Annotated in this window: 62 protein-coding genes and 1 tRNA gene (2 of these 63 only partly in view); 29 read left to right on the plus strand and 34 right to left on the minus strand. The window is 68.8% G+C overall.

Translation table 11 applies throughout. The annotated features are described in order from the left end of the window. From KUG43_RS03370 to KUG43_RS03395, 6 genes are all read right to left on the minus strand, one after another. Positions 1–511 carry the 5' portion of an NAD(P)-dependent alcohol dehydrogenase gene (locus KUG43_RS03370; RefSeq protein WP_216906039.1) on the minus strand. Its footprint begins 476 nt before the window's first position, so only the first 511 of its 987 coding nucleotides appear in the window; its start codon is at positions 509–511; its stop codon lies off the left edge, out of view. Beyond that, positions 508–1,266, minus strand: a complete 759-nt coding sequence (locus KUG43_RS03375; RefSeq protein ID WP_216906041.1) for a DUF4336 domain-containing protein — start codon at positions 1,264–1,266, stop codon at positions 508–510. The genes KUG43_RS03370 and KUG43_RS03375 overlap by 4 nt, the downstream gene beginning before the upstream one ends. Before the next feature lie 25 nt (positions 1,267–1,291). Then, positions 1,292–1,939, minus strand: coding sequence for a hypothetical protein (locus KUG43_RS03380; RefSeq protein ID WP_216906043.1), 648 nt, complete (start codon positions 1,937–1,939; stop codon positions 1,292–1,294). Positions 1,940–2,064: 125 nt separating this feature from the next. Continuing rightward, a complete protein-coding gene (locus KUG43_RS03385) occupies positions 2,065–2,460 on the minus strand; it encodes an SRPBCC family protein (protein ID WP_216906045.1) in 396 nt (131 codons plus the stop codon). 184 nt (positions 2,461–2,644) lie between these two features. Continuing rightward, a complete protein-coding gene (locus KUG43_RS03390) occupies positions 2,645–3,109 on the minus strand; it encodes a hypothetical protein (RefSeq protein ID WP_216906047.1) in 465 nt (154 codons plus the stop codon). A 180-nt stretch (positions 3,110–3,289) separates the two neighbouring features. Further along, entirely contained in the window at positions 3,290–3,733 is a 444-nt protein-coding gene (locus tag KUG43_RS03395) for a hypothetical protein (RefSeq protein WP_216906049.1), read from the minus strand. A gap of 65 nt (positions 3,734–3,798) precedes the next feature. Here KUG43_RS03395 and KUG43_RS03400 point away from each other — a divergent pair, with 65 nt between their 5' ends. The 4 genes from KUG43_RS03400 to KUG43_RS03415 are packed head-to-tail and all read left to right on the plus strand — an operon-like array spanning position 3,799 to position 6,232. Further along, positions 3,799–4,527 (plus strand): TIGR02466 family protein, encoded by a 729-nt coding sequence (locus KUG43_RS03400; RefSeq protein WP_286194356.1) that lies wholly within the window; start codon positions 3,799–3,801, stop codon positions 4,525–4,527. A 42-nt stretch (positions 4,528–4,569) separates the two neighbouring features. Then, on the plus strand, positions 4,570–4,923 hold the full coding sequence (locus KUG43_RS03405; protein ID WP_353617915.1) for a 2Fe-2S iron-sulfur cluster-binding protein: 354 nt from the start codon (positions 4,570–4,572) through the stop codon (positions 4,921–4,923). 8 nt (positions 4,924–4,931) lie between these two features. After that, the gene (locus KUG43_RS03410) at positions 4,932–5,129 is read left to right on the plus strand and encodes a DUF8621 family protein (protein WP_216906051.1); all 198 of its coding nucleotides are present in this window, start codon (positions 4,932–4,934) and stop codon (positions 5,127–5,129) included. After that, on the plus strand, positions 5,126–6,232 hold the full coding sequence (locus KUG43_RS03415; protein WP_216906053.1) for a DUF3326 domain-containing protein: 1,107 nt from the start codon (positions 5,126–5,128) through the stop codon (positions 6,230–6,232). Before KUG43_RS03410 ends, KUG43_RS03415 begins: the two co-directional genes overlap by 4 nt. Here KUG43_RS03415 and KUG43_RS03420 read toward each other — a convergent pair. After that, complete coding sequence (locus KUG43_RS03420) at positions 6,169–6,675, minus strand: DUF1993 domain-containing protein (RefSeq protein ID WP_216906055.1); 507 nt, start codon at positions 6,673–6,675, stop codon at positions 6,169–6,171. The genes KUG43_RS03415 and KUG43_RS03420 overlap by 64 nt on opposite strands. 185 nt (positions 6,676–6,860) lie before the next feature. On the opposite strand from KUG43_RS03420, the gene KUG43_RS03425 reads away from it, so the two are divergent. From KUG43_RS03425 to KUG43_RS03435, 3 genes are all read left to right on the plus strand, one after another. Beyond that, positions 6,861–7,433, plus strand: coding sequence for a peroxiredoxin (locus KUG43_RS03425; protein WP_216906057.1), 573 nt, complete (start codon positions 6,861–6,863; stop codon positions 7,431–7,433). 130 nt (positions 7,434–7,563) lie between these two features. Beyond that, positions 7,564–8,787 carry a hypothetical protein gene (locus KUG43_RS03430; protein ID WP_216906059.1) on the plus strand — a complete coding sequence of 408 codons (1,224 nt, stop codon included), beginning with the start codon at positions 7,564–7,566 and terminating at the stop codon, positions 8,785–8,787. Between the two features lie 534 nt (positions 8,788–9,321). Then, a complete protein-coding gene (locus KUG43_RS03435) occupies positions 9,322–11,289 on the plus strand; it encodes a putative bifunctional diguanylate cyclase/phosphodiesterase (RefSeq protein ID WP_216906061.1) in 1,968 nt (655 codons plus the stop codon). 6 nt (positions 11,290–11,295) lie between these two features. Here KUG43_RS03435 and pyrF read toward each other — a convergent pair whose 3' ends face one another. The 4 genes from pyrF to KUG43_RS03455 are packed head-to-tail and all read right to left on the minus strand — an operon-like array spanning position 11,296 to position 15,113. Continuing rightward, complete coding sequence (gene pyrF, locus KUG43_RS03440) at positions 11,296–12,048, minus strand: orotidine-5'-phosphate decarboxylase (protein WP_216906063.1); 753 nt, start codon at positions 12,046–12,048, stop codon at positions 11,296–11,298. Then, positions 12,048–13,352: a tyrosine--tRNA ligase gene (gene tyrS, locus KUG43_RS03445; protein WP_216906064.1), complete on the minus strand. Its 1,305-nt coding sequence runs from the start codon at positions 13,350–13,352 to the stop codon at positions 12,048–12,050. Before tyrS ends, pyrF begins: the two co-directional genes overlap by 1 nt. A gap of 54 nt (positions 13,353–13,406) precedes the next feature. After that, positions 13,407–14,783: a flavin monoamine oxidase family protein gene (locus KUG43_RS03450; protein ID WP_216906066.1), complete on the minus strand. Its 1,377-nt coding sequence runs from the start codon at positions 14,781–14,783 to the stop codon at positions 13,407–13,409. Between the two features lie 6 nt (positions 14,784–14,789). After that, a complete protein-coding gene (locus KUG43_RS03455) occupies positions 14,790–15,113 on the minus strand; it encodes a DUF1825 family protein (RefSeq protein ID WP_216906068.1) in 324 nt (107 codons plus the stop codon). Positions 15,114–15,274: 161 nt separating this feature from the next. Here KUG43_RS03455 and KUG43_RS17220 point away from each other — a divergent pair, with 161 nt between their 5' ends. The 5 genes from KUG43_RS17220 to KUG43_RS03480 all read left to right on the plus strand — a co-directional run bounded on the left by KUG43_RS17220 (position 15,275) and on the right by KUG43_RS03480 (position 19,198). After that, complete coding sequence (locus KUG43_RS17220; protein WP_216906070.1) at positions 15,275–15,979, plus strand: LuxR C-terminal-related transcriptional regulator; 705 nt, start codon at positions 15,275–15,277, stop codon at positions 15,977–15,979. A 32-nt stretch (positions 15,980–16,011) separates the two neighbouring features. Then, positions 16,012–16,683, plus strand: coding sequence for a ComEA family DNA-binding protein (locus KUG43_RS03465; protein WP_216906072.1), 672 nt, complete (start codon positions 16,012–16,014; stop codon positions 16,681–16,683). Then, positions 16,680–17,288, plus strand: coding sequence for a GIY-YIG nuclease family protein (locus KUG43_RS03470; RefSeq protein WP_216906074.1), 609 nt, complete (start codon positions 16,680–16,682; stop codon positions 17,286–17,288). The genes KUG43_RS03465 and KUG43_RS03470 overlap by 4 nt, the downstream gene beginning before the upstream one ends. Before the next feature lie 48 nt (positions 17,289–17,336). Next, a complete protein-coding gene (locus KUG43_RS03475; RefSeq protein WP_216906076.1) occupies positions 17,337–18,839 on the plus strand; it encodes a leucyl aminopeptidase in 1,503 nt (500 codons plus the stop codon). Positions 18,840–18,922: 83 nt separating this feature from the next. Next, entirely contained in the window at positions 18,923–19,198 is a 276-nt protein-coding gene (locus KUG43_RS03480) for a hypothetical protein (RefSeq protein ID WP_106220326.1), read from the plus strand. 3 nt (positions 19,199–19,201) lie between these two features. Here KUG43_RS03480 and KUG43_RS03485 read toward each other — a convergent pair whose 3' ends face one another. The 9 genes from KUG43_RS03485 to KUG43_RS03525 form a co-directional block, all read right to left on the minus strand. Beyond that, complete coding sequence (locus KUG43_RS03485) at positions 19,202–19,405, minus strand: hypothetical protein (protein WP_216906078.1); 204 nt, start codon at positions 19,403–19,405, stop codon at positions 19,202–19,204. 98 nt (positions 19,406–19,503) lie between these two features. Further along, on the minus strand, positions 19,504–20,130 hold the full coding sequence (gene msrA / locus KUG43_RS03490; RefSeq protein ID WP_216906080.1) for a peptide-methionine (S)-S-oxide reductase MsrA: 627 nt from the start codon (positions 20,128–20,130) through the stop codon (positions 19,504–19,506). Positions 20,131–20,141: 11 nt separating this feature from the next. Next, complete coding sequence (gene lpxB / locus KUG43_RS03495) at positions 20,142–21,320, minus strand: lipid-A-disaccharide synthase (RefSeq protein WP_216906083.1); 1,179 nt, start codon at positions 21,318–21,320, stop codon at positions 20,142–20,144. Then, the gene (gene lpxA, locus KUG43_RS03500; protein WP_216906085.1) at positions 21,320–22,126 is read right to left on the minus strand and encodes an acyl-ACP--UDP-N-acetylglucosamine O-acyltransferase; all 807 of its coding nucleotides are present in this window, start codon (positions 22,124–22,126) and stop codon (positions 21,320–21,322) included. Before lpxA ends, lpxB begins: the two co-directional genes overlap by 1 nt. A gap of 19 nt (positions 22,127–22,145) precedes the next feature. Further along, on the minus strand, positions 22,146–22,574 hold the full coding sequence (gene fabZ, locus KUG43_RS03505; RefSeq protein WP_216906269.1) for a 3-hydroxyacyl-ACP dehydratase FabZ: 429 nt from the start codon (positions 22,572–22,574) through the stop codon (positions 22,146–22,148). A 79-nt stretch (positions 22,575–22,653) separates the two neighbouring features. After that, positions 22,654–23,526, minus strand: coding sequence for a UDP-3-O-acyl-N-acetylglucosamine deacetylase (lpxC, locus tag KUG43_RS03510; RefSeq protein WP_353617916.1), 873 nt, complete (start codon positions 23,524–23,526; stop codon positions 22,654–22,656). Next, positions 23,526–25,922, minus strand: a complete 2,397-nt coding sequence (locus KUG43_RS03515) for a BamA/TamA family outer membrane protein (RefSeq protein WP_216906091.1) — start codon at positions 25,920–25,922, stop codon at positions 23,526–23,528. The genes lpxC and KUG43_RS03515 overlap by 1 nt, the downstream gene beginning before the upstream one ends. 43 nt (positions 25,923–25,965) lie before the next feature. Beyond that, the gene (gene purC / locus KUG43_RS03520; RefSeq protein WP_216906094.1) at positions 25,966–26,724 is read right to left on the minus strand and encodes a phosphoribosylaminoimidazolesuccinocarboxamide synthase; all 759 of its coding nucleotides are present in this window, start codon (positions 26,722–26,724) and stop codon (positions 25,966–25,968) included. Beyond that, positions 26,721–27,893 (minus strand): hypothetical protein, encoded by a 1,173-nt coding sequence (locus tag KUG43_RS03525; protein ID WP_216906096.1) that lies wholly within the window; start codon positions 27,891–27,893, stop codon positions 26,721–26,723. Before KUG43_RS03525 ends, purC begins: the two co-directional genes overlap by 4 nt. A gap of 114 nt (positions 27,894–28,007) precedes the next feature. Here KUG43_RS03525 and purD point away from each other — a divergent pair, with 114 nt between their 5' ends. Further along, positions 28,008–29,366 carry a phosphoribosylamine--glycine ligase gene (gene purD / locus KUG43_RS03530; protein WP_216906099.1) on the plus strand — a complete coding sequence of 453 codons (1,359 nt, stop codon included), beginning with the start codon at positions 28,008–28,010 and terminating at the stop codon, positions 29,364–29,366. Then, positions 29,363–31,417, plus strand: coding sequence for a HAMP domain-containing sensor histidine kinase (locus tag KUG43_RS03535; RefSeq protein WP_216906101.1), 2,055 nt, complete (start codon positions 29,363–29,365; stop codon positions 31,415–31,417). The genes purD and KUG43_RS03535 overlap by 4 nt, the downstream gene beginning before the upstream one ends. 18 nt (positions 31,418–31,435) lie before the next feature. On the opposite strand, the gene kaiC is transcribed toward KUG43_RS03535, so the two are convergent. The 3 genes from kaiC to KUG43_RS03550 are packed head-to-tail and all read right to left on the minus strand — an operon-like array spanning position 31,436 to position 34,260. After that, a complete protein-coding gene (gene kaiC / locus KUG43_RS03540) occupies positions 31,436–32,980 on the minus strand; it encodes a circadian clock protein KaiC (protein WP_216906103.1) in 1,545 nt (514 codons plus the stop codon). Positions 32,981–33,039: 59 nt separating this feature from the next. Then, positions 33,040–33,402, minus strand: a complete 363-nt coding sequence (kaiB, locus tag KUG43_RS03545; protein ID WP_216906106.1) for a circadian clock protein KaiB — start codon at positions 33,400–33,402, stop codon at positions 33,040–33,042. 9 nt (positions 33,403–33,411) lie between these two features. Continuing rightward, a complete protein-coding gene (locus KUG43_RS03550; protein ID WP_216906108.1) occupies positions 33,412–34,260 on the minus strand; it encodes a circadian clock protein KaiA in 849 nt (282 codons plus the stop codon). A 150-nt stretch (positions 34,261–34,410) separates the two neighbouring features. Here KUG43_RS03550 and rplU point away from each other — a divergent pair, with 150 nt between their 5' ends. After that, positions 34,411–34,812: a 50S ribosomal protein L21 gene (gene rplU / locus KUG43_RS03555; RefSeq protein ID WP_216906110.1), complete on the plus strand. Its 402-nt coding sequence runs from the start codon at positions 34,411–34,413 to the stop codon at positions 34,810–34,812. A gap of 55 nt (positions 34,813–34,867) precedes the next feature. Continuing rightward, positions 34,868–35,134, plus strand: coding sequence for a 50S ribosomal protein L27 (gene rpmA, locus KUG43_RS03560; protein WP_094585604.1), 267 nt, complete (start codon positions 34,868–34,870; stop codon positions 35,132–35,134). Here the strand turns inward: rpmA and KUG43_RS03565 are convergent. Further along, on the minus strand, positions 35,131–35,886 hold the full coding sequence (locus KUG43_RS03565; RefSeq protein ID WP_216906113.1) for a queuosine precursor transporter: 756 nt from the start codon (positions 35,884–35,886) through the stop codon (positions 35,131–35,133). The two genes, rpmA and KUG43_RS03565, sit on opposite strands and share 4 nt — an antisense overlap. Before the next feature lie 12 nt (positions 35,887–35,898). Between KUG43_RS03565 and truB the strand changes: the two genes are divergently transcribed. Next, a complete protein-coding gene (gene truB, locus KUG43_RS03570; protein WP_216906116.1) occupies positions 35,899–36,822 on the plus strand; it encodes a tRNA pseudouridine(55) synthase TruB in 924 nt (307 codons plus the stop codon). An 18-nt stretch (positions 36,823–36,840) separates the two neighbouring features. Further along, on the plus strand, positions 36,841–37,617 hold the full coding sequence (locus tag KUG43_RS03575) for a YebC/PmpR family DNA-binding transcriptional regulator (protein WP_216906118.1): 777 nt from the start codon (positions 36,841–36,843) through the stop codon (positions 37,615–37,617). On the opposite strand, the gene KUG43_RS03580 is transcribed toward KUG43_RS03575, so the two are convergent. Together KUG43_RS03580 and KUG43_RS03585 are read right to left on the minus strand one after the other, a co-directional pair. Further along, the gene (locus KUG43_RS03580; protein ID WP_216906121.1) at positions 37,610–38,383 is read right to left on the minus strand and encodes a glucosamine-6-phosphate deaminase; all 774 of its coding nucleotides are present in this window, start codon (positions 38,381–38,383) and stop codon (positions 37,610–37,612) included. The two genes, KUG43_RS03575 and KUG43_RS03580, sit on opposite strands and share 8 nt — an antisense overlap. Next, complete coding sequence (locus KUG43_RS03585; RefSeq protein ID WP_353617917.1) at positions 38,380–39,678, minus strand: SpoIID/LytB domain-containing protein; 1,299 nt, start codon at positions 39,676–39,678, stop codon at positions 38,380–38,382. Before KUG43_RS03585 ends, KUG43_RS03580 begins: the two co-directional genes overlap by 4 nt. 113 nt (positions 39,679–39,791) lie before the next feature. On the opposite strand from KUG43_RS03585, the gene rnz reads away from it, so the two are divergent. Together rnz and psbV are read left to right on the plus strand one after the other, a co-directional pair. Further along, entirely contained in the window at positions 39,792–40,739 is a 948-nt protein-coding gene (rnz, locus tag KUG43_RS03590) for a ribonuclease Z (protein ID WP_216906126.1), read from the plus strand. A gap of 96 nt (positions 40,740–40,835) precedes the next feature. Further along, positions 40,836–41,378: a photosystem II cytochrome c-550 gene (gene psbV, locus KUG43_RS03595; protein ID WP_216906129.1), complete on the plus strand. Its 543-nt coding sequence runs from the start codon at positions 40,836–40,838 to the stop codon at positions 41,376–41,378. Positions 41,379–41,447: 69 nt separating this feature from the next. On the opposite strand, the gene KUG43_RS03600 is transcribed toward psbV, so the two are convergent. From KUG43_RS03600 to serA, 4 genes are all read right to left on the minus strand, one after another. Next, positions 41,448–41,831, minus strand: coding sequence for a DUF8632 family protein (locus KUG43_RS03600; RefSeq protein WP_216906271.1), 384 nt, complete (start codon positions 41,829–41,831; stop codon positions 41,448–41,450). Between the two features lie 78 nt (positions 41,832–41,909). Then, complete coding sequence (locus KUG43_RS03605; RefSeq protein WP_094585612.1) at positions 41,910–42,209, minus strand: ferredoxin; 300 nt, start codon at positions 42,207–42,209, stop codon at positions 41,910–41,912. 142 nt (positions 42,210–42,351) lie between these two features. Further along, the gene (gene prmA, locus KUG43_RS03610; RefSeq protein ID WP_216906132.1) at positions 42,352–43,296 is read right to left on the minus strand and encodes a 50S ribosomal protein L11 methyltransferase; all 945 of its coding nucleotides are present in this window, start codon (positions 43,294–43,296) and stop codon (positions 42,352–42,354) included. Beyond that, complete coding sequence (gene serA / locus KUG43_RS03615; protein WP_216906135.1) at positions 43,296–44,882, minus strand: phosphoglycerate dehydrogenase; 1,587 nt, start codon at positions 44,880–44,882, stop codon at positions 43,296–43,298. Before serA ends, prmA begins: the two co-directional genes overlap by 1 nt. 89 nt (positions 44,883–44,971) lie before the next feature. On the opposite strand from serA, the gene KUG43_RS03620 reads away from it, so the two are divergent. The 5 genes from KUG43_RS03620 (at position 44,972) to KUG43_RS03640 (ending at position 48,483) form a co-directional block, all read left to right on the plus strand. Continuing rightward, positions 44,972–45,475, plus strand: coding sequence for a hypothetical protein (locus KUG43_RS03620; RefSeq protein WP_216906137.1), 504 nt, complete (start codon positions 44,972–44,974; stop codon positions 45,473–45,475). A 12-nt stretch (positions 45,476–45,487) separates the two neighbouring features. Continuing rightward, on the plus strand, positions 45,488–46,261 hold the full coding sequence (locus KUG43_RS03625; RefSeq protein ID WP_216906140.1) for a photosystem II electron transport protein, Sll1252 family: 774 nt from the start codon (positions 45,488–45,490) through the stop codon (positions 46,259–46,261). A gap of 166 nt (positions 46,262–46,427) precedes the next feature. Beyond that, positions 46,428–46,499, plus strand: a tRNA-Val gene (locus KUG43_RS03630). Positions 46,500–46,596: 97 nt separating this feature from the next. Continuing rightward, on the plus strand, positions 46,597–48,003 hold the full coding sequence (gene murD, locus KUG43_RS03635; protein ID WP_353617918.1) for a UDP-N-acetylmuramoyl-L-alanine--D-glutamate ligase: 1,407 nt from the start codon (positions 46,597–46,599) through the stop codon (positions 48,001–48,003). A gap of 12 nt (positions 48,004–48,015) precedes the next feature. Further along, positions 48,016–48,483: an EVE domain-containing protein gene (locus KUG43_RS03640; RefSeq protein WP_216906143.1), complete on the plus strand. Its 468-nt coding sequence runs from the start codon at positions 48,016–48,018 to the stop codon at positions 48,481–48,483. Between the two features lie 16 nt (positions 48,484–48,499). Here KUG43_RS03640 and KUG43_RS03645 read toward each other — a convergent pair whose 3' ends face one another. The 3 genes from KUG43_RS03645 to KUG43_RS03655 form a co-directional block, all read right to left on the minus strand. After that, the gene (locus KUG43_RS03645) at positions 48,500–48,754 is read right to left on the minus strand and encodes a DUF2811 domain-containing protein (protein WP_216906145.1); all 255 of its coding nucleotides are present in this window, start codon (positions 48,752–48,754) and stop codon (positions 48,500–48,502) included. A gap of 294 nt (positions 48,755–49,048) precedes the next feature. Then, a complete protein-coding gene (locus KUG43_RS03650) occupies positions 49,049–49,474 on the minus strand; it encodes a DUF1818 family protein (protein WP_216906148.1) in 426 nt (141 codons plus the stop codon). Positions 49,475–49,496: 22 nt separating this feature from the next. Further along, entirely contained in the window at positions 49,497–49,724 is a 228-nt protein-coding gene (locus KUG43_RS03655; RefSeq protein WP_216901535.1) for a DNA-directed RNA polymerase subunit omega, read from the minus strand. A 119-nt stretch (positions 49,725–49,843) separates the two neighbouring features. Here KUG43_RS03655 and KUG43_RS03660 point away from each other — a divergent pair, with 119 nt between their 5' ends. The 3 genes from KUG43_RS03660 (at position 49,844) to KUG43_RS03670 (ending at position 52,583) form a co-directional block, all read left to right on the plus strand. Then, entirely contained in the window at positions 49,844–51,397 is a 1,554-nt protein-coding gene (locus KUG43_RS03660; protein ID WP_216906151.1) for an Hsp70 family protein, read from the plus strand. A gap of 99 nt (positions 51,398–51,496) precedes the next feature. Next, positions 51,497–52,333, plus strand: a complete 837-nt coding sequence (locus KUG43_RS03665) for a hypothetical protein (protein ID WP_216906154.1) — start codon at positions 51,497–51,499, stop codon at positions 52,331–52,333. 31 nt (positions 52,334–52,364) lie between these two features. Then, positions 52,365–52,583 carry a ferredoxin-thioredoxin reductase variable chain gene (locus tag KUG43_RS03670; protein WP_216906276.1) on the plus strand — a complete coding sequence of 73 codons (219 nt, stop codon included), beginning with the start codon at positions 52,365–52,367 and terminating at the stop codon, positions 52,581–52,583. Positions 52,584–52,632: 49 nt separating this feature from the next. Here KUG43_RS03670 and pyrR read toward each other — a convergent pair whose 3' ends face one another. Next, a complete protein-coding gene (gene pyrR, locus KUG43_RS03675; protein WP_216906157.1) occupies positions 52,633–53,193 on the minus strand; it encodes a bifunctional pyr operon transcriptional regulator/uracil phosphoribosyltransferase PyrR in 561 nt (186 codons plus the stop codon). 193 nt (positions 53,194–53,386) lie between these two features. Between pyrR and gpmI the strand changes: the two genes are divergently transcribed. Continuing rightward, a protein-coding gene (gpmI, locus tag KUG43_RS03680) for a 2,3-bisphosphoglycerate-independent phosphoglycerate mutase (RefSeq protein ID WP_216906277.1) crosses the window boundary here: on the plus strand, positions 53,387–53,587 show its start. The gene runs 1,368 nt beyond the window's last position; only the first 201 of its 1,569 coding nucleotides appear in the window; the start codon lies at positions 53,387–53,389; its stop codon lies beyond the right edge, outside the window.

The raw sequence follows: 53,587 nt of genomic DNA on the forward strand, positions 1-53,587 counted from the left end.
CCACGGCGGTCCCCACCGCCCCTGAGGCCCCATTCACCAGCAGTTTCTCCCCGGGCTGAACCTTGCCCCGGCGCAGGAAGTCCAGGGCGGTCGTGCCGCCGAAACAGAGAGCGGCGGCCGTTTCATCGCTGAGGCCAGGCGGGGTGGCCACCACCATGCCGTCCTGGGGCAGGACGATGTACTCGGCATGGCAGCCCATGCGGGCGTCGCTGAAGGCGAAGACCCGATCCCCCACCTTGAACCGGGTGACGTCCCTGCCGATCGCCGCGACAACCCCGGCCAGCTCCGAGCCGAGGATCGGTTGCCTTGGCTTCCGCAGGCCAAACACCAGCCGCATGATCAGCCCGAAGCCCGTCGGGACCGTCTGGCTTCGAATCCGCCAGTCTGCTGAGGTGACGGTGGTGGCGTTGATCCGGATCAGGATCTCGTTGTCTTTGAGCGTGGGGGTGGCGAGTTCCTTGATGCGCAGCACCTCGGGCGGTCCATAGCGCTCAGCGACAACGGCTTTCATGCGTGAGGGTCGTGGGTGAAGGATTCGTCGCCGGCGCAAGTCTCGAGAGCCCCATCCAGGAATGCCGCATAGGCCATGGTGAGGCCTTCCTTGCCGCCGTGTTCAACGACGGCGCCGTGGGCCACGATGACCCTGTCGAAATCCCACTGCAGCACAACCTGCACGGCCCTGGCCAGCGAAGTCCTGTCTGAAGTGGCCAGGCGCTCGAGAATCGTGGGCTCCAGGCGATGGAAACCGCCGCCGATTCGCGTGATCCACCGGGTGAGCCAGGACGCGGAGGCATCGAAATGGAAGGCGCTGTCTGTGAGGATCAGGGTCCTGCTGGGCCTGTGGCAGAAGGCCACCTCGTGCAGCGGGGATGGCCCCGTCGGCCCCAAGGTGCGGAGTCCGGTGAGGCTGCAAAGCAACAGTTCTGGCCATGGGGAAGGGGCATCAGCGCTGAGCAGACGATCCAGCTCAAGATGGGGACATTTCTGCCTGAGGGCGGGCGGCCCCCAGGTGGTGGCCAAAGGGAAGCGCTGCTTGAACGCCTGGAGATAGAGATGGTGGAAGACGTTGGGCGCCACGATATCGCTGACGACACCGAGCATGGCCAGGCCCTTTTCGAGCTCAGCAGATGGCTGGATCGGTGAAAGGATCACCAACTTGTTGGTGCTCAGCTGGCGGATGACCGTCATCCTTGTGCCGATGCTCAGGCCGAAGTAGGTCTGCGGTTGTTCGGCAACCCAGAGATCATCGGCAAGGCAGTGGAGCATGGCTGAGGGCGGAGATTCTCCTGCTTTAAGTGTGTGTTCTGCTCCCATACTTTGGACGCGGACGCTTTAAGTGACGGGGAAATCCAGCCTTGGGCATCCAGCTGGGCCGCCTTCTTCTTGGCGGTGGATGATACAGCACCCTGGCAAGGATGGCAGTCCCATGCTTGGGGAAAGCCAAGCCATGCTTGTTCTCATCGGCCAGGTACACCAAGGCGTGGTCGGGTTGGTCCGGGATCCAGGCTGCATTCTTGGCGACCCAGATCACCAGGTGTGCCTCCAGCTCAGCCAGAAACAGCGCCAGTTCTCCCAAACGGCGGTGGGAAGGCGGTGCAGCCCGAAAGTAGCGATCCGCGCGCAGCCACTCCAGCAGGGATTGGTTCAGCGGGCGGAACGTGTGAATGGTCATCGCCTGAATCAATCCATGCAGCTGCCTTTCCTCCTCGTTCATGACCGCGTAGGTCTCCAAAAGGAGTCGATCAAATCCAGGGGGCAGCTCAGCGGCCTCAGGTACACGACTTCTCAGCCGAACTGCCAGCCGTTTCAACAGTCTCCGTTGGGCTGCGTAGGCCGCGTCGCCGGCGCGCAGCAGCGCGTACAGCTCGACCAGTCGACTTCTGCGTTCCAGCGCTGTTCCGCGCAGCTGAAGAACCAATTCGGCGACCGTTTTGCCCACATAGCCCAGGGCGGCGATGACCCCAGTTAGCAGGGCTGGGGCGGCCCAGGATGGGTCAGCTGGGGAGGCCATCAATGCAGATCCCGGATTCCGAGGATAGGCGGAATGGCGAAAAGGAGTGGCACCTAGGATTCCATGATCTGTTTGAGCTTCGCCAATTCGCTATCTACGAGGTTGACTTGTTGCTTGAAAAAGTCATCGCCAAATGTCGGAGGCTGAAAGAATGTAAGCATAAACTCACTGCCATCACCGTTCGGAACAACCCGTGCCGGTACTGTCCAACTGGCGTCGGGAGCATGGAAATCGTGGTCCAGAAGTCCTGTGGAGGCATCAGGCCTGATCCGAAGCTTGGCTTGACCCATGGGCATCTCCACGTCCCACCATTCATCTTCAGATGGCCGAATGGCCTTGATATTGACAATCGCCCACTGAGGCCAGTTCGCAGGATTGGATAGGAACTCAAACACCTTTTCGGCAGATGCCCGTATGGAAACTGTCTTTGTGATCGAGGTTCGAATCATCTCATCTCTCTCCTGAATGTCGTCGTCTCAACGGTTCATTGGCGCACCATACCATTGGTCCGCTGCTGCGAAGGCCTTTGTCTTGGAGCGAGTCCGTGAGATTCTGGGAACGAACCCATGGTCGTTGCAGGGGGAGCTTCAGCCAGGCAGATCGCGGTCACCTGTCCAGTCGGTCCAACGCGGCCTACCCGTAGGAGTAGGAGACTTGGACGCATGCCTGGGCCGTCGACTTATTGATGGTGAGCAGGAGATACTCGAAAGCCGTGCCACTGGCAAGCCGCAGCGAGGTGGGGCGATTTCCTCGGCCGTATGTGACGATGGGCCTGGATCTGTCTGCCACGCAGCTGGGGCCAGCATGGGCGATGAGCCGTGCCTGGGGAGAGGAGGATTCTGAAGATGCCTGGATGCCCTCGAGCGCCAGAGCCCGAATGACAGATGCGGCCTCTGGCGAAGACAGGCGAAGGGAGCAAGCGGCATTTCGTGTGCTGCCGACCATGCGGCAGTTCAGATGCTGCGGTTCGACGGCAGCCGTCTTCAGGAGTTCGCGAACATCGGCTTCGAGTCCCGAGCGATTGGTGATCGTCCAAAGAGATTCGCAGCCATTGAGAAGCAGGACTGCCAGACCACAGCAGAGACGACGTGCGGTCATGGTGTCAGCTCCCAGGCGCCGCCTGTCTGAGGTATCCGACGTTGGCATGAACCCATGGGCTGGATCAGGTCGTTGGATGTCTGAATGTCAGTGTCGGATGAAACAGTCATCCCTCCGCGCTTGCCAGGCCGGGCTGTTGCGCCGATCAGAGCGAACCAGGCCGCCATCTCCTTTGCTGCCCTAGAGGGAGTTGCTGATTCGTATGGCGGCGAAGAGGACAGGTGGAAGGCCCAGGAAGACTGTCGAAAACCAGAGTCCCATGACGGAACCACGTCTGGCACTGAGTACCAACGCGCCACCACCAACGCCAATGTGCGCCAAGGTGAACAGGAGAAAGAAAAACGCATAGGCAACCTCGCCATCTCGAGTGCTTGCTGTTAGAGCCCAGTAGAGAAAGAAGAGGAGCGCAACTGCATCGATAGAGAGGAAGAATAGGCCGATCGCTTTCAGTATTTTCTTCATTTCCTCTCCTCCATCATTCGCGGGATGGATTCTGACATGGGCGTCTGTTGTGCCTGCATGGGCCTCTCCATCCGTCGGCAGGGTTGTGCACGCCCCTGGGGCGCGGCGGCACCAGGCCTGCCGCTCGAACACCACCGGCCACGACCAGGCACGGGACGGCATGGTCCCAGAGTTTCCGCTCAGGCCCATTCCGTTCCCAGTCGCCGCGACTCCCGTCGCCTTCATCCATGGCCGCCGACGCCAGCCTTGCGATCCAGCCCCTGTTCCCGATGGCCCTGGGCCGGGTGCAGCTGGCGCCCGACCCTCTTGACACAGCCCTGCTGCTGCAGCGGGCCCTGGAGCTGCGGGAGCAGAACCCCAGCGAGGAGGGCGTGGCCTGGACCGGGGATGTGCGTGGTGCCGGCGAGCTGCACCGCGACCCCCTGTTCGCCCCCCTGATCGGCCGCCTGGCAGGCCATGCCTCGCAATACCTGGAGGCGTTGGGATTTGATCGCCGGCGCGTGGCGTTGCATGCGCAGCGCAGCTGGCCGGTGCTCAGCGACGCCGGTGAACAGGTGGGGCGCCATCACCACCCCAATGCCCACCTCAGCGCCATCTACTACCTCAATGGCGATGGCCGTGGCCGCAGCGGTTGCCTGCGTCTGTTCGCCCCCCGGCAGGTGAATGAGCTGGTGCCGGGCCTGGCGCTGGGCCAGGACGGCCCGATCGATGCCACGGCGGCCCTCAACCAGCCCTGGCATGACGTGGCGCCCCGGGCCGGCCTGCTGCTGCTGTTCCCCTCCTCGGTTGACCATGCGGTGCTGCCCAACGACGACCCCGACGACACCCGCTTCTCGCTCAGCATTGACTTCGTTCTCACGGCTCCGGAGGCGGCGCCCCATCCGGGGGAATACCTCGCCCCCCATCCCGGCCGCTGGCTGGTGATCGGGGAGGATGGCAACGCGTCGGGAGCCTGAGCCGCCCCTGCCACCGCCGCCCCTCCCGGACCCCCATCCCCCGTGCCCGAGACCACACCAGCGACCAGCCCAGAGCCCACCGTCTTTCAGGTCAGCGCCAGCCTGGATGGCGTTGCCCACAGTTTTTCCTGCCGCAGCGACCAGACGGTGCTGAGTGCCGCCGAGGCCGCCGGGGTGCCCCTGCCCAGCTCCTGCTGCTCGGGGGTGTGCACCACCTGCGCCGCCCTGCTGCGCAGCGGCACGGTGCACCAGCCCGATGCCATGGGCGTGAAGGCCGAACTTCAGGCCAAGGGCTACGCCTTGCTCTGCGTCTCCTATCCACGTTCTGACCTCGATCTCCTGGCCGGCCAGGAGGACGCCCTCTACGAGGCCCAGTTCGGTCAGTTCCAGAAGTGAGTTCCCTGGTGCCTCTGGAGCTGTGGCTGCAGGCCGCCCCCGGCCCCCGGCTGCCCCAGCTGCGCCAGGCGCTGGCCCGGGAAGCCCACCGCCTGGCCGGTGCGGGCGCTGAGCCGCTGCGCTGGGCGATCACGGCCGTGGATCCCCAGCGCGGCCTGCGGCTGGAGGGGATCGTCGTGGGCCCGGCGCCGACCCCCGGCCGTTGAGCGCGTCAGCCCCGCCCCTGCCCACCCTGCTGGTGATCCCCACCGGGGTGGGCTGCGCCGTGGGGGGCTTCGCCGGCGATGGCCTGCCGGCGGCCCGACTGCTGGCGGCGGCCAGCGGCTGCCTGATCACCCACCCCAACGTGATGAATGCCGCCGCCCTCTACTGGAGCGACCGGCGCCTGCATTACGTGGAGGGCTGGAGCCTGGATCGCTTCGCCGCCGGCGAGCTGGCCCTGGCGCCGGTGCCCAGCCAGCGGGTGGGGGTGCTGTTGGATGCTGGTATCGAAGCGGAGCTGCTGCTGCGCCACCGCCAGGTGATTGAGGCCTGCCGCGCCAGCCTGGGGCTGACGATCGGCCCGGTGATCGGCAGCGACGTGCCCTTGGAGGTGAGCCTGTCGATCGGGCCCAGCGGCAGCAGCTGGGGCACCCTGGGCCGGGCAGATGCGCTGCTGCGGGCCGGTGAAGCACTGCTGGCCGCCGGGGCCACGGCCATCGCCGTGGTGGCCCGCTTTCCCGAGGAGCCCGGCAGCGACGCCCTGGCGGCCTACCGCCACGGCATGGGGGTGGACGCCCTGGCCGGGGCGGAGGCGGTGATCAGCCACCTGCTGGTGCGCCATCTGGGGGTGCCCTGTGCCCATGCCCCCGCCCTGGCGCCCCTGCCGCCCGATCCCGGGCTGGATGCGCGGGCGGCGGCGGAGGAGCTGGGCCACACCTTCCTGCCCTGTGTGCTGGTGGGCCTGAGCCGGGCCCCCTCCCTGCGGCCCGAGCCGGCCAGCGGCAACGGGTTGCTGCATGGCGCCGATCTGGGGGCGGTGGTGGCCCCGGCCGGAGCCCTGGGGGGTGAGGCGGTGCTGGCCTGCGCCGAGCGGGGCGTGCCCGTGATCGCCGTGGAAGGCAATCCGTGCCTGTTGCAGGTCAGCGGCGAGGCCCTGGGGCTGCCGGTGATCCCGGCCGCCACCTATGCCGAGGCGGCCGGGATCGTGCTGGCCCTGCGCGAGGGCCTGGATCCGGTGGCCCTGCGGCGCCCCCTGCCCCTGGCTCAGGGCTCGCCGAGGAAATCTCGCTTGCCCAGCTCCACGCCGTTGTGGCGCAGGATGTCGTAGGCGGTGGTGACGTGGAAATAGACGTTGGGCAGAACGAAGAACAGCAGGAAACTCTGGCCGCTGAAGTGGAGCGTCTCGCTGCGGATCGTCAGCTCGATCGGCTTGGTTTCGCTGCCGTCGATCTGCTCAGGCAAGAAACCTTCCAGGCTGGCAAGTGTTGCTTTGATGCGTCCGATCAGTTCTTCAAAGCTGGCTTCGTTGTCGTCCATGGCCGTGCTTTCCACCCCGGCCAGCCGGGCCAGGCCGCGGCGGGCGATGTCGGTGGCGATCTGCACCTGGCGCACCAGGGGGAACATGTCGGGGTAGAGGCGCGCCTGCAACAGCACGGCTGGATCAATGCCTCTGGCTTCGGCGTGGGCTGCCGCCTTGGCCAGGATGCCGCTGAGGTTGTTCAGGCTGCGGGCCAGGGGCGGGACGGCCGCCCCGTGCATCGAGAGGGTCATGGCTGGGGTGGTGGGCCGAGGTGCTGGCGAGCCGGACTGTAGGGCGATGGTCCGGCTGGATTCGGGGAGGCGTTGAGTACAAACACTCAGCCGGTTTCCACCCTAAGGCGGACCGATTATGAGTTAAGCTCCATGCGATCGCTGCTCCGGGCGGCGCGTCGTCAAGTCGTTCTTCACACATTCACATGGCTGCCATCGAAAAGGTCCCCAGCGTCGTCTTCAAGACCCGTGTGCGCGATGAGTCCGTGGAAGGCCCCAACCCCTTCCGCTGGCAGGACCTGACCACCGACGACATCTTCAAAGGCAAGAAGGTCGTGGTCTTCTCCCTCCCGGGTGCCTTCACCCCCACCTGCTCCTCCAACCACCTGCCCCGTTACGAGGCCCTGTACGAGGAGTTCAAGGGACAGGGTGTTGACAGCATCGTCTGTGTGTCTGTCAACGACGCCTTCGTGATGTTCCAGTGGGGCAAGCAGGTGGGCGCCGACAAGGTGTTCCTGCTCCCCGACGGCAACGGTGAGTTCAGCCGCAAGATGGGCATGCTCGTTGAGAAGGGCAACCTGGGCTTCGGTGCGCGCTCCTGGCGCTACTCGATGCTCGTCAATGACGGCACGATCGAGAAGATGTTCGTGGAGCCCGGGCTCGAGGACAACTGCCCCACCGACCCGTTCGAGTGCTCCGACGCCGACACGATGCTGGCCTACCTGAAGGGCACCGCCCCCGCCGGCGTCTGTGCCCCCAGCCGCGAGTTCGTCGGCTGAAGCCGCCCCAGGGCTGGCCCGATCAGGCTCCAGCCCCTGCCCCCCAACCCCGCTCCTCCACCGGCGCGGGGTTTTTCATGCGTCGAAACGATGCCCAACCGGCATCTGCCGGCCAGCATGGGCCCAACGGATGCTGGTGGCTGAGGCGGTGAAGCTGGAGACGGCAACCCCAACCTTCCGCTTCCGGCCCCAGGGTCCGGCTCGTTTCTTCGTGGCGGCGTTCCTGGCGTTCTGGCTCTGTGGCTGGCTGGCGGGAGAGATCTTCGCCCTGTGGTTCCTGTGGACGTTTCTGGGCACGTTCCTGACCACGGGTCAGGGGGCGCTGCCGGCGGCCCTGTTCCTGCTGGTCTGGGTGAGCCTCTGGAGTGTCGGTGGCGCCGCCGCCCTGCAGCATCTGCTGCGGGCGCTCTGGTCGGAGGATCGGCTGACCGTCACAGGCGACGGCCACCTGGAGCGGCAGGTGCAGCTGGGACCTTTCCGCCACCGGGTTGCCCTGCCCAAGGGCGCCATCCTGTGCTTTCAGGTGCGCGATGGCGGCTTCGGGGGGCCGCTGGTGGCCGAGCTTCCCGGCCGAAGCCTCGAGATCACCCGGCTCGGCAGCCTGATCCAGCGGCAGGAGGCCGCCAGTCAGCTCAACCGGCTTCTGGGTCTGCGTCCGGCGGCGCCAGGCGATCGGCCAGCAGCCCCGGCCATCCTGCCGGCGGGCTGGCAGGAGCTGACCCCCTCCTTCGGTCGTCCGCTGCTGGTGCCCGACCTGGCCCTGCGGCGGCGCCGTCGCCTGGTGATGGGCCTGGTCAACCTAGTGCTCTGGGGCCTGCTGGCTCTGCTGCTGCGTGGCGGCCAGGCCGGGCCAGGGTTCTGGGCGATGGGGATTCCGCTGGCGCTTGTCGCTCTGGCCTGCGGCTGGGCCCAGGTGTGGCTGGCCTTCGGGCGCCGCGAATGGCGGCTGGAGCCGAGGGTTCTGGTGCTGCAGCGCCGCTTCGGCCATCGTCTGCGGACCCTGGGCGAAGCCCGGGCCCTGGAGTTGGTCGAGCTGGTTGATTCCGATGGCGACCGCTCCTACCGGTTGCTTGCCACCCGGTCCCCGGGTGGCAAGCCCTTGCTGGTCGATCAGCAAAGCGGTGATCCGTCTTCCCTGCGCCTGCTGGGGGCCTGGCTGGCGGCGCGGTGCCATGTGCCGTTCGAGGATCGGGTGCCCAGCGAGGAGCAGCGGCGCCAGCAACGCGCCGCTGAGATGGAACGGCTGCGACTGCAGTTGGCCGCCTCCGGGCGCCTTGGCCGCTGGGCGGCCCAACAGCTCGATCGGGCCGAAGCGGCCGGGGCCAGGCGGCCAGAGCAGCGGCCTGACAACTGACCAAGCCCAGGTTTCGCCTCCAGGCGGATGGTCAGATCCTCCATGTTGGAGTCGACAATTCAGCCCGCCTGATGGCCTTCCAGGTGAAGGCCTTCGCTGTTTTGATGTCCGAAGGGCCAACGTTCACCCGCCGGCAACATCTCCCCGGAAGCGAATCGAACTCCCGGCCAAACGTACGCCGCATTCGCTGCTTTTCGGGAGGGAATCAGCTAACCTTTTGCGGTAAGTTGCAGTAGATTTGCCGCAGAAGCGCTCGATAACCATTCCCGCTTCTGCCCAAGATCGGTAGTGCCCCCTTGGAGACTGTGAACGGGTTCGATGGGCTTTTCTGACACGTTTCCCTTCCTGCATTCGGTTTCCCGGCAGCGACGCCATAGAGAAGTGACCACCGATACCGGAACAGGTCAGGAGTCTCTCCTTGGCGGGCGCGATTCGTCAGGGTTCACTGGTAAGGGAGCGATAGAAACTGGCCCTCCGGCCTGGGCCAGCAGCCAGTCGATCTTCGAGTCCCTGCCGGATCCCTTTCTGCTTTTGGTGCCAGAGAAAGGCCCCGCCGGCTCCATCATCGACTTTGTCTGTGTGTACGCCAACGGCCCGGCCAGCGCGCTGCATGGCCGCACGCCTCGCGGGATGCTTGGTGTCCGTCTGCTGGATGTCCAGCCTTCCAGTGCCCTGTTTCCCCATGGCCTGCAGGTCATGGAACAGGGGCAGGCTGTTGTTGTCGGAGGCCTTGACGTTTCCGACCATGGTGGCCAGCGCCCCAGGCACCCGCCCGAGGTCCGCCTGTTCCTTGCCAACGGTCTGCTGTGCTGTCTCTGGCGGGAGCCTCCCCATCGCCTAGCGGTGCAGCAAAAGTTGGTGGAGGCGGAACGGCGATACCGGCTGCTGGCCCGTCACGCCTCGGATGTGGTGGTCGAACTGGATAGCGATCACTGCATCGTGTGGGTCTCCGAGTCGATCGAAACGCGGCTGGGCTGGCGGCCTGACGTCCTGCTGGGCCAGCGAGCCATCGACCTTGTGCACCGGAACGACCGGAGCCAGGTCCTGCGCGCCGGTCTCAGGCTTGCAGGACCGGGATCGTTCCGCGAAGACCTGCGGATCCTCTGCGCCGACGGCGGCTGGCGCTGGATGGTGGGCACCGCCCATCCCCTGCCGGGGGAGGACGCTGGCGGCCTGGTGCTGTCGTTCCGCGACATCCACGACCAGGTGCGGATCCGCGCCGAGCTGGACCACAGCCGTCAGCTCGACCCCATCAGTGGCCTGGCCGTCCGCTCTGTGGCCCTGGATCGGATCCGGAGCGCCCTTGATGGCCTGGAGGGCACCGATTCAACGCTCGCGGTGCTCAGCATCGGCATCGATGGCCTCACCCAGGTCAACGATGCCCTCACCCATGCCGGTGGCGACAAGCTGATCGCGTTGCTGGCGGCGCGGATCGTCAGGGCGATCGGCCGTCCCGAGCAAGTGGGCCGCGGCACCGGCGATGAATTCATCGTGCTGCTGAGTGATCCGGATGCCGCAGCCGCGGCCACCCTCACGGCCGAGAGGATCCTGCGGGCCTGCCGTGCGCCGGTGAGCATCGGTGGCCAGCCCATCGACCCCACGGTGAGCATCGGCATCGCCACGGCCCGGGCTGGCGCACTTCCCGATGAACTGCTGCGGGACGCCAGCCTCGCCATGCGGCAGGCCAAGGGCCGGAGCCGCAATGGTTTTGCCCTGCTCGACGACGCCCTGGCCACCGAAGCCCACACCCTGCTGCTGTTTGCGGCCGAGATCCAGCGGGGGCTGGTGATGGGGGAGTTCGCCGCCTGGTTCATGCCGATCGTGGCGTTCGATACCGGCCAGGTCAGCGGTTACGAGGCCCTGGCCCGCTGGGTGCGGCCCGATGGCCTCGAGGTGTCACCGGCCGAGTTCCTGCCCTGTGCCGAGTGCCGTGGCCTGATCGTCCGCATCGACTTGCTGGTGCTGCGCCAGGCCCTGGCGGCGCTCTCCAGGCTGCCCCCCACGGTCACCATGGCGGTGAACGTGTCGGCGGCCACCCTCGCCCTGCCCGAATACCCCCAGCTGGTTGACGAAGCCCTGCGGGCCGCCGGGGTGCTCCCGGAGCGTTTGCACCTGGAGGTCACCGAGACGGCCCTGCTCACCCTGACCAACCGCATCGGCGAGCAGATCCAGCAGCTGGCCTCCAGCGGCGTCCGTTGGTATGTCGATGATTTCGGCACCGGCTATTCCTCGATCAGCCATCTGCGCGATCTGCCCATCGCCGGGCTGAAGCTGGATCGCTCCTTCACCTGTGCGATGCGCGCCAAGGACACCAAGAGCTTGCGGCTGGCCCAGGCGCTGGTGGGGGTGGCTGAAGGGCTCGAGCTGGACACGGTGGCCGAGGGGGTCGAAACCATCGAGGAGGCCCGTCTGCTCACCTCCCAGGGTTGGCTGCACGGTCAGGGCTGGCTCTACGGCAAGGCGGCCCCCCTGCAGCTGGAGACTGGCCCGCTTCCGTTCTGAAGCTGCTCAGCCCGGCGCGTCGTGGAGCTCGGCGCAACAGGCCGCAAAGGCCGCCGCCGGATCGATGGCGCCGCTGATCGGCCGACCGATCACCAGCTGGCTGGCACCCGCCGCCACCGCCGCCGCCGGTGCCATCACCCGCTTCTGATCGGCGGCGGCGCTGCCGGTGGGGCGGATGCCGGGGGTCACCAGGGTGAAGGGTCGGGGATGGGCGGCCCGCAGGCCCGCCACCTCCCAGGGGGAGCACACCGCTCCGGTGAGTCCCGCCGCCGCAGCCATCGCCGCCAGCTGGGACGCGTAGGTGGCCAGGGGTGTTGCGATGGCCAGTTCCTGCCGGAAGCGGTCGGGATCCCAGCTGGTCAGCACGGTCACCGCCAGCAGGGTGGGGGCAACCAAGCCTTCACAGGCGGCTCCCTCCTCGGCCGCAGCCTGGGCGGCGGCCAGGGCCTCACCCCCGGCGCAGGCGTGCACGGTGATCAGCTCCGCCCCCAGGCGGGCGGAGCTGCGGCAGGCGCCGGCCATGGTGGCGGGGATGTCGTGGAACTTCAGATCCAGGAACACCCGCAGACCCCGCCGCCGCAGCTCCCGCACCACGCCGGGTCCGGCGGCCGTGAACAGCTCCAGGCCCACCTTCACCCAGCGCAGCTCAGGAATGGCCATCGCCAGTGCCAGCGCCTCTTCGGCCGTGCCGCGGTCGAGGGCCAGGATGATTCGCTCGGCGGGGTCGGACGTCACCGTGGTGCCCTCAGTGCCCGCCATCAGGCCACCAGCCGCCGGAAGGTCTTCCTGCCGAGCTGCAGCACCTTGCCGGCCAGTTCCTGGGGGCTGCTGAATTCCTGGTTGGGGTCGCTCAGCTTCTCGCCGTCCAGCTTCACGCCGCCGCCCTGGATCTGGCGCCGCCCTTCGCTGCTGCTGGCGCAGACCTGCAGGGCGCTGAGCAGATAAAAGGCCTTCAACGGGAAGGCCAGACCCGCCAGGGAGGCCTCAGGCACACTGCCCGCGCTCAATTCCCCCGATAATTTCCCTGTTCCGGAGATGCCGGCGGTCACCAGCCCGGCCGCATCGGCCTGGGCCTGCAGCGCGGCGTCGCGCCCATGGCGGCTGGCGGTGACCTCCAGGGCCATCGCCTTCTGCCTCTCCCGGGGCCCGCTGGGCAGCGTCGCCGTGTCCAGGTCGGTGAGCAGGGTGAGGTAGTCCTCCACCGCCGCGTCCGGCACCTTCTCGAGCTTGGAATACATCGAGAGGGGGTCTTCCATGAGGCCCACCGTGTTGCCCAGGCTCTTGCTCATCTTCTGCACCCCATCGAGGCCCGGCAGGATCGGCAGCAGCAGGCCGAACTGGGGCCTCTGGCCGAAATGGCGCTGCATGTCGCGCCCCATCGCCACGTTGAACTTCTGGTCGGTGCCACCCAGTTCGAGGTCAGCCTGCACCGCCACCGAGTCGTAGCCCTGCAGCAGGGGGTAGAGGAACTCGTGCAGGCTGATGGGGGTGCCCGAGCCGTAGCGGTTGGCGAAGTCCTCCTTGGCCAGCATCTGCCCCACGGTGCTGATGCCCAGCAGCTCGATCACCTGCGGTAGATCGAGGCCGGTGAGCCACTCGGAGTTGCGGCGCACCTCCAGCCGGCCGGGGGTGTCGAAATCGAGCAGGGCGCGCTCGGGGGGCTGGCCCTGGCCCAGCTGGGCCAGGTAGGTGGCGGCATTGGTCTCCACCGCCGCCGCATCGAGCTGCACGCGGGTGCTGCTCTTGCCGGTGGGATCGCCGATGCGGGCCGTGAAGTCGCCGATGATCAGCACCGCCGTATGGCCGGCGTTCTGGAAGGTGCGCAGCTTGCGGAACAGCAGGCTGTGGCCCAGGTGGATGTCGCTGCCGGTGGGGTCGATGCCCAGCTTCACCCGCAATGGCCGTCCCTGGCGCGCCGACTCCGCCAGCCTGGCCTCCAGGCGCTGGTCAGGGTCGGCCTCCCGGCCGGCGGGGAACAGGTCGGCGATGCCCCTGGACAGGGCTTCGGGGAGGGGCGCCAGGGCCTGTGGTTCCGCCTGCTTCGCCGGGAGTGCTTCGCCCATCTACGCCAGCTGCCTGCCTGGGCCGATGGTAGGCAGCCATGGTGCACCGGTTGATCAGCCCAGCAGGGCGGCCACGGCGGCGGCCGCCCTCTCGCCACTGTCCACGGCACCCTCGAAGAAACCCGGCCAGCGCTCCGCCACCTCGGTGCCGGCCCAGAACACCCGGCCGTGGGGCCGCAGCAGGGCGTCGCCGCTGCGGGTCCACAGGCCAGGGGGCATCCAGGCGGCGAAGGCGCCGCCGACGAAGGGTTCCTCGGGCCAGTTCTTCTCCACGTACTCCAGTGGTTCCAGGGCCATCGGGCCGAAGTAGGCGGCCAGATCCTCCAGGACCGCGGCCCGTCGCTGGTCCGCTCCCAGGGCAGCCCAGCGCTCCCGGCGGCGACCCACCACGAAGGCGGCGAGCACCCCCAGGCCCGTTTCCGGATCGGAGCTGTCGGCGCACAACTCCACCCAGGGACGGTCGCCGATGCCGATGCCGGAGAGCCCCGCCTCGCGCCACCAGGGCCGCCCATAGGCGATCAGCACCTTGGTGCAGTTCCCCATGGCCATCCCCTCCTGCAGGGCGAGCCGGTCGGTCGGCAATGCCGGCGTGAAGCGGATGGCGCCCGCCAGCGCCGGCGGCATGGCCACGATCACGGCCCGGCAGTGGTGGCTGGCGCGATCGGTGATCACCTCGACAGCCGCCTCTCCCTCGGGCTGAAGGATGGCCCGCACGGGCTCTCCCAGCACCAGGGCGTCCCCCAGGCCTGCGGCCAGCAACGCCGGCAACTGGCCGGCACCGCCGTGGATCAGATCCTCCTCGGGGTGGTCCCCCTGGGACGCCGTGCGCTGTCCCCAGGCCACGTGCAGCAAGGACACCTGATCGGGTTCCGCCGGGCCGAGAAAGCCGACGGCGCGGCAGAAATAGGCGAAGTACCAGGCGGCGAAGGGGGTGTGGGTGTGGGCATCGATCCAGTCCTGGAAGCTCAGCCGGTCGAGTTCGGCGGCGCCGGGATGGTGATGGGGATGGCCCTCGGGCAGGGACGCCACCAGGGCCTGGAACTGTTTCAGGGCCGCCATGGCATCGTCCCAGTCGCGGCTGGGGACCGACGGTGGCTGACCCTCCGGGAACCCCTGGAAGAAGCCGCTGAAGGTGCAGCGATGGGAGCCGAAGCAGAGGACGGTCTCACCGCCGTGGGGGGAGGGGAAACGGCGCAGACCGTGGGCCTCAAGCAAGGCCAGGAAACGGGAATGGCTCGGTCCCACCCACTGCCCGCCAAGGTCGACCCAGGCCGGCGTCCGGGCCCCCTCCACCTGCAGGGGGGTGCGCACCATGCGGCCCCCCACCGAGGGCGCCGCCTCAATCACCCCTACCGACAGGCCAGCCCGTCGCAGTTGCCGTGCCGCCACCAGCCCCGCCAGCCCCGCTCCGACAACGACGACATCGTTCACGGGGGTTCAGCCGGCGGCTTCCAGTTGGCTCTTCATGCGCTCCAGGGTGAGGGTCATCTGCTCGAACATCTGTTCCGGGGTGAGGCCGAACTGGCCAAGCTGGGTGCGCAGCTGTTCAACGGTGAGCTTGGCCTGGAAGTCCTCGGATAATTCGAAGCGCTTCATGAACACCTGGTAGCGCTCCATCATCTCCTCCATCCGTTCGATATAAAGCTTTTTGCCTTCGCGATCGAACTTGCCGTACTCGCTGCCCAGCTGCATCAGCTGCTGGTAATCGGTGAACAGCCGTTTCGCCTCGTCCTGGACGATCTCGGACTCGAAGAAAGCCATGGGGAGGTTGGCTCCGGTCTGCTGAAGACATCGATTCTGCAGAGGCCGGGGGCGCCTGGGGAGTGCGGATCCACGTATCGCCATGGCCGCTACCGAATGGATGCGCAGCACCTGTTGAAGATGGATCTCCATCCGCTGGGGCGGTCGAGCCCCCTGTTCCCGTGGACCTCACCCCCCTGCTGCCCCAGGTGCGTGACGACGTCAGCCAGGGACAGGTTCTGCTGAAGGGCGTCCGGTTGGTGCTCTGCCTGGGCAGCCGGGCCCAGGTGGCCCTGCTGATGGGCACCCCCGCCCGGATCCTGGCTGCCGCCACCACCGCCGCCGAGGGCCTGGCCCTGGTGCGCCAGCACCAACCCAGCCTGCTCCTGGTCAGCGACCGCTTGGAGGAAGGCTGTGGCGTCGACCTGGTGGTGCAGGTCAAGCGCCGCCATCCCGAGGTCCGCACCCTGCTGGTGGTGTCCCAGGAGCACCAGCTGGCCTTGATCCAGGCGGCCCTGCGCGCCGGTTGCGACGCCATCGTGCCGGAGTCGCGTCTGTTGCACGGCTCCGGCCTGCAGGCCCTGCACACCGTCATCGGCGGCGGGATGTACCTGGACCGTTCCCTGGCCGGCGCCTTCCGCGCCGGCCAGGAGCCCGGCGCCGGGCACGAGCGGCTCAGTGCCCGTGAACGGCAGGTGCTCGACCGGGTGGTGCGGGGCCTCAGCAATCCCGAGATCGCCGGGGAGCTGATGGTCTCGGTCGACACGGTCAAGACCCACGTGCGCAATGTGCTCCTCAAGCTGCGGGTCAGTGGTCGCATCCAGGCGGTGGTCACCGGTCTGCGGCTGGGCCTGGTCGAGTGGCCCCGACCCGGAAGCACCCGCTAGCTTCAGGCCCGACGTGATGCAGGTGGGCCTCAATGGCAGGGCGCCACTGGCTGGATCCCCTGGCCCGCCGGCTGCTGGTGGCCACCGGGCAGCTGCCGCCGCCCCCACCGGCCGCCCCCGTCCCCCTTGCCGGTGGGACCGACGAGGCGGTGGAGCGGGAGCTGCTCGGCCTCAAGCTGGCCCACAACCCCAACCTGCGGCTCCGCGATGCCGCTGAGGTGCGGCACGCGGCCGCCCTGGGTTGGACGCTGGAGGTGAACGTTGCCGCTGCCGGCGACTGGCTGCGGTTGCCGGGCTGCCGGCCCGATCTGGTGGATCGGCTGATCCGTCTGCAGCGCGACGGCCTGCAGTGGCGCGGCCCCGGGGAACTGGCCGGGGCGCTGCAGGTCCCCCCCGAGCAGGTGCTGATCTGGATGCCGGTGCTTCGTTTCGCCCGATCCGCGGATTCGGCGTCTGCCGAGGTGCCGGTGCCCCTGGCGATCAACCAGGCCTCCGAGGGCCTGCTGCGGGAGCGTCTCGGCCTGGGGCCGGAGCACTGCCGGCGGCTGTTGCAGGAGAGGGCCCGCGAGCCCTTCCGGGACCTGGCTGATCTGCAGCAGCGGCTGCAGCTTTCCGCCGACCAGGCCGAACGCTGGATCGGTCGGTTCCGCTACGCCGCCGCCCCCGGACCGGTGCTGCCGCCGTCCCGGCGGCCGGCCCCATGAGCCGGCAGGGGGACCTGTTCACGGCAGGAGTGGCCGGCGCCTCACCGTTCCTGGAGCTCCCCCTGCTGCGGCAGCAGCTGCTCACCTGGCAGGGCCGGCTGGCCGAGCACCAGGGGCCGCTCTATGCCGAAGCCGCGGCCGGCGGGGCCGCCCCCCTGCTGCAGGGTCAGCTCTTCCCGATGGCGGCCGACCCCGGCGATCCCGACGCCGTGGCGCTCCGGTTCGATCCCCTCAGCCTGAGTCCCCAGAGCCTCTCCTTCTGGCGCTGGCCCCGGCTGCCCCAGCGGGGGGCGGCCCTCTACCTGGTGATGGATCGGCCTGCGGGGCTGCCTGTGCCGCTCCTGCTCTACGTCGGTGAGACGGGGCGGGCCGATCAGCGCTGGAAGGGCGACCACGACTGCAAGGGGTACCTGGCGGCCTATGGCGAGGCGCTGGCCCGGGTGGGGCTGGAGGCGCGGCCAAGCATCCGCTTCTGGAGCGACGTGCCGGCGGCGGTGTCCCCGCGCCGGGCCCTGGAGCAGGCCCTGATCCGGCGCTGGCTGCCGCCGTTCAACAAGGAGACCAGGGAGCGCTGGGCCACGCCGTTCACGGCCGACCCCGCCTGAAGACCAGGGCAAGGCTGGCTACGATCATGGGTCGCCTGCGCTGGGTCCATGGAGTTTCGCTGTCTTGCCGTCACCCCTGCCGTCCCCGGTGCTCTCAAGGAGACCTGGACGGGTGACACCCTGGTGGTGGGCCTGTTTGCCCCCGCTGCGGGAAGCGGTCGGGCCCTGGCCCAGGAGCTGGTGGGCGAGGGGCTCGAAGCCTTGCTGCAGCGCCGCCGCTTCGAGGCCAAGCCCGGTCAGACCATCACCCTGGAGAGGCCGGGTGGCTCCCCGGCCAGCCTGATCCTGGTGGGCCTGGGGGATCCGGCCGACTTCGGCCTCGAGGCCCTGCGCCAGGCCAGTGCCGAAGTGGCCCGCAGTGCTGCCGCCGCCGGTGCCGTGGAACTCGGTCTCTGGCTTCCGGTGGAGGGGCTGGAGCCGGCGGCGGCCGCCGCTGCCATGGCCGAAGCGGTGCGGCTTGGGCTCTATGCCGACCAGCGCTTCAAAAGCGAGGCGGAACCCTCATCCCTTCCCTCTCTGGTGAGCCTGCTCGGCGTTGCGGCAGGCGCCGAGGCGGGCCTGGCCCATGTGGCGGCCACCTGCAGCGGCGTGGAACTGGCCCGGCGGCTGGTGGCGGCACCGCCCAACAAGGCGACCCCCCAGTCCCTGGCCGAGGAGGCCGCCGCCATTGCCGACGCCTTCGGCCTCGAGCTCAAGGTGCTGGAGCGGGACGACTGCGAGGCCCTGGGCATGGGGGCCTACCTGGGGGTGGCCCAGGGCTCGGACCTGCCCCCCAAGTTCATCCATCTCACCTACCGGCCCGCCGGGGAGGTGAGCCGGCGGGTGGTGCTGGTGGGCAAGGGGCTCACCTTCGATTCCGGCGGCTACAACCTCAAGACGGCCGGCTCCCAGATCGAGATGATGAAGTACGACATGGGCGGCAGCGCCGCGGTCTTGGGGGCCGCCCGTGCCATCGCCGAAATCCGGCCCGCCGGCCTGGAGGTGCATGTGATCGTGGCCAGCTGCGAAAACATGATCAGCGGCGGCGCCATCCACCCGGGTGATGTGCTCACCGCCTCCAACGGCAAGACCATCGAGATCAACAACACCGATGCGGAAGGGCGGCTCACCCTGGCCGATGCCCTCGTCTATGCCTGCGGCCTGGAGCCGGATGCCATCGTCGATCTCGCCACCCTCACCGGCGCCTGCGTGATTGCCCTCGGCGAGGAGATTGCCGGGCTCTGGTCCCCCAGCAACGGCCTGGCCGAGGCCCTGCTGAGCGCCGGCAACGCCGCTGGGGAGGCCTTGTGGCGAATGCCCCTGCGCTCCTCCTACAAGAAGGGGCTCAAGAGCCACATCGCCGACCTGAAGAACACCGGTCCCCGGCCGGGGGGCTCCATCACCGCCGCCCTCTTCCTGCAGGACTTTGTCACCAATGGGCTGCCCTGGGCCCACCTCGACATTGCCGGGACCGTCTGGAGCGACAAAGCCCGCGGGGAGGATCCCGCCGGGGCCACCGGCTTTGGGGTTCGCACCCTGGTGGCCTGGCTGGTGGCCGGTGCCGCCAGCTGATCCTTTCGCCACCGGCCCCGCCGGCCCTGGCGGCTGAAGGTTGAGGCCTAGGTTTGCTTCCAGACCAGACAACGCATCGCCCCATGGCCGTTCACAAGATCCGCTGGTACGTGAAGGCCCAGCTCGGTGTGCTCCTGCTCCCCGCCGGCCTGTGCCTGTTCGGGGAGGGGGTGATCCGCAAGGGCATCCAGACCTGGTCAGCCCTGGCGGCAGCGGCCGATCAGGGGCAGTCGCTGCCTGAGGCCGGTCCATGGGTCTGGTACGGAGCCCTGGGGCTGATCCTGATCAATGCGGGCGTCGGCCTGATGGTCGAGAGCGGCCTGCTGCGCGGCTACCCCCGCACCCCGCCCCGGGCCTGAGGTTCAGACCGCCACCGGTTCGGTGTCGCCCCTGCCGCTCACGTGGACGTGCAGCTCGGCGGGGGATTCCAGGCGATGGATCTGCCAGGTGGCCTTTTCACCAAAGCTGGCCTGAAGCTTGTCAAGGTCGTCGGACGCCTGCCTGGGGCTCGCGTAGGGCCCGATATGCCGCGTCTGCAGACCGTCACGGATGGTCAGCAGATACATACAGAAGCCCTCCCGTGAACGCCTAAACGCTAGGGCATTCTTCGGGGTCGCGACAGGGTGGAAAAGCACCGTCTCTGCATCATCCGGCCGGGTTCGGCTCAGCTGCCCTGCCAGCGCTGACTGCTGCGGGCCCGCCGTCCCCAGACCGTGTCCAGGCGCCGGTCGCGGCCACAGGACCAGCGGTAGTAGTTGTATCGGACGCCATTGCGCTTGGCGTAGTTCTGGTGGTACCCCTCCGCCGGCCAGAACTTGGCCAGGGGCCGGATCGCCACCTTGAGTGCGGCCGCCGGTTTACCCAGCTCCCGGGCAGCGGCCACCAGGCTGTTGCGGGCCTCCACGGCCTGGTTGGCGCTGGTGGTGAAGATCACCGGCCGGTAGGAATCGCCGCGGTCGCAGAACTGACCGCCGCCGTCGAGGGGGTCGATGTTGCGCCAGTAGGCCCGCAGCAGCGTCTCGTAGCGGATTTCGGTGTTGTCAAAGCGCACCCGCACCACCTCCTGATGGCCACTCCCCCCTGCCGAGACCTGCTTGTAGGTGGGGTTGGCGCTCTTGCCACCGCTGTAGCCGCTCTCCACGTCCAGGACGCCGGGGAGCACCTCCAGATCGTGCTCCAGGCACCAGAAACAACCGCCCGCCAGAACGGCCTCCTCCGTGGCCGCCAGGGCTGGAGCCACCGGCCCCCCCAGGGCGAGCAGCAGCCCCAGCAGCAGCGCGATCAGTCGCATGGCGTGTGTCCCTAGAACGGTTCGAGGATTGCCGTCGCTGCCCGGCGGGTGACGCCCGGCTCCCCCAGCTTCTGCCGTAGCCGAACGTAGCCCTCCTGCACCCGCTCCCGTGCCCCGGAGGCGGGATCGAACAGGGGCAGCAGGGCCGCCAGGATGGCGTCCGGGGTGAAGTCGTCCTGCAGCAGTTCCGGCACGAGCCGTTCCCCCAGCACCAGGTTCACCGGAGAAATGTGCGCCACATTGAAATGGATCACATGTTTCGCCAGAAACGCCGTCGGCCGGCTGACCCGATAGCCGGTCACCTGGGGCACTCCCCGCAGGGCCAGTTCCAGGTTGGCGGTGCCGGACTTGGTCAGGGCGGCATCGGCTGCGGCACAGAGCAGGGGCCGCAGGGCATCGGCCTCACCGGCCGGGATCACCCGCACCGCCGTGGCTCCGGCCGCCTGCATGGTCTCGGCAAGCACCGCCTCGAACCCCGGCAGGCCAGCCGGCAGCAGCACCTGCAGATCAGGACGCTGCCGCTGCAGCTTGGCCACCGCAGCGGCCATCGGCGGCAACACGTAGCGCAGCTCCTGCCGCCGTGAGGCGGGCAGCATCAGCAGCACCGGAGCCTCCTGGGGCAGGCCCAGCTGCTGGCGGGCCTCCTGGCGCGTCGGTCGCTGCTGCAGGGTGTCGATCAGGGGATGGCCCACCCAGGTGACCTGGGCGCCCCGTTCGGCGTAGAAGCTGGCCTCCTCCGGGAAGATCGCCAGGATGCGATCGGTGAAGCCGATCAGCCGGGTGGTGCCGCCGTCGCCGAGGCGGAAGGCCCATTCCTGGGGGGCGATGTAGTAAGTGATGGGTACATCGGGGTAGAGCCGCCGCAGGCGCAGACCCAGGTTCACATTCGCCCCCATGTAATCGATCAGCACCACCGCATCCGGAGGGTGCAGCCGCAACCAGCGGCGCACCCGGGCCTGCAGCTTGAGGGTGGGAATCACCAGGGGGATCGGTTCCCACAGGCCGATGGCTCCGAGCTTGGTGGTGTCCGCCAGGAGCTGGGCGCCGGCCCGCTCCATCCGACTGCCCCCGAGGGCCACCACATCAAGGGGCAGGGAACGGCGGGCCGCCTCCTCGTGCAGGGCCTTGACCAGCAGGGAACCCTGCAGATCACCGGAGACCTCTCCGGTGCTGACCAGGAGTCGCACCATCAGCGCTGGGCCGGCAGCGGTCCGCGCCGGCCCGGCCCCACCGAGGCCTCCAGAAAGGCGCACAGTTCGTCGGCCGCCGCCAGCAGGGGACGCTCCCGCGCCTGCCGCAGGGCGGCCGCCAGCACCAGATCGCTGCGGTAGATGAGGGTCCAGAGATCCTGCAGCTGGCGGAACTGGGCGCCGTCGTCGAGCTGGGCCACGCCGCTGCGGCGCAGCCCGACGCGGTTCAGGCCACGGAGGCGGCCGGGGTGGCCCTCCACCGTCATGAACGGGGGCACGTCGCGGTCGATGCGGCTCATGCCGCCCACCATCGCCAGGCTGCCGATGTGGACGAACTGGTGGATGCCGAGCACGCCACCGATCACGGCCCGCTCCCCGATCACCACGTGGCCCGCCACCGCCACACCGTTGGCGATCACGATGCGGTCAGAGAGCTGGCAGTTGTGGCCGATGTGGCTGTAGGCCATCAGCAGGTTGCCGTTGCCCAGGACGGTGCTCTCCCCTTCGGCGGTGGCGCGGTTGATGGTGACGCACTCGCGGATCGTGTTCTCGTCCCCCATCACCACTTCGGTGGGGGCTCCGCCGTACTTGAGGTCCTGGGGCTCGAGGCCGATGCAGGCCCCCGGGAAGATCCGGTTGCCCTTGCCCATCCGCACCCGTCCGTCGATCACGACATGGGGGCCGATGCGACTGCCCTCGCCGATCTCCACCTCCGGACCGATGACCGAATAGGGGCCGATCTCCACGCCGGGGGCCAGCCGGGCCCGGGGATCGACCAGGGCCGTGGGATGCACGGATGTCGTCATGGCAGTACTCGACATCGCGTCAGTCCACGAGCGAGAACATCAGCTCGCCCGAGCAGACCCGCTCGCCATCGACCGTGGCAGTGGCGCGCACCTTGCCGAAGCGTTTGCGCTTCAGGCTGAGCAATTCGCAGGTGATCAGGAGCTGGTCGCCGGGCACCACGGGCCTGCGGAAGCGCACGCCGTCAATACCCGCGAAGACGAACAGGCCCTTGGGCAGATCGGGCATCTGGGTGACGATCAGGCCTCCCACCTGGGCCATGGCTTCGACGATCAGCACGCCGGGCATCAGCGGACGGCCGGGGAAATGGCCCTGGAACTGCGGTTCGTTGAAGGTGACGTTCTTGAGCGCCACCGCCCGCTTGCCGGGGACGTACTCCACCACCCGATCCACCAGGGCGAAGGGATAGCGATGGGGGAGCAGGTTGAGGATCTGCTCGCTGCTGAGCACCACGGCCCGTGCCACATCGGCGTCGGGGCAGACCGCCGGGGCGGCCTCAGGAGCGGCGGAAGGAAGAACGGTCAAGGAATCAGTGGGTCGGAACGGGCACGGGCAGGCGGGACGCCTGGGCCGCAAGGGCCGCGGCCATGGCGGTGTGCAGGCCATGGGAACCGCGGTAGGCGAAGACGTGGGCCCTGGGAAGGCCCACCAACGCCAGATCTCCCAGCAGGTCCAGCAGCTTATGGCGCACCGGTTCGTCGCCGAAGCGCAGCGGCGGATTGACCCAGCCGTCGCCGTCACACACCAGGGCATTGTCGAGGGCACCGCCACGGATCAGACCGGCCGCCAGCAACTGCTCCACCTGCTCCCGGAAGCCGAAGGTGCGGGCCGGGGCGATCTCCGCCACAAAGCCCGCCGGGGTGAGATCCAGGGCATAGAGCTGGCGGCCGATGGCCGCCTGGGGAAAGTCGATGGCCGCCGCCAGGCGCAGCCGGTCGGACGGCAGGGCCACCACAAAGCTCTGACCCTGCTGGAGGGTGAGGGGCAGGGCCGGCAAGGGGGGCTCGAGGCGCTCCCCCCGGCTGCTGAGCCCCGCCTCACCGATCGCTTCGACCCAGGGAAGCCCCGATCCGTCGAGCAGCGGGATCTCCTCCCCGTCCACCAGGAGCTCCGCCTGGCTGACGCCGGTGCCGGCGAGGGCCGCCAGCAGGTGCTCCACCGTGGCCAGGCGCCGATCCCCCAGCTGCAGGCAGGTGCAGAGGCGGGTGTCGCTCACCTGGCCGGGGCCCAGTTGCAGTAGGGGCCGTTGTGGGTCGTCCAGCCAGCCCAGCCAGTAGCCCGGCCGTTCCGAAGGGCCGAGCCGGACCCGCGAAACGGCGCCGCTGTGCAGACCCACCCCGGTGCGCTCCACGCTGGAGCTGAGGGTCCAGGCCTGGCGGTAGTCGCTGGGCCAGCTGGTCACTAGAACTTCCAGCCCACGCCGAGGTTGAAGCGCCATTCGCCGGTGAAGTCCTGGCTGGCCACCTCAAGGCGCAGCGGGCCGACCGGGGTGGTGACGATCAGACCGGTGCCGATCGAGAAGCCGGAACCGGGCTTGTTGAGCAACCCGCCCAGGTTGCCGGGCACTTTCGTCTGGCTGCCGAAGGTGGTGCCGCCATCGATGAACAGCTCGCCGCTGACGATGCTGAACAGGGGGAACCGGTATTCGATCGTGGCCTCACCGAAGCTGCGGCCCACACCGAGGTCGCAGTCGAAGTAACCACGCACCGAGTTGCCGCCGCCCAGGCAGAAGGCCTCATAGGGCGGCAGGTCGCCGATGACCGTGCCGGCGGACACCTGGAAGGCCAGAGCCTGTTTGCAGTCCTCGGTTTCGCCGGCCTTGGGCCGGCACCCCTTGTAGAACTTCAGCCAGCGCACCGGGATGTAGTGGGTGAAGCTGCCCCGCAGCCGGTTGAAGGTGGGGGAATCGGGACCCACCGAGAAGAACTGTTCGGTGCCGAGGCTGAGGAAGTTGCCCTGGGTGGGGTTGCGTGGATCGTTGAGGGTGCTCATCGTCGCCGCCAGCCGCAGGCCCAGCAATTGGTTGCGGGCGGCGCAGTTGTAGGCCAGGCAGATGATCGAGTTGGTCGGAGCGGTGAACAGCGCAGTGGATTCGTTCGGGGTGGCCAGACCGAAGCGGCGGGAGGTGCCGGAGAAATCCATCGGCGTGGCCACCTGGCCGGTGAGACCGAGCAGAACGGTCCAGGGGGCCCGCTTGAAGGGGTTGCCGCCGTTGAGGGGCCGCACGAATTGAACGTTGGCGCCGACGCGCTGGATCAGGACGCTGTTGCCGTCGAACTGGAACCAGCTGAGGTTCTGACCGGTGGTTTCGGCGGCGATGCGGGCCGCCGTCACCGACGGGAAGACATCCAGGAGGGGGTTGAACGGCGAAAAAATGTTGTAGGCGACCTGGGTGCCAGGGGCCTGGTAAAAGTCGGCGACGGTGAAGATGTTGCCTCCCTCCTGGCTCTGGAACACCTGGGGGGCGTCCCGGCTGATGAAGGCCTTGAAGCGGAAGGCGGTGCGGTACCTGTCCCCCTTGATCCAGGGGTCGCTGAAGGAGATGTCGGCCAGGCCGCCGAACTGGCCGTAGGTGAAGCTGGTGGAGAGATCCCAGGCGCGGCCGAACAGGTTGCTGTCCTGCACCTGGATCTGGCCGAAGACCCCCTGGCTCTGGCTGTAGCCCAGACCACCGGAGAGGGAACCGGTCGACTGCTCAACCACCCCCAGCACGATCACGACCGAGCCGGGATCCTCCGGTTCGGGACGCAGGGTCACCTTGACATCGCTGAACAGACCGGTGCCGTAGAGACGCTTGAGGTCGTCCTCCAGGTTGCGGCGGTTGAAGACTTCGCCGGTCTTGATGGAGATCTCTCGGGTGATCACCCATTCCTTGGTCTTGCCCTTGATCGGCTGGCCCTTGTCGTTGGTGGCCGATCCTTCTTTGTTGAGGAACTGCACCTCCACACCCTTGACCGTGCCCTGGCGCACCAGCAACTGAACGTCGCCATCGGGGCCGACGCGGGAGGGGCCGGTGACGCGGGCCAGGGAGAAGCCCTGGTCGGCATACCACTTCTGCAGTTCCTGCATGCGGCCCTGCAGGGTGACCAGGTTGAGGGTTTTGCCGTAATCCCCGGCGAAGGTGTCCTGCACCACCGTTTCCGGCACCTTGGCGTCGGCGGGATCGAGGCTCACCTTGGTGAGCACCGGATTGGGCACCACCGAGACCACCAGCCGCACCCCCAGCGGGCCGTCCTGGGGCTGGATCCGGACATCGGAGAACCAGCCCGTGGCGTAGATGGCCTGCAGGTCCGTTTCCAGTTCGCTGCGGGTGATGGCGTTGCCGGGGGTCACCGCCATGGCGGCGTAGGCCGCCAATTCCAGCCGCTCCCGCTCGGGATGGTCGGCCAGGCCTTCGATCACCACCTCGCTGATCAGCACCCTCGGCTCGGCCGTGGCCGCAGGCGAGGGGGCTGGACCCAGGGTGGGTTTGCCGGGCCGGTCGTCGCTGGCGGCGGGGGCGCCTGGGGTTGGGGTGGCCGGAACGGCTGGACTGGCAGGTGTGGCTTCGGGGGCCGGTGCCGCTGGGGTGCCGGCGGGGGCAGGGGCGACGTCGGCCGGGGTGGCAAAAGGATCGGCGCCGGCCTGGGCCAGCGAGGGCACCGGGGCCTGCCCCTCCCGCTTGGTGGGGAGATTCTCGGCCGCCCCGGCCTGGCCGCCGGTCAGCAGCAGGGCCACGAGCAGGGGCAGGGAGGCGGTCGCCGCCCGGGGCGTGACGCTTCGAAGGGTGTGGGGCCTGCCGAGGCGAACGCCAATCATGGATGTCGTCTGCAGAGCGGCCAGGCCGCAAATTCCGCTGACCTTACCCGTAGACCCTCGGTTCGGGACAGACCCCTTGGACCCGTTTGAGGACCTCCCCGTAGGCCTCGACAACACCGCCCAGGTCCTGGCGGAAACGGTCCTTGTCGAGAATTCGCTCCTGGGCATCGCTCACCGCCTGGTTCCAGAGGCGGCAGGTGTCGGGGCTGATCTCGTCCGCCACCACCAGTTCACCGGTGCTGGTGAACCCAAGTTCGATCTTGAAATCCACCAGTTCGAGACCCACCTGGGCGAACAGCTGGCCCAGGGCGCCGTTGACGCGGAAGGCCAGTTCCCTGATCGACTCCAGTTGGGCGGGCGTCACCAGCGCGAGCCGCTCCAGCCGCGCTTCGCTGAGCAGGGGATCGCCCAGGGCGTCGTCCTTGTAGTACAGATCGAGAAGCGGCGGCTCCAGCCGGGTGCCTGCCGCAATCGGCATCTGGCGGCACAGGGAACCGGCGGCCACGTTGCGCACCACCACTTCCACCGGCACCACCCGCACCGGTCGGACCATCATCCAGTGATCTCCCTGCAGGCCCAGGTAGTGGGTGGGCACGCCCAGCCGCTCCAGGTGCTCGAACAGCAGGGCGGAGATGCGGCAGTTGAGGGCCCCCTTGCCGAGCAGCTGGGCCTTCTTGAGGGCATTGAAGGCCGTGGCGTCGTCCTTGTATTCGACGGCCACCAGGTCGTGCTGGTCGGTGGCGTACACCCGCTTGGCCTTGCCTTCGTAGAGCAGGGAGCCGGTGGCAGGGGTCAGGGTCATGGGACGGGTGCTGTGGTCGGTGCCGGTTCCGTCGCCGGTACCGGGAGATCGGCGGCATGGCCGCCGGGGTCGCGGGGGGAGCGCAGCTGGATCTCCAGCTGGCGGGTGCGCGGGGCCGAAGCCGGATCCTCGCGCCGCCAGCGCCATTCCCCATAGGCGTCGTCGATACGGCCGCTGAGCCGCAGACGCCTCTCCACGGCCCGCCCGGAGGGCAGGGCGGCCTGGGTGTCCAGCAGCTCCGCCACCAGACCCCAGGCCCCCGCCGCGGCCGCCTGGTCGAGGGCCGCCTCCAGCAGGGCCTCCCGCTCCGGCGCCGGCAGTTCCTCCAGCAGCCCCACCGCTTGCTGCAGCCGCAGGGCTCCCGCCAGGCCGCCCTGACGGGCCCGCACCAGCAGTGCACCGCCGACCCGGGGAAAGCCCCGCGATTCCAGATGCAGGGCCAGCAACTCCAAGGCGGAGCGACTGATCACGGTGCCATCCTCCCGACGTTGCAGCGGCAGGGCGATGCCATCGAGGGATGTACCGCTCTCCTGCCGCAGCCGCTCCAGGGCCAGGGCGGCCCGGCGGTGGTCCAGTCCCGCCGAGGCGGCCCGCCACTGCAGTTGCAACCACTGCACCCGCTCGGCTCCGGCGGCCGGTCCGAAGCGGTTGAGCACGTCCATCGCCTCGCTGGGGGCCCGGCAGCTGAGCAGCACGTCGGCGTTGGCAAGCACCACCTCCAGGGGCTGGGGGGCCGGATGGAGCGTCAGCAGCCGCTGCTGCAGCTGCCTCAGCCGCTCGCCCAGATCGGCTTCGGCGCTCTGGCGACAGGCCGCGTCGAGCTGCTCCAGGTCCCCGTCGCGCAGCAGCTCGGCAAAGGCCTTGTCACTGAGGAGGGGTGGCGGTTCTTCAGACTTCTCCGTCACCCCGGTGGGTCCGGGTGCGGGCCCGTCGGCGGCAGCACCCTGGGGTGCCTGCTCTGGTGCCGGCGCAGGGGCAGCGGTCGTGGGGGTGGCCGCCGCAGCCGCCAGCGGCGTGCACAGGCCCAGGAGGGCCAGGGCTCCGAGGGTCCCCAGGAGCGTCGATCGCCACTCCAGTGGCCACCGCTGCCCGCGCAGGGGCGGGCCGGTGGTCGGACCGGATCCGCGGGGGGGGGCAGCGGTCGAGGCGGCGGTCGGAGAGAATGGCAAAGGGGAGTGGCAGCAAGGCAGGTCAGGGCAACCGGTGCAGCACCCGTGCCGGCGCTCAACCTAGGGGAGCTCTCCTCCCCGATCCACCCCCCGTCCTGCTCCCCTCGTTCGCCCATGGCTTCACCCACCCCCACCGCTGCTGCCGACGCTGGCCCGGTGCCCGCACGGATCCTGGTGGTGGGCGGTGGTGGCCGCGAGAATGCCCTTGGCTGGGCCCTGGCGCGCTGTCCGGGGGTCGAGCAGGTGCTGGTGGCCCCTGGCAACGGTGGCACCGCGGCCCTGGCGGGCTGCGTCCAGCTCGCGATCGCCGAATCCGACCAGGAGGCCTTGGCCGCGGCCTGTCGCGAGCGCGCCATCGATCTGGTGGTGGTGGGCCCGGAGGCGCCGCTGGCGGCCGGTCTGGCGGATCGTTTGCGTTCGCAGGGGCTGGCGGTCTTCGGCCCCGGGGCGGACGGGGCCCTGCTGGAGGCCAGCAAGCGCTGGGCCAAGGACCTGATGCAGGAAGCGGGCGTGCCCACGGCGGGCTACTGGGCGGCAACGTCCCGCCAGGAGGCCCTGGAGGCCCTGGAGCGGCACGGCCGCCCCCTGGTGGTGAAGGCCGATGGGCTGGCGGCCGGCAAGGGCGTGACGGTGGCCGACAGCCTCGAGCAGTGCCGCGACGCCATCGAGGAGGTGTTCGCCGGCCGCTTCCAGACCGCCGCGCCTGGTGAGCCGGCCGCCGCCCCCTCTCTGGTGCTGGAGGAGCGCCTGCACGGCCCGGAGGTGTCGGTGTTCGCCCTCACCGACGGCCGCAGCATGGTGCTGCTGCCCCCGGCCCAGGACCACAAACGCATCGGTGAGGGGGACACCGGTCCCAACACCGGCGGCATGGGGGCCTATGCCCCGGCCCTCCTGCTGGATGGGGCGGGACTGGAGCAGGTGCGCCAGCTGGTTTTGGAGCCGATCCTGGCGGCCCTGCGGGCCCGGGGCATCGACTACCGCGGCGTGATCTTCGCCGGCCTGATGCTCACCGAGGACGGTCTGCGGGTGATCGAGTTCAACTGCCGCTTCGGGGACCCGGAGTGCGAAACCCTGATGCCCCTGCTTGGCCCTGAGCTGGCCAGGGTGCTGCTGGCCTGTGCCACCGGCCGTCTGGAGGAGGCCCCGCCCCTGACGATCGAGCCCCGTTGCAGCGCCTGCGTGATCGCCGCCGCCGAGGGCTACCCCGGCGAGGTGCGTCGTGGGGATCCGATCCATGGCGAACTGACCGACGACCCCGACCTGCAGCTGTTTCATGCCGGCAGCCGCCGCGGCGAGGATGGCCACGTGGTCACGGCCGGCGGGCGGGTGTTGGCGGTCGTGGCCCAGGCCGCGGATTTCGATGCGGCCTTCGATCGGGCCTATGCCGGCCTTGGGCGGGTGGGTTTTGAGGGCATGGTCTTCCGCCGTGACATCGGCCACCAGGTGCGGACGCGTCCGCCGGTGCGGCCATGACGCTCAGCGACCCAGGCCAAACACGCACCAGCCCGGCACCAGAGGATTCCCTGAACCTGTGGCGGGCGCGCCTGCGGCGTTGGTGGGCCGAGTTCAGCCTCCAGACCAAGCTGCTGGCGGTCGCCCCCCTCGTGGTGAGCCTCTTGATGACGGGCATCACCTTCCTGGCCCTCAATGGCATCCAGCGCGATGCCCGCATGAGCGACACCCGCTTTGCCCGCGATCTCGGGCTGCTGCTCTCGGCCAACGTCACTCCCCTGGTGGCCGAGGGCAACGACCGCGAACTGGCCTCGGTGGCCGAACGCTTCTGGCAGTCCAGCCGCAGCCTTCGCTACATCTTCTTCGCCGATTCCGACGGGGTGATCTATCTGGGCATTCCCATGGGCGGTAGCACCGGCATGGGTGAGCGGTTGCTCAGCCGCCGCCTGGAGCTGCCGGCCGATATCCAGCGTCGCCCCGACAACCCCCTGATCCGCCAGCACCTCACCCCGGACGGCCAGGTCACCGATGTGTTCGTGCCGATGGTGAGCGACGGCCGCTATCTGGGGGTGGTGGCCCTGGGCATCAACCCCAACGAAACGCTGCTGGCCAGTGCCGCCCTCACCCGTGAAGTGACCGTGGCGGTGTTCATCTCCATCTGGGTGCTGGTGATCCTGGGCTCGGTGTTCAACGCCCTCACCATCACCCAGCCGGTGAAGGAGCTGCTGCGGGGGGTGCGCTCGATCGCCGGCGGCAATTTCGAGACCCGTATCGCCCTGCCTGTGGGGGGTGAGCTCGGCGAACTGCTCAACGGGTTCAACACCATGGCCTCCCAGCTGGAGGTCTACAAGGCGGCCAACATCGAGGAACTCACCGCCGCCCAGGTGAAACAGCAGTCGCTGATCGCCACCATGGCCGACGGGGCTGTGCTGCTCGACGCGGAAGGGCACATCGTGCTCGCCAACCCCACCGCCCGGCGCCTGTTCCGCTGGGAAGGGCGCAATCTGGAGGGCAGCGAGCTGGCCAGCGAACTGCCCGACCGGCTGGCGATGGAACTGCACGATCCGCTGGAGAGCCTGATCCTGAACGAGCGGGACAACACCGAAGTCCGCTGCAGCTTCGGTGATCCCTCCCGCACCCTGCGCATCGTGCTCCAGTCGGTGCGGGATGCCAGCGGCGAGAGCCTCAAAGGCATCGCCATGACCATCCAGGACCTCACCAGGGAGGTGGAGCTGAATGCGGCCCAGAGCCGCTTCATCAGCAATGTCTCCCACGAGCTGCGCACCCCCCTGTGCAACATCAAGAGCTACGTGGAGACGCTCCACGACATGGGAGACCTGCTCAGCCCCGAGGAACAGAAGGAATTCCTGAGCATCGCCAACGCCGAGACCGACCGGCTGTCACGGCTGGTCACCGACGTGCTCGACCTGTCACGGCTGGAATCCGACCGGGTCTGGCAGCTGGAGCCCATGGACCTGGCCCCGGCCATCGAGCAGACCCTGCGCACCTATCGGCTGAACGCCGAGGAAAAGGGGGTCACCCTGATCTTCGCCAGCGATCAGCACCTGCCCCGGGTCCGTGGCAACTGGGATCTGCTGCTGCAGGTGTTCGACAACCTGGTGGGCAATGCCCTCAAATTCACCCGTGACGGCGGCCAGCTGCTGCTGCGCGCCTACCCCTGGCCCGACCACTGCCTGCTGGATCCAGGCGCCAGCCCGGGCGACAACCCCTCCTGTGCGCTCACCTCCCCCCTGCCGCGGCTGCGGGTCGAGATCGCCGACACCGGCTGCGGCATCTCCGAAGCCGACCAGGCGCGGATCTTCGAGCGGTTCTTCCGGGTGGAAAACGCCGTTCACACCGAGGCTGGCACCGGGCTGGGACTCTCGATCGCTCGCGGCATTCTCGAGAAACACGGCAGCCAGGCCCGCATGGCCAGTGAGCCCGGGGTGGGCACCACCTTCTGGTTCGACCTGCCGCTGGAGGATGCCGACGGCGATGAATTGCAGGTCCAGGTGGAGCGCTCTTCCTCCATGGCCGACATGGACAAGGAACGGCGCACCGCCTTGGCCTGAGGGATCACACCTGCCTGATCAGCGCTCCCCGTCCACGCTGCGCATGATGCGCCCGAGGTCTGCCCTTTCATCGGTGGTGATGCGATGGGGAACACCGCTGATGATGCGCTCGAAGTTGGCGAAGGAATCCTTGATCTCCGGACCGTTGCTCGTGATCACGAACTCGCGGATGCCCTTGTCGTGCCAGGAACCGCGCATCTTGAACACGTTCAGGGCCCGGGCCATTTCGCCGCGAATCTCCACATACTGCAGCAGCAGGATGGTGTCGGTGATGGTGGAGATGTGGGAGTCGGTGATCGAGTGGCTGCCCATGAACTCTTCGGAGGTGTTAGTGAAGAAGCCCGCAATCTCCTCCTGCTTCGCATACCCCGTCACGCCGATCACGAACTGTCGGAAGGCGTTGTGGCTGACGCCCCTGGCGAGGGCGGAAAGGGAATCGATCGCCATCCGGGACGGCTTGAACTCGCTGATCTCCGTCTTGATGATCTGCAGGTGATCCTCCAGGCCGGTGGACTCCGGATAGGCGCAGATGATCTTGAGCAGACCGTCCTGCTCCATCTGCTCAAAATCGATGCCCCAGCTGGTGGCGTTGCGCAGCAGCTGGGAGCGGGATTCCTCGTAGGCAAACAGGATGGCCCGTTCCTTACTGCGGCAGGCATCCTCGACGAACTTGCTGACCAGCAGGGTCTTGCCGGTGCCGGTGGCACCGGTCGCCAGGATGACGGAGTCCTTGAAGAACCCCCCGCCGCACATCTCATCGAGCCGGGGCACACCGGAACTTATGCGCACATTGGAGGAGCGCTGGGTGAGGCGCATCGCCCCCAGTGGGAACACACTGATGCCGTGGCTGCCCATGGTGAAAGGAAACTCCCCCTTCATGTGGGTGGTGCCACGGAGCTTGAGCACCTCCACCGTGCGGCGCCGCCGTTCCCCCTCCAGCACGTTGCGCAGAATCACCACGTTGTCGGAGACGAATTCCTCGACGCCGTAGCGGGCGATGGGCCCGTATTCGTCGATGCGTTCGGTGGTCATCACCGTGGTGACGCCGATTTCCTTGAGCCGGGCGATCAACCGGAAGATCTCCCTGCGCACCACGGAGATGGCGTCGTACTGCTGGAAGACGGCAGTGATGGAGTCGATGGCCACCCGCTTCGCTTTGTATTTACGAATCGCGTAGTGGATGCGTTCGATCAGGCCGGAAAGGTCGAAACTTCCGGAAACCTCCTGGCCGTCGGGATCCGGGGAAGCATCCAGCACAAAAAGCTTGTTCTGCTCCACCATCTCCTGCAGGTTCCAGCCGAAGCTGGAGGCATTGCGAAGGATGTCGAGGGGCGATTCCTCGAACGTGACGAAGATGCCGTGTTCGTTGAACTGGCGGATCCCGTTACAGAGAAAATTCAACGAAAAGACCGTTTTCCCGGTTCCTGAGGTGCCGCTGATCAGGGTCGATCGACCAATCGGCAGACCGCCATGGCAGACGTCATCGAAGCCTTCGATTCCCGTGGGAAGCTTCTGCATCTGCATCCGGTTGGCGCTGGGGTCGTGGTCGTTGGAATCCGGCATCGAAGGGGTGGAAAGGGAGGGGGCTGGGTGGCTGATGCTTTGGCCTGGCCAGGACGGCTTCAGGAGGATTCGGGAGGGGAGGCTTCACCGCCTGCTTCGAGATCGTCGATGTCCAGCTTGAAGTCCTCGTCCGAGAGTTCTTCGTAAAGGAGATCGAGGCCGATCAACACCCGATCCCGGTCGGACAGATCGCCGATGATCCGGCGCACGGGCGGGGGCAGGATCTTCGCCAGGGTGGGTGTGGCCAGGATCTTGTCCTCCTCCGCCAATTGCGGATTCTTGAGGACGTCGATCACCTTCAGGGCATAGACCCCACGGAACTCGGACTCGAGGATGTTGCGGAGCGTTTTCAGGGCCCGCATGGAATTTGGCGTGTTGCCTGCCACGTAGAGCTTGAGGATGTAAGTCTTGCGAAAAGTCATGGCAGTGGCTTAAGCGGAGGGGCTGGTCGATTCGGACATGGGGGCCGGCACGATCGGCACGTCCGCAGGAATGGAGCGCCGATACATTTCGCAGAGGTGGGCCATGACGTCAAGGAGGGCCAGGCGGTAGTCCTGCAGGAAATCGTTCTTCTGTCCTTTCAGCATGAGCTGTTTCCAGAACTCTTCAATCAGATTCACGTGGATCTCGACCATTTTGGTGATCGGCAGATCGGCAAAGAAGGCTGTGTTAACGAAGCTTTCGATCGCCTGGTTGGCCGCGGCCGGATTCTTGAAGTAGCTGATCAGCAGATCCCGATAGCTGCGTCGCAGCGAGTCGAGCAGCTCCCTGCGCTCCTCGGCTTCCAGGTTGCGCAGGAAGCGGGAGGGGTCCCGCTTGTAGTAGACGCTGAGATACCCGAGACGACCGTTCAGCCGGTTTGACAGTTTCCAGCCATCGGGGGTGGTGGCCTGTCGTTCGCTGCTGGACGGCGGGGTGTGGCTGCGCAGAAACCGGGAAACGGCCGCATCGAGGCTGTAGCTCAGCTGCTCCAACTGATCGGGGGGCAGGCGGACTTCCGCCCCATGGAACAACACGTCGCCCCTGACGGGGCCGATCAGCACGGCTGGCAGCTCGAGCCCCCGTTCGTGCATGGTCCCGAAAAAGCTTTCCTCCACGGCACCCTCCTCGAGCAAAAGTCCGTCGACGTCCTCGCAGCGCTGCTCCAGCTGGGCGAGGGGGTCGGTGGTGGGGTCGAGAGCCACCAACTGGTAGCGCCCGCCCTTGAGCCACTGGGCGCAGGCCTCGGCCAGGGCAGGGGTCTGGATGAGGGTGAGAATGTTGAGGACGGGTTGGGGCATCGACCGCTGCGGCGGGGACGCCCCCTGGTCGAGCTGATTCTTGACGGAAGGAGGTCCCGGACGGGAGGATCTTAGTTCTGTCTTTCGATTCCGTGCGCCCAGGCCCAATGGCGGCTCCCTGCCGCCAGCCTGGCCACGCCCCTTGACGTGATGACCCAAGCCCCCCAGCAGGACCTCCCCAGCGCCGCCGCGACAGGAGCCGCGACGACGGATACCACCGGTGCCTACGCCATCGTCGAAGCCTCCGGTCAGCAGTTCTGGCTGCAGACGGATCGCTACGTCGACCTTGACCGCCTCAGCGCCGACGTCGACAGCACCGTCACCCTGGAGAACGTGCTTCTGGTGAAGGACGCGTCCGGCACCACCCTGGGCCAGCCCTACGTGGCCGGCGCCACCGTGGAACTCAAGGTGATGGCCCATCGCCGCGGCCAGAAGATCATCGTTTACAAGATGCGTCCCAAGAAGAAGACCCGCCGCAAGAACGGTCACCGCCAGGAACTCACTCGTGTGATGGTTCAGTCCATCAAGGTGGGCGGCAAGGCGATCGTCTGATCGGGTTCCCCCGGCGTTCCGTTCTCATTTCCCCCTTCCACCCCTCGCTTTCCCCATGGCCCACAAGAAAGGCACAGGTTCCACCCGTAACGGCCGCGACTCGAACTCCAAGCGCCTCGGCGTCAAGCGCTACGGCGGTGAAACCGTCAGCGCCGGTTCGATCCTGATCCGTCAGCGCGGCACCTCCGTGATTCCCGGCGTCAACGTTGGTCGCGGTTCTGATGACACCCTGTTCGCCCTGGTGGATGGCGTGGTCAGCTTCGAATCGATCAAGCGTGGCCTGCGCAACCGCAAGCGCATCAACATCGCCGTGGCCGCCTAGGTCAGGGGCACCTCGCTCAGTTCGGTGCCGTCCCCCGGCACCTCCAGATATCTCCTCAGCAAGCCCACCAGCAGGTAGAAGGGCAGGGTGTCGGCCAGGGCCGCCACCAGCTTGAACACATAGCCGCTGGCGATGAACACGCCCAGCTGGGGCAGCACGGGCTCACCGGCCCTGATCGGCAGCACATGGGCGGCGTAGTGGCTGATCAGCACCACTGCCGAGGTGTCCACGATCTGACTGATCAGGGTGGAGCCGTTGTTGCGCAGCCACAGGGCCTTGCCGTTGCTGAAGCGCTTCCAGAAATGGAACAGGCGCACGTCGGTGAACTGGGCGGCCATGTAAGCGGCCATGGAGGCCCCCACCGCCCCGAAGGCCAGCCGCCGCACCTCAAAGAACACCGGCACCCCATCGGCCTGGGTGTCGAGAGGCAGCCCCGCCACCCCACCGAACCCGTCCAGACCCGGCAGGATGCCCCCTAGCCAGAGCACCAGCACGATCCAGCCGTTGAGCATCAGACCCACCCACACCACCTGGGAAGCGCGTCGCTCGCCCCAGATCTCGCTGATCAGGTCGGTGCACAGAAAGGTCACGGGGTACGGCAGGGCCCCGATCGCCACGATGATCGGGAAGGAGCCGATGCTGCCCAGGGTCAGGAACCGGGTCAGACCGAGGATGTTCAGCATGCCCATGGTCCCCAGGAAGATGCCGGCCAGCACCAGAAAGGCCACCTCGCGCCGGTCCTGCAGGGTCATCGGCGTCTGGGCATGAAGGAAGGTTCCACCAGGCTGCCGCCTTCGCCCCCGTCACGCCACGGCTGCGGCTTCCTGGTGCTCGACAAACCTGCCGGCCTGACCTCCCACGACGTCGTCGCCCGGGTGCGGCGGGCCTCCGGGCTGCGGCGGGTGGGCCATGGCGGCACCCTGGATCCGGCGGTCACTGGCGTGTTGCCGATCGCCCTGGGTCCGGCCACCCGGTTGCTGCCCTATCTCCCCGGCGACAAGACCTACCGCGGCACGGTGCAACTGGGGCTGCGTACCAGCACTGACGACCTCGAGGGTGAGGTGCTGGAGCAGCTGCCCGTGCCACCCCTCGGCCCCGAGGAGCTGGAGCGGGCCCTGGCTGCCTTCCGCGGGGAGATCCTGCAGGTCCCCCCCCAGGTCTCCGCCGTGCATGTCGATGGCCAGCGGGCCTACGCCCGGGTGCGGGCGGGGGAAGAGCTGGCCCTGGCGGCCCGACCGGTGCTGATCCATGGCCTCGACCTGCTCGGCTGGGATGCCGCCAGCGGCCGCCTGGACCTGGAGGTGCGTTGTTCCGCCGGCACCTATGTGCGCGCCCTGGCGAGGGACCTGGGGGAGGCCCTGCGCTGCGGCGGAGCCCTGGCCAGCCTGCGCCGCACCGCCGCCCTCGGTTTCGGCCTGCACCAGGCCATTTCCATGGAGCGCCTGGCGAGCGGCCCCATGCCCCCCCTGCTGAATCCCCTCGATGTGCTGGTGGATCTGCCGCGGCAGCGTCTCGATCCGGCCCAGCTGTCGCCATGGCGTTGCGGCCGTGCGCTGCCCCGTACGGTGGAGCAGTTGCCCGAGGGGGCGGTCGCCGTGCTCACGCCGGATGGCAGTCTGGCGGGCATTGCCCGTGCCGACGGCAAGGGTCTGCTCCTGCCCCGGCTGGTGTTCGACGCCACCGGTTGAACCTCTCCCCAGATCGCGATGGCCGGCCACAGCAAATGGGCCCAGATCAAACGCACCAAGGCGGTGGTGGATGCGAAACGGGGGGCCCTGTTCACCCGGTTGGGGCGGGAGATCACCGTGGCGGCCCGCGGTGGTGCCGACCCCGCCGGTAACTTCCAGCTCCGCACCGCCATCGAGAAGGCCAAGGTGGCGGGGCTGCCCAACGCCAACATCGACCGGGCCGTGGCCAAGGGCAGCGGCCAGGGAGGTGCTGGCGCCGACCTGTTTGAGGCGGTGCGCTACGAGGGCTATGGAGCCGGCGGCGTGGCCGTGCTGGTGGAGGCCCTCACCGACAATCGCAACCGCACCGCCGCCGACCTGCGGCTGGCCTTTGGTAAGCATGGCGGCAATCTCGGCGAGACCGGCTGCGTCAGCTATCTGTTCGAGCAGCGGGCCGTGGTGCGGCTGGCCCTGCCCGACGCCGACGAGGAGAGCCTGCTCGAGCGCCTGCTGGCCCTGGAGGAGCGGGACGGAACGGCGGCGGCGGGCTACGCCATCGACGCGGACGGGGTTGATGTGTTCGGGGCCTTTGCCGACCTGGAAGTCCTCCAGGACGGACTGAGACATCTGGGTCTGCCGTTGGCGGGCTGGGAGCACCGTTGGATCGCCTCGCTGCCCTGCCGCCTTGAGGATGGGGGCGTGCTGGCCGCCTGTCTGCGCATGCTGGATGTGCTCGAAGATCTCGACGACGTGCGCAGCGTCACCACCAATCTCGAAGCGGACGAGGCCCTGATGGAAGCGGTCCTGCTCAGCTGAGCATGGCGTCGGCGTCGGCGATCACGGTGAGGGCGGGATGGTGCTGCAGCCAGCTGGCGGGCAGCTCTGCGGAAGGGGGCTCCTCCAGGGTGCGGCGCAGGATGGCCGCCTTCTCGGCCCCGGTGACCACCAGCAGCACCCGGCGGGCCGAGAGGATTTCGGCCAGTCCCAGGGTGATGGCCTGCCGGGGGACGGCACCGGGGTCGCCGCCGAAGCCGCCGGCGTTCTGGCGCCGGGTGTGGCCGCTGAGCACCACACAGCGACAGGCCACCGCAGGGTCCGAGGGGGGTTCGTTGAAGCCCACGTGGCCGTTGAGGCCGAGGCCCAGCAGTTGCAGGCCGATGCCACCGGCCGCGCTCACGGCGGCGCCATAACGACGGGCTTCCTCTGCCGGATCGGCGGCCTGCCCATCGGGGAGGCGCACCCGCTCGGGGTCCAGGCCGAGGGGCGCCACCAGCTGGCGGGCCATGGTGGCGGCGAAGGAGGTGGGATCCTGCGGCGCCAGCCCCACGTACTCGTCCAGGTTGAAGCTGCACCAGCTGTCGCGCACCCTGGCCGCCAAGGGGGCGTCCAGCCGAGCCATCCGGCGGGCCAGGGCCCCATAGACGGGCTCCATGGTGCGTCCGGTCGCCAGACCGAGGGGCCGCTGTGGGTGCAGCCGATCCGCCAGCAGCAGGGCCGCCACCCGTTCGGCCACCGCCGCCGCATCGGTCAGAACCACGGGGGTGATGGCGGGGCTGGTGGTGGAGGGGGAGCCGTGCCTCAAAGGGAGGTGTAGGGGAGGATCCGGGCCCCCTGGTAGTAGTGCTTCAGGATCTGGCGGTAATCCTCGCCGCGCAGGGCCAGCCCGTAGGCGCCCCACTGGCTCATGCCCACCCCATGGCCGTAGCCGCGGCCGCTGACCAGCAGCGTTGGCGCCGCCGGTGGCCGGGGACTCTGCCAGGGGGCCTGGACCAGGCCGGAGGCCAGGGAGCGGATCCCCTCGGGGGTGAACATCCCCTGCAGGGAGGGCAGCGGGGGTGGGAAGGGGGCGGACCTGGGGGCCTCGAAGTCGAAGCGGGCCAGGGTGCTGCGCAGGCCCAGCCGCTGCCGCAGTTCGGCGCCCGTGAGCAGCAGCGTGCCGCCAGGTCCCGTCACCCGGGCCTGGCGGATGCGGCCGGAGCTGGTGGTGGAAAGCACCTCGATGCGGAAGGCCCCATCGATTTCCCGGAAGGCCCTGGCCAGCCTGTCGGGCTCGATGCGCAGCTGCCAGGCGTGGACCGGGCTGGCCTGGTCGAAATCGGGCACGCTCACCAGGTAGGGGAGCTGCTGGCGCCAGATCTCGCCGCTGTTTTCGGTCAGGCCACCACTGCTGCTGTGGAAGACCGCGTTGATCAGGGCGGAACCGTGCACCAGCACCTGGGAACGGGTGCTGCGCACCGCCTCACGGGTGGAGTCGGTTTCGCTCTCGACCCCCTTGTAGACCTGGCTGGCCACCGTGGCCTTGAGGTCGAAGGGGGCCGCCGGTCGGCGCTGGCGCAGGGCATAGGTGCGGGCCGCCACCGCCTGGGCCCGCAGGGCCGCGAGCGGCCAGCTGGCAGGCATCTCGCTGCCCACCACGCTGGGCAGGTAGCTCTCGACATCGATCAGGTTGATCGCCTGCAGACGATCGCCCTCGCTGCGCACCAGCAGCCGGCCGCGGTAGCGGCGCTGCTGCAGGGTCAGCATGGCCTCGCGGCCGCCGGCCTGGGACTGGGAGGGTTCGATCCAGGCCTGACCCGATGGCAACGACAACCGCCGTGGGCTGCCGGCCGATCCCTGAAGCCTTGCCTCCAGGGCCGCGCCGCTGCGGACCAACTGCAGCCGGTCCCCCGGGGCCAACTCCAGCAGGGTGCGTCCCGCCCCATCGCCCAGGCGCAGGGCGGCGCTGCCGGCCTCCAGCTCCAGGCTGGGGGCTTCCTGCAGCAGCACCCGCACCACAGGGGCCGGCGCCCTGGCCTCGATGGGTATCGGCGCCGCCACGGCGGCTGGGAGCAGCGCCAGGGGCAGGCCGGCGCGCCATCCGAAGCGGAGCAAGGACACGGGGGGCGCGAGCGACAACGGGTCATTCTGGACGGCGCTACCGGGGTTGGCCATGGCGCCGGCCACCACACCGGCTGGCGGCGTGGCAGCATGCCTGCTGAGGCCTCCCGGATGTGCAGGTCACTTTCCTGGGAACCAGCTCTGGCGTTCCCACCCGCGCCCGCAACGTCTCCGCCGTCGCCCTGCGTCTGCCCCAGCGGGCGGAGCTCTGGCTGTTCGATTGCGGCGAGGGCACCCAGCACCAGTTCCTGCGCAGTGAGCTGCGGGTGTCGCAGCTGCGCCGGATCTTCGTCACCCACATGCACGGCGACCACGTTTTCGGTCTGCCGGGGCTGCTGGCCAGCCTGGGTCTGGCCGGCAGCTGTGGCGGGATCGATCTCTACGGTCCGGATCCGCTGCGCGATTACCTGGAGGGGGTGATGCGCACCTCCTCCACCCGCATCGGCTATCCCCTGCGCACCCACCGTGTCAAGGAGGCCGCTGCCCGGGGCAGCCTGGTGCTGGATGACGACGACATCACGGTGCGCTGCACGGCGCTCACCCACCGGGTGCCGGCCTATGCCTACCGGGTGGATCAGAAGCCGCGGCCGGGCCGCTTCGACGTGGAGCGGGCCAGGGCCCTGGGCGTTCCCCCCGGGCCGGTCTATGGGGAGCTCAAGGCCGGTCGCAGCGTCACCCTCGACGACGGCCGGGTGATTCGGGGAGAGGCCCTGTGCGGGCCGCCGCGGCCTGGCCGCAGCGTCGTGTACTGCACCGACACGGTGTTCAGCGAGGCCGCGGTGGCCCTGGCCCAGGGCGCCGACCTGCTGATCCACGAATCCACCTTTTCCCACGGCGAGGCGGACCTGGCCATCGCCCGCCAGCACTCCACCAGCACCATGGCCGCCCAGACCGCCCTGGAGGCGGGGGTGAAGCGGCTGGTGCTGACCCACCTGAGTCCCCGCTACGTGGCCGGCAATCCCATGACCCCCGATGACCTGGTGGCCGAAGCGCGGGCCATCTTCCCTGAGACGCTCGTGGCCAGGGACTTCCTCAGCCTTGAGGTGGGGGAGGCGGGCTGAGCCTGCAACAGTTCGCGTGATTCCGCTGCGGGGGACCCGTTGCCCGTGATACAAGGTCTCAGTTGCGGTCCCACCGCCATTTCGCCGGCTTCTTCCATGGCCCCCCTCTTTCTCTCAGCCGCCCCCCTTTCAGCCATCCGCCGCTCGCTTGTCCGTGCCGTCGCCCGGACCCTGCTGATCCTTCCCCTGGCCCTGCTGGTCTGCTTCGCGGGTCCCGCGGCGGCGGCTCAGTGGAGCGCCGAGGACCTCACCGTGCCGGTGTCCCCCGACGGCACCCTGGTGACCTTCACCGAGAAGGAGGTCAAGACCGGCCGCAAGCTCTTCAATGACAGCTGCGGCACCTGCCATGCCGGCGGCATCACCAAGACCAACCAGAACGTGGGCCTGGATCCCGAGACCCTCGCCCTGGCCACCCCAGCCCGCGATTCGGTCGAAGCCTTGGTCGACTACATGAAGGACCCCACCTCCTACGACGGGGAGTACAGCATCTCCGACGTCCATCCCAGCCTGCGCAGCAGCGATGTGTTCGTGAAGATGCGCGACCTGGACGACGAGGACCTGCGCCTGATCGCCGGCTACATCCTGGTCGCCCCCAAGGTCCAGGGGATCCAGTGGGGCGGCGGCAAGATCTACTTCTGAGTCCCCACCCACCTCAAGCCGGCAGTCCTCCAGGACTGACCGGTTTTTTTGTGGCTGAACGCCGGCGCCTCAGGGGGCCGGTGCGGGTGGAGGCGGCGCCAGGTTGCCGGCCTCCAGGGAGCCGGGCAGCTTGCTGTACCACCACTCCTGCAGGCCAGGGGCCAGCCGCTGGGGGAAGAGGGTGATGACGGTGCGGGTGGGCCGGGCCCCGGGCTGGAGCAGCTCCACGGCGTAGGAGGGGCAGCGGCGGGCGGCCAGGTCGGCCACGAAGCGGCGGCCGACGCGGCGCCAGCTGGGCTCCTTGCTGCGCCAGGCCAGCCGGCAGCAGGGCCAGGGCAGTTCCTCCCGATCGAACAGGCGGCAGCAGGGCCCCAGGACCCGGTAGCTGTACTGACCGCCGGGGCTGGGATGCTCGCTGCCGGAGGCCAGCACGGTGTCCACCTGGAGTGACATGAAAAAGCCACCCCTGAGGGTGGCGGAGAAGAACACGGGGTTCAAGGGGCGATCCGCGCGAATCGCCCGGCGAGGAGCTCAGTAGAGCTCTTCTTCGGTGTGGGTCTTGATGGTGCAGTCGGAGGTGGGGTAGGCGACGCAGGTGAGGACGAAGCCGGCCTCGATCTGGTCGTCGTCGAGGAAGCTTTGGTCCGACTGGTCGACGGTGCCGGCGGTGAGCTTGCCAGCGCAGGTGGAGCAGGCGCCGGCGCGGCAGGAGTAGGGCAGGTCAATGCCCTGCTCTTCGGCGGCGTCGAGGATGTACTGGTCGTCGGGAACCTCGATGGTCTTGTTCAGCCCCTCGCTCTCATTGACGAGGGTGACCTTGTAGGAAGCCATGGAAGAGATTGGAGCTCACAGACACCCGGCAGCCAGGGCCTGTAGGACCCGCCCTTCCTACATCCGACAGGGGGCATTCCCGGCGTTCTTGGGCTCGCAGGCCGGGAAGGCCAATCAAAGCCAGGACACAGATCAGCGTGCCTTATGCAACATCCGAGGCCGAACGGATCCGCAGCAGGCCCCAGCGGTCCTGCTCGACCCGTTGCTCCACCCGCCAGCCCGCGGCCTGCAGATCCCGCTCCAGGCCTGGGGCCTGATCCACCAGCAGGCCGCTGAGCAGGCCCACACCGCCGGGGCCCAGCAGCTGCGGGAAGCAGGGAATCAGGGCTTCGATCACCGGCGCCAGGATGTTGCACAGCAACAGATCGGCGCCGCGCCCCGCCAGCAGCTCCGAGAGGGCCTCCGCCGACCCGGTGGTCACCGTCAGCGCCTGGGCGCCGTCCAGGCCATTGAGGGCGGCGTTCTCGCGGGTCGCCCGCTCCGCCAGGGGATCGCAGTCGGCGGCCGCCACGGTGGCCGCCCCAAGCCGCAGGGCGGCCAGGCCCAGGATGCCGCTGCCGCAGCCCAGATCGGCCACCCGCAGGCCCTGCAGGCCCGGCCCCTGGCCGGCGCGTTCCCGTTCGCCGGCCAGGGTTTCGAGCGCCTCCAGGCAGAGGCGTGTGGTGGGATGGCTGCCGGTGCCGAAGGCACTGCCTGGATCGATTCGGATCACCAGGCGATCGGCCTGCTCGGGCGGCACCTCCAGCCAGGCCGGCAGCACCAGCAGCCGCTTCCCCACCGGATCGGGCCGCCAGTGGCTCTTCCAGCTCAGGCTCCAGTCTTCATCCGCCTGGCGGTGCCAGCGGATCGGCGGCAGTGCCAGATTGAAGGGTTGCCCCAGGGGGGCCAGGGCCCGCTCCAGCTCCTGCCGCTGGTCGGGGGGCCAGTCGCTTTCGGGCAGCCAGGCCAGCAACTGGCGGCGCTCCGGGGCCTCGGGGGGATGCTGCAGGGCCACCCGAGGCACCCCCAGGAGCGGAAGCTTCCAGAGCAGGGATTCCTCCAGTTCGGCCGGGGCGGCCATCTCCAGCCGCCACCAGACCAGGCCCATCAGAGGGTGACCGGATGGGCGGCCTGGATGCCGTTGATGTCGTGGATCACCGCCAGCAGGCTGGGGGGGATCGGGTCGTCGAGACTCAGCACCATCACGGCGTCTCCGCGCACGATGCGGCGCCCCACCTGCATCGAGGCGATGTTGACGTTGTGCTCGCCGAGCAGGGAGCCCAGCTGGCCGATGATGCCCGGCATGTCCCGGTGGCGGGTGAAGAGCATGTGACGGCTGGGCGTCACGTTCACCGGGAACTCGTCGATGGTGGTGATGCGCAGTTCGCCGTCGGTGAACACCGCGCCGGTGACGCTGTGGTTGCCCCGGGGGCTGCGGGAGCTGAGCTGGAGCGAACCGCCGGCGAAGTCGCGGCTGGCGTCGTCCTTCACCTCGAGCACGTGGATGCCGCGTTCCTTGGCCTCCAGGGTGGCGTTGACGTAATTGATGCTGTCGCCCAGAGCGGCCGAGAGGATGCCCTTGAGGGCCGCCACCACCAGGGGCTGGGCGGGGTGGGAGGCGAATTCGCCCTGCAGGCGCACCTCCAGCTCGCTGATCTGGCCGCCGGCCAGCTGGCTGAGCAGCAGGCCCAGGGTTTCGGCCAGCTGCAGATGGGGCTTGAGCAGCTCCATCACCTCGGGGGTCAGGCCGGGGATGTTGACGGCGCTGCGGGCCGGCAGGCCCAGGAGCACGTCCCGGATCTGTTCGGCCACATCGATCGCCACGTTCTCCTGGGCTTCCTCGGTGGAGGCGCCGAGGTGGGGAGTGAGGATCAGCCGCTCCTTGACCAGCCGCAGGGGGGAATCGGCCGCCAGGGGTTCTTTGGCGTACACGTCGATCGCGGCGCCGGCGATCACCCGGTTCTCGACGGCGTCGGCCAGGGCCTGTTCATCGATGATGCCGCCGCGGGCGCAGTTCACCAGCCGGGCGGTGGGCTTCATCGTGGCCAGCAGCGCCGCGTTGACCAGGTTCTCGGTGTCCGGCGTGCGGGGCAGGTGCAGGCTGACGTAGTCGGCTTCGGCGAACAGCTGGGGCAGGGGCAGCAGCCGCACCTGCAGCAGCCCGGCGCGCTCGGCGGAGATGAAGGGGTCGTAGGCGGCCACGTCCATGCCCAGGGCCCGGGCGACGCGGGCGACGTGGGAGCCGATCTTGCCGAGGCCCACCACGCCCAGGGTTTTCTTGTACAGCTCGTTGCCCACGTAGGTCTTGCGGTCCCAGCCGCCGGCCATGGTGCTGGCGTGGGCGTGGGGCACATGCCGCGACAGGGAGAGCATCAGCGCCAGGGCATGCTCGGCGGCAGCGATCGTGTTGCCCTCCGGGGAGTTGACCACGATCACGCCGCGCCGGGTGGCGGCGGGCACGTCGACGTTGTCGACGCCGACGCCGGCGCGGCCGATGATGCGCAGCTTGGTGGCGGCCTCGATCACCTCAGCGGTCACCTGGGTGCCGGAGCGGATCATCAGGCCGTCGTAGTCGCCGATGCAGCCCACCAGCTGCTCCGGGCTGAGGCCCGTGCGCACGTCCACCTGGGCAACCTGGGAGAGGATGTCGATCCCCGCCTGGTCGATGGGATCAGAGACCAGAACCTTCGTCATGTCCGGCAGAGCGGTGCGTGGGGCGGGGGGTACGCCCCCAGGGGGGCAGGCCGGAGGTGCAGTGTAGAGAGCGGTGCGGAGACGAGCCCATGTCCTTGAGTGTGGTGGTGGTGCTGGACGACCGCGATCGTCTGCAGGCGTTGCGGGAACGCTTGCTGGCGCTGCAGCCGGCCCCGACCCGGGTGCTGGCGATCGGCAGCGGCGAGGCGACCATGTCGGACGTGGAGCGGCTCGATCCGGCCACGGCCCGGCGGCGGCGGCAGCAGTCGATGGTCCGCTGGCTGCTGCCCTTCGGCTTTCTGGCCGGGCTCACCTTCACCCAGATCACCGATCTGCACACGTTCAGCTTCGCCGGGGCCTACGGAGAGCCGCTGATCGGTGGCCTGCTGGGCATGGGCTCCGGCTGGATGGGCAGCTTCGCCGCCGCCGCCAGCGTCAGCTCCGAGGAGGACGACCGTATCCGCATCCTGCGCAACCGGCTCGACGAGGGCTGCTGGCTGCTGCTGCTGGAGGCCCCCGCCGGCAGTGAGATCCCCTGGACCACCATCCAGCTGGCACGACCGAAGGCGGTCGTGCGGTTGGACGACACCTGAGCCGCTGGCGCCATGCTTCCACGACGGGACCTGTTGGAAGGGACTCGCCACCCCGAGGAGCTCGGGGCCCTGTTCAGCCTCGCGGAGACGGCCCTGCGCACCTGGGAGCCCCAGGTCAGCGGCTTTCTCGAGGCGGCGGTGCGAGAGGAGGCCGAGGACCGGCTGGGTGCCCTCAGCGAGCTGACCCTCGCCAGTGACGGCGGCCACCCCGGCGCCGAGCGCCGCTGCCTGCTGCTGGTGCGGGCGGGCCAGGAGCCTGTGGCTCCCACCCTGATGGGGCTGGAAATCAGCGGCAACTTCCTCTTCGATCCCGCCGCCGCCGCCGACATGCTCGAGGGGCTGGCCCGCTCCGGTGCCAGCGCGGCGGAGTGGGGCGATCTGTGGCTGCGAGGCGACCGGGGCGCCCAGGCCATCGTCACGGCGGACCTGGCCGGGAGGCTGGATGGGGGCGAGGGGCTGGTGCGCACGGTGCCGGTGCGCTTCGAGGCCCGCCCCATCGACGGGCTGCAACTGCCGGCCCGGCGGCTGCCCCGCCAGCTGACCACGGTGGAAGCCTCCCTGCGGCTGGATGCCCTGGCGTCCGCCGGTTTCGGCCTGTCCCGCAACCGCATGGCCAACCTGATCCGCCAGGGGGCCGTGCGCATCGACTGGACCGTGGTCAGCAGCCCCAGCCAGCCGTTGGCGGTGGGGTCGCGGGTGCAGCTGGAGGGGCGGGGGGAACTGGAGGTGCTGGCGATCGATCCCACCAAGCGGGAGCGCTTCCGGATCCGGATGGAGTGCCATTGAGGCCTCGGGCCCCAAGTTGACAGGAGGGAAGGCCGGCGAGTAGGAAAAGCCGTAGGAAGAAGCGGAACCAGCGGATTTCCCGTTGGCGAAGTTACGACAAACCATGCATGTCGATCTTCATCGAGATGCCAGTCGATTTTCCCAACACCTCAGTGATCCCGGTAACGGGCGATTAGCTCAGAGGTAGAGCACTACCTTGACACGGTAGGAGTCACTGGTTCGATTCCAGTATCGCCCATCTTCAGTTCTATTCATTTCTCTCAAATCGGGCACGGTTCGGTTCGGCATGCGCTTCGCTGCTACCCTCGGCCGATCCTGAATCTGAGCCTGCCAGCGTGAGCCCAACCGAGGCCATTCCACCCCTGTCCTGCACGGTGGTGGTGGGGCTCGGCCGTTCGGGACTGGGCGCTGCCCGATTGCTCCATGCCCGCGGTGAAGCGGTGGTGGTGATTGAAAGTGGCGACTCCCCGGAGCTTCGGGCCCGGGCCGCCGAATTGGAAAGCGAGGCCATCGCGGCGCGCCTGGGGGTGCCCCTCAGCGTCGAGGTGTTCCAGTCCCTGCCGCTGCCACCGTCCGTGGTGGTGGTGAGTCCGGGAATCGCCTGGAACCACCCGGTGCTCGAGCAGCTGCGCCGCCAGGGGGTGCAGGTGCAGGGGGAGATCGTGCCCGCCTGGCAGGCCAGCCGGGATGTGCCCTGGATCGGCATCACCGGCACCAATGGCAAGACCACGGTCACCTGCCTGGTGCACCATCTGCTGGAGCAGGCCGGTAAGGATGCGCCGCTCTGCGGCAATGTCGGCATCTCCGCCGCCGAGGTGGTGCTGCAGCGGCGTCTGGAGGATGGCCCCCGCCCCGACTGGCTGGTGGTCGAACTGAGCAGTTACCAGCTTGAGGCCGCCCCCGCCGTCGCCCCCGCCATCGGCGTCTGGACCACCCTCACCCCCGACCACCTCGAGCGCCACGGCACCCTGTCTGCCTACCGGGCCATCAAGCGGCGCCTGCTGGAGCAGTCACGCCTGCGCATCCTCAATGCCGACGACCCCGATATCCGCCGCCATGCGGACACCTGGGATCACGCCGACTGGATCACCGCCGGGCCCAGGGAGGCCCTGCCGGCCGGGATCGATCCGCTGCTCTGGATCGATGCGCACGATCAGGTGCAGGGGCGCCAGGGCCCCCTGTTCCCCGCCAGCGCCCTGGCGATGCCCGGGGCCCACAACCGCCAGAACCTTCTGCTGGCGGTGGCGGTGGGGCTCCATGCCGGGCTGGAGCCGGCGGCGATGGAGGCCGCCTGCCGCTGCTTCCCCGGTGTGCCGCATCGGCTGGAGCGCCTGCGCCAGCAGAACGGCATCACCTGGTACAACGACAGCAAGGCCACCAATTACGACGCTGCCGAGGTGGCCCTGCGGGCCCTGGAAGGCCCCTTGGTGGTGCTGGCCGGTGGTCAGTCGAAGCAGGGAGACGCCAAGGCCTGGCTGGAGCGCCTGCAGCAGCGGGCGGCGGCGATGGTGCTCTATGGCGCGGCTCGGGAGGAATTCACCGGCCTTCTGCTCACCAGCGGTTTCGGCGGTGTGGTGCGGCAGGTGGAAGATCTGGAGGCTGCGGTGCCCCTGGCCGCCAGCCTGGCTACGGAGCTCGACTGCCAGGGGGTGTTGCTGTCGCCCGCCTGTGCCAGCTTCGATCAGTACACCAGTTTCGAAGCCCGCGGCGACCACTTCCGCCGGCTGGTGCTGTCCCTCTGAGACCGAACATCCATGGCCTGGTGGTTGATGAAAAGCGAGCCGGATGTCTACGGCATCCAGCACCTGCAGGCGGAGGGCACCACCCTCTGGGACGGGATCCGCAACTACCAGGCCCGCAATTTCATGCGCGCCATGCAGAGCGGTGATCGCGCCTTTTTCTACCACTCCAATGTCAACCCGCCCGGCATTGTCGGCCTGATGGAGGTGATCGAAACCGGGCTGGTGGATCCCAGCCAGTTCGATCCCACGTCCAAATACTTCGATCCGGCCTCCAAGCCGGAGGCCCCCCGCTGGGACTGTGCCCGTCTGGCCTACCGCAGCACCTTCCCGGCGATGCTGACTCTGGATGCCCTGCGGGAGCATTTCTCGGTGGAGGATCTGGTGGTGGTGCGCCGGGGCAACCGCCTCTCGATCCTGCCGGTGGCTGACGCCAGCGCCGCGCGCATCTTCAGCCTGCTGGGGGTGGAACCGGACGCCTGAGGCGCCCCAGGCCACCTCAGGCCGCCGGCGCCGAGAACGCCTGATGGCCCGGAAACAGGTTGGCCAGGTAGCAGCGGGTCACCCCCCTGTCGCGAATGCCGTTCTGTACCAGAAAGCCCGCTAATGCGGCTTGGAACAGCCGGTACTGGTCCCAGTTGGGGTGGCGCTCGATGAACTGCCGCATGGCCTCCAGCAGCGGTTCGGGCACCTCCGCCCGCAGGCTCACCATCGACTCGGCCCCGTCCAATGGCAGGGTTCTCAGGCGGGCCATTGCGGACTCCATGCAGCGCGTCAGCCACTTCTCCACACCGAAGGCGGAACGTCAAACGGCGCCGGCGGCGGCGAGAGCGGCCTGGTCCCAGGCTGAGACACAAGGTCTTGCAGGGACTTCAGGCTGTCGCAGGCCCCGCCAGCCAGCCGCCGCAGCGGCGGCCGTGAATTGTCAAGCCGGAGCGGCGGCCCGTGACGCTTCTCCCCAGCCGCGGCCAGCGGGCAGCCGCAGAGGCGGGCCCCCTGGGGAGAAATGGTGCAAAACAGGGGTGGCGGCTGTGGAATCCGCCAACGATCAACAATCCTGATCCCCGCCACCCCGCCCAGCGGGTCTCAGGCGCTCCAGGGCCGCGGCAAACGCCGCACTGGCGGCAGGATTCCAGCCCCCTTCGATCCCCCGTGATCCGGGCTCGGGGGTGAGCACCAGTTGCAGCGACCAGCTGCCGCGATCCCCCCGCAATCCCAGCCACAGCGACCCGCCGGCGTCGGAGCTGGGATCGCCGATCGGCAACTCCAGTTCCATCTCGATGGCCTCTTCCGCCATCAGGGTGCCGGCGAGGGCGCCGTGCTGGGCCGTAAGCCGACAGACGGCCTGTTGCAGGGCCAGCAGTTCGGCGCCGGTCAGTTCACAGGCCCAGCCTTCACCTCCAATCAGGGCGGTGTAGGGGGTGTGCGATGCATCGACCACCAGCCGCCAGCCCTGGCCTTCGCAGATCTCCACAGCGGCTTGGAGTGGGCCCGGTTCAGCCGGGCAGCAGGTCGGGCTGGTCCTGCTCGTCGCTGAGTTCGACGATGGCCCGTTGCACAGGCTTGATCATGGAGTCATCGAGCAGGCCGTCGAAATCGTCGAAGCGGCGTTGCTTGGCCCGAAAAGCGATGCGAACGGTGGTCAGGTAGCGGTTGCTGGAGTGCCGGATCAGGCTCTCTCCTCTCTGGGCCAGCTCCTTGGCGTTGAGTTCGCTGCTTGGCATACGGACCTGATCATCAATTTCAACAGCGTAGTTCAGCCCCCCGTAGGCCCTTCTTCCCTGGTCACGCCCTAGAAGGGGGCCACCCGTGCCCCTGCGCCAACACCGCACCCCTCCGACCCATGCCCGGCACCCTCGCCATCGACCTGGGCAGCAGCACCACCGTCGTGGCCTGGCAGGACAGCCAGGGACCCCCCGGGCTGCTGCCCCTGCCCCCGTACAGCTGCGGCGATCCCTGCGTGGTGCCCAGTCTGCTGTGGCTGGAGAGCCCTGGGGCCGAACGGCCCCTGATCGGCCGCCAGGTGCTGGAGGCGGCCCTGGCCGATGGCGACCATCCCGGCCTCTGCCGGGATTTCAAGCGCCACATCGGCGCCCCGGCGACGGGCCCATCACCGGGCTGGCTCACCGCCGAGCGGGCCGGTGCCCTGCTGCTGCAGGGGCTCTGGCGGGCCCTGCCGCCGGAACTGGTGCCGGAACGGCTGGTGCTCACCGCCCCGATCGAGACCTACCGGGGCTACCGGGCCTGGTTGCAGCGGGTCAGCGGCGAGCTGGCGGTGCCGGAGCTGGCGCTGGTGGATGAACCCACCGCCGCTGCCATCGGTGCCGGCCTCCCCCCCGGCAGTCGGGTGCTGGTGGTGGACATGGGCGGTGGCACCATCGATCTGTCGCTGGTGGCCCTGGAGGGCGGTGAAGGGCGGGCCGCCCCGATCGCCCAGCTGCTGCGCTTCGCGGGCCGGGATCTGACCCGCAGCACCCAGACCCTGCGTTGTGCCCGGGTGATCGGCAAGGCGGGTGTGGCCCTCGGTGGTCGGGACATCGACCGCTGGATCGCGGCCCACCTCTGCCCGGACGTCCCCGTCGACGGCGCCCTGCTGCAGCTCGCCGAGCGGCTCAAGTGCCAGCTCAGCGACGCCCCCGAGGCCCGGCAGATCCAGGCGACGGGGGGATCCTTCCGCGACCTGACCCTGAGCCGGTCGGCCTTGGAGCGGCTGCTGCAGGAACGGGGACTGTTGCAGCTGCTCGATGGTCTGCTGGAGACGGTGCTGGCGGCGGCCCGCCGCGAAGGACTGGGCCTGGCCGCCATCGACGCGGTGCTGCCGGTGGGGGGCAGCAGCCGGATCCCCCTGATACGCCAGTGGCTGGAGAGCCGCTGTCCGGGCGTGCCCCTGCGCAGCGAGCGGCCCGTGGAGGCCGTGGCCCTGGGGGCCCTGGCCCTGACACCCGGCGTGCGGGTGCGGGACGTGCTGGCCCGCGGCGTGTCCCTGCGCTGCTGGGACCGGCGCAGCGGTTGCCACCGCTGGCATCCCCTGTTCATGGCGGGCCAGAGCTGGCCCACCGACCAGCCCCTGGAGCTGGTGCTGGCCTGCAGCCGAGATGGCCAGGACCAGCTGGAGCTGGTGCTGGGGGAGCCCCTGCCCGAGGAGCGGGCCGAAGTGGTCTTTGAGGGGGGGCTGCCTGTGCTGCGGGAGCGGCCGGCGGGGGCGGCCCCGGTGCGGCCCTGGTCCACGCCGCCGCTGGCCATCCCCCTGGCCTCCCCCGGTCAGCGGGGCGTCGACCGGCTGCGGCTGCGGTTCTCCATTGATGCCGAGGCTCAGCTGCTGGTGGACAGCGACGATCTGGAGGCCCCTGCGGGCTCTGGCCGTCTGGGGCCCCAGCGCCTCGGCCCGGTGCGCTGACGGCCAGGGACGGTGGACGCCGACCAGGCTGCCCCTGTGACCGGGCGCCGGTGGCCGCCGTTGCATACAACGGAGAGAGATCCGCCCCGCTGTCCCCCCTTGGCCCTCCGCCGGCACAGACTGCCCCGATTCTGGCTGGCCATCACCCTGGGTTCGGTCGCTGCGGCCATCGGTCTGGGCTACTGGTGGGAGCGTCAGCTGCCCGTGCGCCTGGAGCAGGCCTCCACCAGCGGCCGCCTCGACGATTGCCTGCGCTACAGCGAGCAGCTGGCCGCCCTCAGCTGGCTGCCCGGCCGCTCCCCCTTCGATCGGGGCCGTTGCCTGCGGGCCAAGGCCGACCAGCTCTGGGGCCAGGAGAACTGGAGCGAGGCCCTGCGCCTGCAGCGCCAGGTGATCAACTCCAGGGCCGGCACCCCCGCCGACCGGGAACGGCTCTCCCGTTGGCAGCGCCAGCTGCGGGCCATGGCGATGAATCGCTTCCAGGCCGGTGATCTGCCGGGGGCTCTGGCGGCGCTCACGCCCCTGGGGGAGGAGCGCAAGGACGATGGCAGTTCCATGGGCGACGACCTCCAGGAGATCTGGAACCGCAACCGCTCCCAGCTGGAGCGGGCGACGTTGCTGGTCAAGCAGAAGCGCTGGTGGGAGGCGCTCGACAGCCTCAACCGCATCGACCACCCCTGGTGGCGCCAGCAGAGCGATCCGCTGCGGCAGGAGGTGAAGAAGGGCCTCGACCAGCTCAAGGGCAAGGACCGGGAGCACGACAGCCACGGTTCCCTGCCCCACACGGTGTCCGGCGAGAAGCTGGATGGCCTGGTGCAACGCCGCATCGCCGCCGGCATGGACGAGTGGCAGGCGTTCCAGGAGGCCTGCAAGGAGCTGGGCGGCCGGGTGGTCGAGGCCGGTCCCGAAAGCGCCTGCCAGCGCAGAGCCCCATGACAGGATGGCCGCGCAGAGCGTCCCGGTGGACATGCAGCCAGGTGATCAGGTCAGGGTGAGCAGCAGCGTGGTCATCTACAACCACCCCCAGCACCGGGGAGAGGCCTTCGACATGGAAGGGCAGCAGGGAGAGGTGTTCAACGTCCTCAACGACTGGAAGGGACGCCCCATCAGCCCGAACCTGCCGGTGGTGGTGGCCTTCGGCAAGTTCCGCGCCCACTTCCGCGAGGACGAACTGGCCACCGTCTGACAGTCCCCGTCTGAGGCCGCTGGGAGAACTCGCCGCGTCCGTGGACGCTTCAGTCGCGCAGCAGGTAGACCCCCTCCTCGCCATCAATGGCCTGGAGGCAGAGCTGGATCGTCTCGTGGCGGGCGGTGGGCACCACCCGGCCGCAGTAATCCGGCTGGATCGGCACTTCCCTGTGGCCCCGGTCCACCATCACCAGCAGACCCACGCGGCGGGGACGTCCCCAGGCCTGCAAGGCCTCCAGGGCGGCCCGCACCGTGCGGCCGGTGAAGATCACGTCATCGACGAGCACCACCTGACGGCCGTCCACGGGCACCGGCAACTGGGTGGCCTCCACCAGCCGGGTGCCCACCCGCTCCAGGTCATCGCGGTGGAAGGTGGGATCCAGGCTGCCGTGGGCAATCGGATGGCCGCAGATCGCCTCCAGGCGTCCGGCCAGCACCCGCGCCAGGGCCACACCACGGGTGGGGATGCCGAGCAGCACCAGGTCCTGGCTGTCGGCCACGGCCTCCAGGACCTGGGAGGCGAGCCGGTCGAGGGTGCGTCCCAGGTCCTGGGCGGAGAGCAGTTCCAGCCGATCGGCTGGGGTCGTACCGGCCTGAGGTCGGGCCATTCAACGGTTGGCGTGTAACCAAAGCCTGACGCATCTCCGTCGCAGCAAGGTGTTTTGGAAGGGGGGATGTAGGTTGGCGGTGCGTAGAAACGTGCAGATTTTCTCGCTGGTGAAAGCAGCTCCCTCCCAGAAGCATTCCGCCAGCGGCAGAGCTGATCGTCTCTCCAGCGAGACGGCCGCCCCCGTGGCCCCGATGGTTCTGGCCATTCTGGATGGCTGGGGCTATCGGCCCGAAAGCGATCACAACGCTGTCAGGGAGGCGGACACGCCGATCATGGATGCCCTCTGGGCGGCCTATCCCCACACCCTGATCGAGGCCAGCGGCGCCGCTGTGGGCCTGCCGGATCACCAGATGGGGAATTCCGAGGTGGGCCACCTCACGATCGGCTCCGGC

Source organism: Synechococcus sp. CCY 0621 (genome assembly GCF_019038465.1).
Taxonomy (GTDB): domain Bacteria; phylum Cyanobacteriota; class Cyanobacteriia; order PCC-6307; family Cyanobiaceae; genus Cyanobium.

Coding starts and splice junctions, on each gene's coding strand:
- KUG43_RS03375 (WP_216906041.1), bottom strand. CDS start 1,266: ATGCTCCACTGCCTTGCCGATGATCTCTGGGTTGCCGAACAACCGCAG.
- KUG43_RS03385 (WP_216906045.1), bottom strand. CDS start 2,460: ATGATTCGAACCTCGATCACAAAGACAGTTTCCATACGGGCATCTGCC.
- KUG43_RS03390 (WP_216906047.1), bottom strand. CDS start 3,109: ATGACCGCACGTCGTCTCTGCTGTGGTCTGGCAGTCCTGCTTCTCAAT.
- KUG43_RS03395 (WP_216906049.1), bottom strand. CDS start 3,733: ATGCCGTCCCGTGCCTGGTCGTGGCCGGTGGTGTTCGAGCGGCAGGCC.
- KUG43_RS03400 (WP_286194356.1), top strand. CDS start 3,799: ATGGCCGCCGACGCCAGCCTTGCGATCCAGCCCCTGTTCCCGATGGCC.
- KUG43_RS03420 (WP_216906055.1), bottom strand. CDS start 6,675: ATGACCCTCTCGATGCACGGGGCGGCCGTCCCGCCCCTGGCCCGCAGC.
- KUG43_RS03425 (WP_216906057.1), top strand. CDS start 6,861: ATGGCTGCCATCGAAAAGGTCCCCAGCGTCGTCTTCAAGACCCGTGTG.
- KUG43_RS03430 (WP_216906059.1), top strand. CDS start 7,564: ATGCTGGTGGCTGAGGCGGTGAAGCTGGAGACGGCAACCCCAACCTTC.
- pyrF (WP_216906063.1), bottom strand. CDS start 12,048: ATGGCGGGCACTGAGGGCACCACGGTGACGTCCGACCCCGCCGAGCGA.
- tyrS (WP_216906064.1), bottom strand. CDS start 13,352: ATGGGCGAAGCACTCCCGGCGAAGCAGGCGGAACCACAGGCCCTGGCG.
- KUG43_RS03455 (WP_216906068.1), bottom strand. CDS start 15,113: ATGGCTTTCTTCGAGTCCGAGATCGTCCAGGACGAGGCGAAACGGCTG.
- KUG43_RS03465 (WP_216906072.1), top strand. CDS start 16,012: ATGGCAGGGCGCCACTGGCTGGATCCCCTGGCCCGCCGGCTGCTGGTG.
- KUG43_RS03470 (WP_216906074.1), top strand. CDS start 16,680: ATGAGCCGGCAGGGGGACCTGTTCACGGCAGGAGTGGCCGGCGCCTCA.
- KUG43_RS03475 (WP_216906076.1), top strand. CDS start 17,337: ATGGAGTTTCGCTGTCTTGCCGTCACCCCTGCCGTCCCCGGTGCTCTC.
- KUG43_RS03480 (WP_106220326.1), top strand. CDS start 18,923: ATGGCCGTTCACAAGATCCGCTGGTACGTGAAGGCCCAGCTCGGTGTG.
- KUG43_RS03485 (WP_216906078.1), bottom strand. CDS start 19,405: ATGTATCTGCTGACCATCCGTGACGGTCTGCAGACGCGGCATATCGGG.
- msrA (WP_216906080.1), bottom strand. CDS start 20,130: ATGCGACTGATCGCGCTGCTGCTGGGGCTGCTGCTCGCCCTGGGGGGG.
- lpxB (WP_216906083.1), bottom strand. CDS start 21,320: ATGGTGCGACTCCTGGTCAGCACCGGAGAGGTCTCCGGTGATCTGCAG.
- lpxA (WP_216906085.1), bottom strand. CDS start 22,126: ATGACGACATCCGTGCATCCCACGGCCCTGGTCGATCCCCGGGCCCGG.
- KUG43_RS03515 (WP_216906091.1), bottom strand. CDS start 25,922: ATGATTGGCGTTCGCCTCGGCAGGCCCCACACCCTTCGAAGCGTCACG.
- purC (WP_216906094.1), bottom strand. CDS start 26,724: ATGACCCTGACCCCTGCCACCGGCTCCCTGCTCTACGAAGGCAAGGCC.
- purD (WP_216906099.1), top strand. CDS start 28,008: ATGGCTTCACCCACCCCCACCGCTGCTGCCGACGCTGGCCCGGTGCCC.
- KUG43_RS03535 (WP_216906101.1), top strand. CDS start 29,363: ATGACGCTCAGCGACCCAGGCCAAACACGCACCAGCCCGGCACCAGAG.
- kaiC (WP_216906103.1), bottom strand. CDS start 32,980: ATGCCGGATTCCAACGACCACGACCCCAGCGCCAACCGGATGCAGATG.
- kaiB (WP_216906106.1), bottom strand. CDS start 33,402: ATGACTTTTCGCAAGACTTACATCCTCAAGCTCTACGTGGCAGGCAAC.
- KUG43_RS03550 (WP_216906108.1), bottom strand. CDS start 34,260: ATGCCCCAACCCGTCCTCAACATTCTCACCCTCATCCAGACCCCTGCC.
- rplU (WP_216906110.1), top strand. CDS start 34,411: ATGACCCAAGCCCCCCAGCAGGACCTCCCCAGCGCCGCCGCGACAGGA.
- rpmA (WP_094585604.1), top strand. CDS start 34,868: ATGGCCCACAAGAAAGGCACAGGTTCCACCCGTAACGGCCGCGACTCG.
- KUG43_RS03565 (WP_216906113.1), bottom strand. CDS start 35,886: ATGACCCTGCAGGACCGGCGCGAGGTGGCCTTTCTGGTGCTGGCCGGC.
- truB (WP_216906116.1), top strand. CDS start 35,899: ATGAAGGAAGGTTCCACCAGGCTGCCGCCTTCGCCCCCGTCACGCCAC.
- KUG43_RS03575 (WP_216906118.1), top strand. CDS start 36,841: ATGGCCGGCCACAGCAAATGGGCCCAGATCAAACGCACCAAGGCGGTG.
- psbV (WP_216906129.1), top strand. CDS start 40,836: ATGGCCCCCCTCTTTCTCTCAGCCGCCCCCCTTTCAGCCATCCGCCGC.
- KUG43_RS03600 (WP_216906271.1), bottom strand. CDS start 41,831: ATGTCACTCCAGGTGGACACCGTGCTGGCCTCCGGCAGCGAGCATCCC.
- KUG43_RS03605 (WP_094585612.1), bottom strand. CDS start 42,209: ATGGCTTCCTACAAGGTCACCCTCGTCAATGAGAGCGAGGGGCTGAAC.
- prmA (WP_216906132.1), bottom strand. CDS start 43,296: ATGGGCCTGGTCTGGTGGCGGCTGGAGATGGCCGCCCCGGCCGAACTG.
- serA (WP_216906135.1), bottom strand. CDS start 44,882: ATGACGAAGGTTCTGGTCTCTGATCCCATCGACCAGGCGGGGATCGAC.
- KUG43_RS03620 (WP_216906137.1), top strand. CDS start 44,972: ATGTCCTTGAGTGTGGTGGTGGTGCTGGACGACCGCGATCGTCTGCAG.
- KUG43_RS03625 (WP_216906140.1), top strand. CDS start 45,488: ATGCTTCCACGACGGGACCTGTTGGAAGGGACTCGCCACCCCGAGGAG.
- KUG43_RS03640 (WP_216906143.1), top strand. CDS start 48,016: ATGGCCTGGTGGTTGATGAAAAGCGAGCCGGATGTCTACGGCATCCAG.
- KUG43_RS03645 (WP_216906145.1), bottom strand. CDS start 48,754: ATGGCCCGCCTGAGAACCCTGCCATTGGACGGGGCCGAGTCGATGGTG.
- KUG43_RS03655 (WP_216901535.1), bottom strand. CDS start 49,724: ATGCCAAGCAGCGAACTCAACGCCAAGGAGCTGGCCCAGAGAGGAGAG.
- KUG43_RS03660 (WP_216906151.1), top strand. CDS start 49,844: ATGCCCGGCACCCTCGCCATCGACCTGGGCAGCAGCACCACCGTCGTG.
- KUG43_RS03670 (WP_216906276.1), top strand. CDS start 52,365: ATGCAGCCAGGTGATCAGGTCAGGGTGAGCAGCAGCGTGGTCATCTAC.
- pyrR (WP_216906157.1), bottom strand. CDS start 53,193: ATGGCCCGACCTCAGGCCGGTACGACCCCAGCCGATCGGCTGGAACTG.